We start from the raw sequence: 57,671 nt of genomic DNA, 5'->3' as shown, positions 1-57,671 counted from the left end.
TGTCAGCAAGCTCGTTTAAAAGAGTCCTGTCATCGGGTTTTACTTTTGATAGTTTTTCAGGTTCAAGATTCTCATATACTATATCGGCTTTGGCACTGTAATATCTGAAGGCCTCACTTATCTGTTCATCAATTTTTTTTGCGCCTTCCCTTGAAACGCCCTCCAGACCGCCAAAGTCATCATCTACAGTAAAATCTATGCCGCGCCTTGCCCCCGCCTGGGTTCTTGTGGCAGATAAAAGATTGCCCAGAGTCATATCTCTTCCGGTCCTTAGAACCGAACCTATGGCCTGATAATCGCCTGCCTTAAGGGTGGCAAAAAGTCTGTAGATTCCGATAAAAGAGGTTTTCTCCTCCCGAGTTATATTCTTTTGCTTCTCAAGCTTGTAGATAAATCTTGAGTATTTCTCGTCCTTACCTGAGTTATCTCTTCCATTCTCATCACCTGCAAGGTTCTGATCAAGGGCCTGTCCAAGCTCTTCCAAAGTCATGGACAGCGGATTCTTGCCGTCTCTTATAAGGTCAAGGACTGCTCCGGGTTTGAGTCTGTCCAGGGTTGCCTTGAGCGTCTGATCCCAGCTTCTTACCTTCTCTATATTTTCCTCTGTGATCTCCATTTGGTTGTATCCAAGGATTCTCACAGCCCGTCTGTTATCTTCGTTTAGCTCCTCTCCCTTTTCCTTTAGAAGCTCATCTATATTTCCAAAGGCCTTTTTGATGCTGTCGCCAAGGTCCGGTCTTACCTCTGTCTCCAGTACTTCATAGCTCTTTTGCGCCTTGCTGTAGGAAAGGGTGAGCTTGTGTGAAGTAGCACTTATCTCTGAAAGACTTGCGCTGCCAAACTCATCTGCCATGGCACCGACAACATCAACCGGACCGGACTTAATCACATTTACTCTTGTGATAGTCATGTTAAGGACGGTGCTCTGAGTCTTAGTATCTACGCCTGTTATCTCATCAAGCGCTATACCGGCGCTCTCATCTGCAGCGTTGCCAAGGATGCTTTTTAACTTATCGATGAGATCCTGCATTGGAGCTGTATCTATTGAGAACCCGCTGGAAAGAAGCTGGTGGTTGGCGTTGGCTGTCATCTTCATGCGGACTTCCTCAAGCTGGAGTCTTGCCTTGATAAAACGAGGATCCTGACCATCCACTGTGATATCGTTTGCCGCTCCGCTCGCCAAAGCCCTTGTCTCAGTATCAAGATTCTTGATGTTCAGTGTTTTTCCGTAAGCGATGACTCTCTTGATGCCATCGTCGCTAATATTCCTTGTTACTCTTTCAAGATTCTGAGCCCTGGAATAAAGGCTCTTACTGTTGTACAGGTTTGCATCAGTGACCTTTTTCATATCATAAAGAGCTGATGCTATGGCCTCTGCGGCTTTATCCTCAGTTATGGGGAATTCTATACTTTTAAGCTCAGTGGCTGCTGTAAGGTTCTCCGGTGTAAGGGGGATTCCCTGCTCAACTATCCACTTGGCTGTGTCTCTTACTTCCAAATTACCTGTATCAAGGTCTGCTTCTTCTATAATCTTATCTATCTGGGGCGCAAGCTGCTGCCAGTCGAAGTCCTCAGCCTTCTGTGCGTAGTAGCCGCCCATCTCCTGGGAGTAGAAACCTCTCTGCACTCTGTCCATACCATTGGTACTGTGGGATGCGAAATAGAGATTCTCAATGGTGGGCTGCATCTTGTTGAGCACCATGAATTTGACAGCACTGTCATCAAGAGCCGTCATGTTCTTTATCTCATCGTAGGCTACCTTGGCTGCCTTCACGTTCTCTCCGGTAAGAGGCACATCATTCTCATGAAAGCTCTTCTGAATAGCTGCGGCAAAGGACTCGCTTCCGGTGATGCGGGATAGCTTCTCAAGGCTAAGGTCATCATTATAACCTGTTATCTCCACACCGGATTCAAGGAGCACACTCTTTATTTTGTCGATAATTGTAACTGTTTCCGAAGGGTCCAGATTCCTAAGATCAAATCCATCCTCACAGGCCTTGGCATAGTCTTCTGCGGACATGGTATTTGAAAGGAGCGCCATATAGTTATGCTGCGTCAGAACATCCGTGTTCTGTGCCATCTGGCTCATATCGTCGAGGGATCTTGCTTTTCTTGAATAGGCTTCGTTTCCGAATAAGCTGGTATCAAGATCCACAGAAAAAGCGGTAAGGCCATCCATGGCATTGCTGCCGATCCTGGAATAAGTTGGTCTCCCCATATCCATCCCTGATGTATTCAAACTCTGGGAAACCTTCTGATCGGATACAGTATTAAAAGTAATGTTCATATTCGCCTCATAAATTACGTGCAAAACAATAGAAGGTGATGAACCTATCATTCATCACCTTCTATTTCGGCTAGTGCCGCAAAATTCTTAACCGTTTAAATTAAATAGCATTTATGCCTTTTTCTTGGCTGCAGTCTTTTTTGCAGGCTTCTTCTCCTTAGGCTCCGCTTCTTTCTTTACTTCTTTCTTTACTTCTTTTTTAGCTTCCTTCTTCTCTTCCTTGGCAGGCTCCTTAGCGTCTGCGTTCTGGAAAACAAATACCTCAGCTCCGTAAGGAGGAAGATCAAAGGTAATGCTGTAATCCTTGTAGTCGCAAAGTCCGGGAACAGCCTTGATCTTGGCAGGTATACCGCTGCCCATGCCGCCGAAGCGCTCCTCTGCGCTGTCCAGGAGGTGTGTGTAGGTTCCGGCAAATGGAACACCTACCATGAAGCCCTTGCGCTCTACAGGTGTCATATTGATAACAAAGAGTATATTGTCCTTGCCGTTAATTGCTCTTCTGTAGAAGCTGTAGGTGCTGCGCTCCTTGTCATCAGCGTTGATCCATTCAAATCCGCCCCAGTCGTTGTCGACTTCGTACATGGCGGGATATTTTCTGTAAATCTTAAGGAGTTCGGATACATAATCCTTCATTCCTCTGTTGAGGGGGTTGGCAAGAAGGAACCAGTCAAGTTCTCTCTTCTCACTCCACTCACGCTCCTGGCCGAAGTCCTGGCCCATGAAGAGGAGTTTTTTGCCGGAGTGTCCGAACATGTAGGTATAGCCGGCGCGAAGGTTGGCGTATTTATCAACCTTGTATCCGGGCATCTTCTCAAGCATTGAGCACTTGAGGTGTACAACCTCATCATGGGAAAGAGGCAGGATATAGTTCTCCGCGTCATTGTAGCTCATTGCGAAGGTCATCATGTAATGTGCGCCCTGTCTGAAATAAGGGTCAAGCTTCATGTATTCACAGAAGTCATGCATCCATCCCATATTCCACTTGAAGGCAAAGCCAAGGCCGCCATCTTCGGGCCTTGCGGTAACCTTGGGCCATGCTGTTGATTCCTCGGCAATGGTGAGAACTTCGGGATAGGTGCCCCTTACAACACTGTTGAAGTGCTTGAAGAACTCAATTGCCTCAAGGTTCTTGTTGTCGCCGTATTTATTGGGTACCCACTGTCCGTCCTTCTTGCCGTAGTCCAGATACAACATGGAAGCCACTGCGTCTACACGAAGTCCGTCAATGTGGAATTTTCTGATCCAGTAGAGTGCATTGGCGATGAGGAAGTTCCTTACCTCATTCTTCTCAAGATTGAATATCTTGGTGCCCCAGTCGGGATGTTCGCCCTTTCTTGGGTCGGGATGTTCGTAGATGCAGGAGCCGTCAAAGCAGGCAAGTCCAAACTCATCAGGGCAGAAGTGTGCGGGAACCCAGTCAAGGATGACGCCGATGCCTGCCTTATGAAGCTTGTTCACAAGGTACATGAAGTCTGTAGGCTCACCGTATCTGGATGTTGGCGCATAGTAGCCTGTTACCTGATATCCCCAGGAGCCGTCAAAAGGGTGCTCCGCAATACCGATAAGCTCGATGTGGGTGTACTGCATCTCCTTGAGATACTCAACAATCCTGTCTGCGAACTGCCTGTAAGTATAGAAACCATCCTCGGTTCCGTCTGGATGTTTCATCCAGGAGCCGATGTGGCACTCGTAGATTGCAATGGGAAGACGGTTAACGTCCTTGCCCTTGATGCTGTCATACCATTTGTCATCAGACCACTTGAATCCTGACAGATCCGTTGTTCTTGATGCATTCCCGGGACGCAGCTCTGCGTAGTTGGCATAAGGATCTGCCTTGTAGAGCTTCCTGCCGTCCTGTGTAGTGATCATGAATTTGTAGAGCGTTCCTATTCCTACTCCGGGAATAAAGAGCGTCCAAATGTTGCCGGTCTTGGAACGCTGCATCTGATGTGCGTTCTCATCCCAGTTGTTGAAATCTCCTACCACATGAACATCTGCCGCATTTGGTGCCCATACTGCAAAAAAGAATCCTTTTTTGCCGCCTTCTTCTGAAGGATGAGCTCCTAGCTTCTCATAGATCTCATAATGAGTTCCCTGTCCAAAAAGATATTCATCAGCCTCAGATATAAAAACTTTCTGACTCATATTTTTTCCCCCTCGGTCAAAAGTAATTATAGTAATTAATGCATAAAGTCTTTTTCTCTTAAAATAACCATATCGTTCTCGTCATAACGCTTGTTAACGATGATGTCCATGAAATGACCCACGGACTTCTTCTCTGCGTAGTAAATGGCGTCGTCCACGATATCCTTGACCTCTGCCACAGTTACCTCGTGGTCAAGGGTCTGTCTCTCGGAGATTCTGGTGTGAAGAGCCAGAATTCCCAGATTGTCGATGGCATACTCTTTTTCAAGGGCATACTGTCTTGCGTAGGCAACCAGCGAATCGTCGTCAAGGGCCTCTATATCAACCCTGGCGTTGAAACTCTGCTGAAGGGAAGGATTCTTGTCAAGGAATCTGTCCATGTCTTCCTTGGTGTCTTCCATAACTATTACAAGGCCCTTGTTCTCCTCCTGAAGAACCTTCAGAAGCTCGCTGACTGTCTCCGGAAGAAGGTCTGCTGCCCTCTGTATGATGAGAGCGCCGTTGGCCAGCTTGTCAAAAATGGCTCCAACGCTCTTCTTGTTAAGTGTATTGGCTGTGATCTTGGCAACCTTGCCGCTGAAGTTGGAATCGGAGGCCTGCATTGCCTTGATAAGTCCCTTGGCAAGATTGACGGTGCCGGCTCCCTCTTCTCCGGTTACGATGGCATTGCCGGAAAAAGCGTCCATGCTGAGATTATCAATCGCGTTGATTATCTGCCTCCTGGACTTCTTGTGGTGGATGTAGGGGCCAAAAAGCTCCTTCTCCTCGGGAGTCATGGTCCTTACGCGCTCCTCCATCTCACGGTTACCGATGTGGTGCTTCTTGGGACCCGGTTCGGACTTGACATCCTTTTTATCTGATGAGGTATCTTTGCCTGATTCTGGCTGCTTATTATCTTCAGAAGAGTCCTCATCGTCATCTTCGTCGTCAGAGTCATCCTCTGAACTATCTGCGGAAGTATCTGCAGGTTCGTTATCGGAAGCGTTCTCTGCCTCTTTGGCACTGCCTGCTTCTTCAACTGATTCTTCAGACTTAGCCTCCTTTGCAGGTGTTTCGCTACTCTCAGCTGAAGTTTCATCGGTATTCTCTGCAGGAGTCTCATTATCGTTCTCTGCAGGGGGTTCGCTGTCAGCGTCTTCCGGCTCAGCTGATTCTTCTGCAGTTTCGGAAGGTGTTACAGCCTCCTCAGGCTGCTCTGCAGCGCTGTCCTCTGTCTCCGTAATATTCTCATCTGTGAGGACATCATCAGCGTCCTCGTCCTCATATGAATAGTTGCCGTTATCGGCATCTTCCATATTCTCGCTGTCCATTACCTCGGCAACCGCTTCATTTATTACATCCTCGCTGCCGCGGCTCCAGTCGCCTCTTCCGGAAGCCTTGTCGTGGCGCTCCTTCTTGATGGCATCTGAAATAGCCTTCTCAATCTTCTCCTGAAGGCCTGCCTTGGTTTTCTCATCAAAGTCAGCAAACATGTCGCCGGTCTCATCGGCAACTCTCTTCTTGACTCTCTCAAGCTGCTTCTGCTGCTGGCTCTTCTTGAACTGCTCCCAGTTCTCCATGTACTCGGCAATGCTGATCTGGCCTGTGATCTGTTTCTCAACCATAGGCTCGGGCTCAACAGCCATACTTATCTGACCGTCTGACTCCTGTGACAGGATCCTCTCGAAATGAGAAGGCATCTGGTAGCTGGCGTTAGGGTGGATAACGGCTCCGGGTACCTCATCCTCAAGGGGTTTCTCCTCATAGGTCGCAGGACCAAATGTTGTTGGAATCGGCGGTATTTCTTTTGTATTGCGCTCTACAAATTCCTTGAATTTGACTGAATCATCTGAACGAAGCTCGGCAAAATCCGGCTGCGAAACGCCCCCTTCAAAGTCCTCGGGATTCTGGTAACCCTCGTTTTTGGCTTCTCCGAGAATAGGGCCGTTTCCGCCGTATTTGATATCTATTCCAAGCTCAGGAGCTGTGGGAATGTCCTGGGTCTGTGTGTCGAAAAAGACCTCCTGCATGGTTCCGGTGGCTGACTGCGACACAGCAGCAAAGGCAGGTGAAAAGCTCCTGGTCTCATCACCCGGAACCTGTTCCTGCGGGGTCTCCTGTTCATCATATATCTCTGCCGTATCAGGTTTTAGCTGTTCCTGTACAGGCTCATAGATTCTGGTCTCGTCAGTGAGCTTACCTTCGGCAAAGGCCTCTTTTAACCCCTGCGCCAGCGTCTCCTGAAGGTTCATGGTGTTATAGTCGCTGATGTCTACAGATGGTTCCTTGATCTCACTGATGTGAGGGTATCTGATCTGGTAAGGATCGTACTCAGGCTCTGCGGCGGGCTCCTGTGAAGGTTCCTGTTCCTGCTTAAGCGCTTCTTCCGCTCTCACCTGGGCCTCAGTGATAACCTCACTTACAGATTCAAATTCAGCAGTATCGGGCTCCGGCATGATCTCCTGTGAAGAATCGCCGGCAAGCTGCTTGTACTGGCCTGCATTATATATCTTGATGTCCTCGTCGGTTACGGGAGGCATCTCCTTGGTGGGCTGCTTGATCTCGATGGTTCCGGTCTCATCCTTGCCCACTTCATCCTTCTCGCTTACGATGGCTGTATCTACCTGTCCGCCGTGAGCTGCCTTGAGTCTTGCATATCTGTCCTGCTGCTCAGGTGAAAGGGGCTCGTGTAAAGCCTTGAGTTCCAAGGCCTTCATAACATATCTGCCCTCTCCGAACCACAGGAACATCTCGTCGCATTCCTCGATACACTCGGTGGTAAGGCCCACACGGTGATAGAGATACGCAAGTTCATATGCCCATCTTTCACGGTAATCATGCTTCTTATATTCTTCGAGTACGGCAATTCTCTCCTCAAGACTTACGTCCTGGGCCTCGTAGAGCTTGTACTGAAGTATGTATCTTCCGGTGTCTCGCGGTGCTATCCTTACAAATTCCTTGTAATACTCAACCGCCTGAACGAACTCGCCCATTTTGATGGCCAGCTCGCAAAGAGAATAAACGATGGCTCTCCCCGTAGGGTGCCTGTCATAAGCCATAAGGAGTATATCCCTGCTCTCCTCATAGCGTCTGTTGATCTTATATAAGTCGCTGATGGTGCACAACATGGTGACGCTCTTGACGCGCTTCCAGTCAATAGTGTCAGCGATCTTTACTGCATCGGCATACTTGCCTTCCCCAATCAAAGCCTTAATTTCATCGGCTCGAATTTTGTATTCGACTTTATCCAAAATATCCACCCTTTTTTAGTAAAAAAAATTATGATACGAATTGCTCCGTTGAAAAGAACTCTCGCAATTCTAAAAACATTCGGAATCCGCAAAAATGCTACTTCCTCATGTTTTGAGGGTCCCAAATTCATAATGAGGATCATGCAAGCATGACCACATTATGACCTTTGTCCCCTATCATAATACTATATATAGTGTTAGTTTAACATAGCGCACTACCTTTGTAAAATATCTGAGAGCTGTGCAAACTGCTCTAATGTCAGCACTTCTCCTCTTGCCCTTTCGTCAATCCCCATTTCTGCAAGGGCATCGGTAACCTGCTGCCTGGAAACACCAAGCTGTGGGCTACTAGACAGAGAGTTGGAAAGTGTTTTCCTTCTCTGGTTAAAAGCGGTTCTGATCATGTCAAAAAGGAATTTCTCATCCTTAACTGTTACCTTGGGCTGCTCATAGCGCTCAAGATGCACTACGGCAGAGCCAACTCCGGGCTGTGGGATAAAAGAGCTGGGAGGAACCTCCATAACTTCTGTTGCCCTGGCATAAAATCCCACTGCCAGTGAAAGTGATCCGTAGTCCTTACTTCCGGGTCCCATACTCATGCGGTCCGCAACTTCCTTCTGAACCATAACCGTCACACTCTCTATAGGAGCGCCGCTCTCAAAGAGCTTCATGATTATGGGAGTTGTTATGTAGTAAGGAAGATTGGCTACGACCTTGATGGGTCTTCCCTCATTATATTTATTAACGATCTCCTCTATATCAACCTTGAGGACATCCTCATTGATAACTGTTATGTTGTCGTATTCAGACAGGGTATCCGCAAGAACGGGGATGAGAGTCTTGTCGATCTCCACTGCCACAACCTTTTTGGCGCTGTCCCCAAGATACTGGGTCAGGGTTCCGATGCCGGGGCCGATCTCAAGAACGCAGTCCTTGTCTGTGACACCTGCTGCCTCTACAATTCCCTCAAGAACACCGTTATCTATAAGAAAGTTCTGACCGAACTTCTTTTTGGCGCTCATATTGAATTTGGCCAGAACCTCTTTTGTCCTGGCTGGATTACCTAAATATGCCATAGTATTCCTCTTTTATGTGTTAAATCCCATACATGTTCTTGGCGTTCTCAAGGGTGATGCGTTCCACCTCTTCCTTGGAAATGCCCTTGATCCGGGCAATCTCTTCCACCACGTATGGAATATAGGTGGAATTGTTGCGCTTGCCGCGATAAGGCTCAGGAGCAAGATACGGACAATCGGTCTCAAGAAGGATCCTGTCCATGGGAGTGACCTCAACCACTTCCCGCATCTTACGGCCGTTCTTAAATGTAACAACGCCGCCGATGCCTATATAGAAGCCCATATTAAGGCAGATCTTCGCAATCTCCGCAGAATAGGAAAAACAGTGTACCACACCTCCAATTTCCTCGGCATGAGCTTCCTTCATGATATTGATCGTATCCTCTGCTGCTTCCCTTGAATGAATGATAACGGGAAGTCTCTGCTCTCTGGCAAGATCAAGCTGTCTTCTGAACCATTTCTTCTGTATATCCCTTGAGGGCTCGGGCCAGTGATAATCAAGTCCGATCTCACCGATGGCAACGCATCTGCCATCCTCACTCCACTCCCGAAGGAGCTCTATATTATCTTCGTTAAGCTCAGCGCTGTCACTGGGATGTACACCAACAGCTGCATAAACAAAATCATATCTATGTGCCAGATCAAGGGAGTTCCTTGTAGTCTCAAGGTTAGCCCCAACGTTGACTATACAACCTATTCCGGCATCCTTCATAGACGCAAGAAGCGCCTCTCTGTCTTCATCAAAAGCCTCATCATCATAATGGGCATGTGTATCAAAAATCATATTATCCTCCAAATTACCATATATAAAATACCACAAAATCCGCACAAATCACAGTATTTATGTGGGATGAATTCGCCCTTTGGAAGATTAAAAATGACTATTACAGATATTCTCAGTCCAAAAATATGGAAACTCCCAAAAAATTTTTCGCCTCCAAAGCCTTGTAATTACTGGATTTTCTAAAAAACTAATAAAAAAATTAAAATTTTTTCAAAAAAGTGCTTGCAATTACCTTCTGAGCGTAGTATAGTATCACTTGTCGTTAAGACATGGCACCGCCACTAAATAATAAAAATGCGCTGCTAGCTCAGTTGGTAGAGCACCTGACTCTTAATCAGGTTGTCCAGGGTTCGAGACCCTGGCAGCGCACGCCGAGTACTGTTTTCGTAGGTATATCCTATGGGGATGGTACTTTCTTTTTGCGCGTAAATAGAGCCATGCAAAAAGAGATACATGCATTCGCCGTGGGAGCTTGCTCACTAAGGTGAATGTATGTATCTCTTTTTATACGGCGAAGCCGCGACAACGAGGAAGTCTGCTTTTTAGACTTCCGAGTCTGTCGGCATGGCGGAATAGTGGGTATCACCCCCACTCAATTCGCCCTAATATCAATCCCCCAGCAAAACGGCGCAATTCCATCCCCCCACGTATACACCAGATAGTACTTTCCATCCGACACATCCGCATCTATCGTGTCATCAAATCCAAAGTTTCTCTCAATTTCCTCCAGATTCTGGCTCTCCTGCTTCTGTACCAGAAGATCATACTTCCCTTTTCTATACGCACTGTAATGCTCTTCTATATCTTCAATCGACAGATCAGAATGAAGCAAAGCCGCACCGTAATACTGCATTTTATTGCCATTTCCGTTCAGATTTCCCGCCAGATAAAACGTCTCAGAGATTTCCGTCTGCTCCGGAAGCGGTAAATTTTTAATTCTGTTCATATCTTGCTTTGCAGCAAAATCGTTCATTAATGGCGGGAAAAAGATATTAACTACAAATAACGCAATTAAGCCTATACATATTACTATAAATACTACGATGCTCCTGCTTTTTTTCATTATCCATTTGCCTCTTCAAAATGTTTACGGGGATTCATCACCCATAAAAATTCTTAATCTCATCCGGATGCGCCGAAAGGAACTCTATTACATTCTCCGCAGTAACATCACTGACATTCTCACCAATCCAATCAGTAATAGTTTCCATGCCATAGTCTCCGTAGCTGAAATTACCCCATCCATCAACATAGCCACCAAGAAGTACAGCAACCGCATCGCCGCCTCGTGACATGATAACGATCATATCCTCTGCTCCGTCTTTGTCCACATCGCAGAATGCAATATCATCCACACTGTCAAACTCAGCAGAATCCCCAACATTTCTTCTGGGGTATACTGTCTGAACAACTGCATTATCTTTGATAATCTCAATATTGGGTCCAAGACCTGTATATTTTACTCCGCAGAAGGTGGTCTCTCCGCTATCAGTCACAGGAGCCGCAATGATCTTATCTGCTCCTTTTTCCCACAGTTCGCGGTTTGCGGCAAACAGATACTGATCAGGTGAATCCGCTCTTTGGATCATCGTTAAGCATCTTTCATTGTCATGCATACCATCATTTACTACAACCTGCACCGTATCGCCATTTTTAACGCCTTCTGTACAAGTTACCTGGCTATAATTTGTATCACTTACCTGATGAAAAAGAATGTCAGAATCTTCTACATATGTATATCTCACCAAAGATACATCAAAATTCTTAATCCCCGTCTTGGCTTCCACAAAGTCTCTGACATCCTGTCCTGAAAGGGCTACGAGATCATATTCAACAGAGTCAAAAAACTCATCTGCCTCAAGATAAGCATCCAGATCTTCCTGTGAATACTCGCAGTTCTCAATACCGGCTCCGTTATAAAGCACAGATGCCCAGTTTATCTTGTCCGGCGATTCATATGGCACAGTGGCAAAACCATTATTATCCCGCTGGTTTAAATATGACTGGAAAAAACTGAGCTCATCTTCCGTAAGCTTTTCTCCATCCATAAGCTTAAAGCCTTCATGCTCAGGTTCTGCTTCCGATGCGTCTGCTATAACCGTTTCCTGCTCCTGAAGCGGCTCGGAACTGCCTTCTTCAGAATTATCCATTGTCACATCAATAAGGTCTGTAATGACATTTCCGGTATCACCATTATCTGCATTATCCTGCGCTCTATCTGCAGTATTTATGCCGTTACATCCTGTCATGATCATAGACATTGCCATCACTCCGGCAACGGCCGTTACAAATCTCTTTTTCATAATATCTCCTCTGTTACTCTTTATCTATCACCATTAGTTCCGGTTCCTTGTACCGGAGATGCCTCCAGGTTGTTGGAATATGAGGTCTTGCCCTCTCGATCCATCTCAATAACTCCGCTGACTTCCTTCCTGAACTCATCCATAGAATTGAAGGTGCGGCTCTTAACCTGCTGTCCCCTATTTCCCTCAATGGTCTTAATGGTTACCGATCCATCCGGATTCTGCACTACACTGCTGATAAATCCCACATGTCCTGATTTATCATTTGGATTGTTCGGATAGTTTCGTTTATAAAAAATATCACCCGGTTTAGGAACATAATTGGCGGTTTCAGCTTTGCTGAAATCCCTATAAAGGCCCTTCTCATCTGCATCTATCATCATGTCATAAGTTACTGCTGTGGGCTTAAGCGTTGTATCTCCTGACATGAACAGACACCAGGAAACAAAGGATGCACACCAGGGCTGGTTATCAGAACCCGTATATAATCCAAAGGGAGTCTTATTTCCCCATTGGCCTTGATCATTCTTGCCCTCAGTAAATCCATTCTGAGCAATAGCCCACTCCAGCCAGTCATCTTTATGTACAACTCGCTTTGAACCATCAAGATCCAGCGGATCCTCATTACCATATTGGCCGCTTAATTTTTCATATACTTTTTTCTGCTCATCGGTAAGCTCGGTCGGCTCAGGTGTTGTATTTCCTCCGTTTTGAGGATCGTTGTTATTCCCGCCAGTGCCACCGGGAGCTGTACCACCACCGCCATCATTGATTACAACCGTAAATGGGCGGCTAATTGATGCCGCTATATTACTCTCTGCGTCTTTATACGCAGCAACGATCCTCTTCTGTCCATCACTCAGCTTCTCCAATTTGACGCTGTGTGATCTGATATTCTGAGATACCATCTCCAGAGAGGGCTTTATATCCCAAAGGCTTGAATCCAGTTCAGAAATAATTGTGTCTACTTCCTTGGCCAATCCATCCAAATGCACGGATGCCTGACTCATCTGATCTGCTGCCTGTAAAACAGAATCCGGCTTAATACTGAACTTTGTTCCCATACATATTTCCTCCATTTAATACGATCATGTTGCCTAAACTATAACAGATATGGCAGGAAAATGTTGTTTTTCTGACAAATGGTATCTGAAATCGGACGAATTGCATTATTTGGTTTTAATAAACATTCCGATTCCGCCGGCGATCGCTCCGCCCACAACCATGGCAAAAGCCTCTATCGCAGCCTTACCCTGCTGCTCATCCGTCGGATTCACCTCCAGAGATCCTGTATAAAGGTACATTACTCCGGTCAATATCAGTATCACTGCCGTAATCAGCAATCCAAACTTCACTATCTTCAGAACAGTATTCATCTTTGCCTCCATTATCCACAAAATTGTTCTAGCACTTACATAATATCATGGACACCGGTGGCAGACATTACTTCGCTTATTAATCCCACCAGAAATACCATATCTTAGATACTTCAAGGCTTGCTGCCACTTCACTTATAGTACCGGTTCTCGTTCCCTGATCTACTCTGTCGGGGCAAAATGCATAATGCTCTTTAGCAAGTTCCAATGCATCACCGGCGCTTACGCACTCAGGTACTGACATTTCCATGATTTCGTGGGTAATAGTAACAGGAACCGCACCATACTTTTCAAACCAGTATTTGCAAACGGATACCATCTTATCCGGGTTAGGGCACTCATTCCATCCGCCAAAAGGAAGGTAGGCAACAACCTCCCAGGGATTGGTTGTGGGCACTTCAAAAATTATTGTCTCTAACGTGTCAGGTGCTCCGAATTCCATAAATGCGGTCACATGATTTATTGCATCCGGCTCATCATCAAATTCGCCGGCGTACTCTTCTTCTGACATCGAGGTGTCATCCAGCATTTCCTCATAGCACTCATGAAGAAATTTCTTGCCTTCTTCAGAAGAGGCTCCGCGAATCGTATCCTCCAAAGAGTATTCCTCGTCCTCAAAAATTTCCCAGTACTCTTCCAGCGTTTCGTCAACAGGAACAATAACCGGAGTGAATCCTTTCTCTTTTCCCTCGCGAAGCTTCTCTTCGTACCTCTTCATTATGTCTGAGTGGTTGCTTCCTTCAGGAAATACCTCATAGGGAAATTTACACTTTTCCACCATCTCACGAGCTGTATCGCTCATAGCCTGAGGCTGATCTCCATTATTTGAGCCGCGCTTAAAAAAATCGATTATCATCTGTCATCCTCCTTGCAATACCTTTTTCCGTAATTGTGTTTCCTCACACAGTTTGCCTAAATTATATAGTTGGACTGCGCAGCGCTCAATAATTCATAGGATGAATTAAAGGCCTGTATTTTCCGTTCTTTTCAAAAAAAGTTACCACCTACCTTAAGTAAGTGGTAACTTATATCAATTCTCATATCAGATAGAAGCCGCAATCATCGGTTGTATAGGACTTAACTTTATTTCCAAAAAGATCAGCAATCTCATAGGATACCTCTCCAGCCCGTACCTTCTGCCAGGAAGCCTTGACCCTTGAGGCGTAATCACCCGGAAGTACGCACTCATCATGGGATGCGTAGATGGTGTCATATTCGTCCCCCAAAGCGATGAGCTTATCGAGAGATGCTTCATATATATCAGGCTCTCTTTTGTCCCCAAACATGTAGATATGGCCCTTCTGCACAGAATCTCCGGCGATGAGGACGCGATTATTCACATCTAGAATTGCAACGCTACCTGCAGTGTGCCCCGGAATATGTATTATCCTAAGAGGTCTTCCGCCAAGGTCTATCACGTCACCATCTGCAATTGCATGCAGTTTGGTTCCCGGATATCTGTTACACACATCGCATTTGACATAGTCATCGGGGTGTAAATAGATCTCGGAAAAAGCGCTTGTTCCTGAGGTATGATCCCCATCTCCGTGAGTGTTAAGAAGCATCAAAGGTTTGTCCGTAAGAGTAGCTGCCTGCTCCGCAGCATCCGGGCAATTCATTCCGCTGTCGATAAGAACTGCTTTTTCCTCACCGACCAGAAGAAAGAATCTTACAAAGCCGTCCTCAAAACTCCAGGTATTCTCATTAAGCTGTATAACGTCTGCCATAAATTTTGCCCCCAATTCTTTTTTCTATATGTTGATTTCATTGTTTCATCATTTTTGCATCAGCTCAGAACCGTGGTCCTTAAGCCATTTGCGCTTTTCCTTATAATCAGGAAGAACGCTCTCCACTAAAGCCCAGAACCTGTCTGAATGGTTCATTTCCTTTCGATGGCAAAGCTCATGAACTATCACGTAATCAACCACATCATCCGGCGCACGCATAAGCAAACAGTTAAAATTAAGATTTCCCTGCCCTGAGCAACTTCCCCAGCGGCTCTTTTGCATCCTTATGGTAATGCGGTTGTAGTCAACGCCAAGGACCTTGGCGTATCTATCTACCTTTGGAGGAATAACTCTTTTTGCCCTGGTTGTAAGGAGCTTGATATCCTGTGGTGTCAACAACCGGCCCTGTGGCTGGTTCTCCTGCCTCTCCTGCATCTTCCGAAAGCTCTTATCGATCCAGTCCGCCTTCTCCCCTATAAACCTGTTTATCTCCTTCTCAGGCATTTTCACAGGAGCTCTTACGATAACCCGCAGATCCCTCGTCACCTCTATAGCTAATGATTTTCTATTACTTCTTATTAACTCTATTTTGTCCATACCTGAATTATATCAAACTGCAAGAATAAAGTTGCAACCTTATTATATAGATAGTTCGCATTAAGTTTCTTTTATAATTCCATCTCATACTAAGCCAATGATTTACCAAAAACACCAGCTTCGTTCATACGCATGTTGTTGCCCGCGCTCGCACCAATAATTTCTTAGGAATCAGTGTGATCAGACAAATATGACCACAAAGTGATTATCTAGAATAATAAGAAACAAAGAGAATATACTCCTATTCCACTTATAAATCAAGGCTATTGTCCCTTTAAGGCATCAAAAAAACAGTGTATCGGATCCTTTCCGATACACTGCCTATTCATCGCAACCTTTATTTCAACATATAACGCTGTTGCCCAAATCTCATCCCTGCGCCTTCTCAGGATTCTCAAGCATCTCCTGCATTGTGTGCCATCCAAGCACCGCACACTTAACTCTGGCGGGCATGTGGGCCACATCCTGAAGGGCTGCTGCCTCATCAAGTTCCTCAAGGCTAGCTTCGTCTGTAACTTCGCCCTTGATCATGCCCATAAAGGTGCCGGCAAGCTTGATCGCATCTTCCTTGGTTCTACCGATGACCTGATCAGCCATCATATCAACAGATGCCTGGGAAATAGCACAACCGCTGCCTTCATACATGGCATCTGCTATCTTGCCGTCAACAATCTTGAGTGAAAGGGTAATATCATCGCCGCAGCTGGGATTGACGCCCCTAAGCACCAGGTCTGGTGCCTCCATCTTGCCCTTGTGAACAGGGTGAAGATTGTGCTCATTAACTATTTCTCTGTATAACTGCTTAAGCTCCATATCCCATGACCTCTCTTACTCCGGAAAGCTTTTCCAGGAATCTCTCCACTTCTTCCTCAGTATTGTAGAAATACAAGCTGGCTCTTGCTGTGGAGCCTGCTCCGATAAACTGCATAAGAGGCTGTGCACAGTGATGTCCTGCTCTTACACATACATGGTCATCGTTAAGCACTGAAGAGATATCGTGAGGATGAACGCCGTCCATGGTAAAAGTCACGATTCCGCAATGCTTGGTGTAATCCTTTGATCCATATATTTTAATATAAGGCATCTTTGCCATGCCGTCCATAAGGAGCTTTGTCAGTTTGCGCTCTTTTTCTTCGATATAATCAAATCCAACTTCTCTGATATAGTCGATTGCCGCTGCAAGTCCCACTGCATCTCCTGCGTTAACGGTTCCTGCCTCAAACTTGTGAGGAAGCTCTGCGTAGGTAGCGTCGGTTCTTGTTACGTACTCAATCATCTCTCCGCCGGTCAAAAAAGGATTCATCTTCTCGAGAAGTGCTTTTTTGCCGTAAAGAGCTCCGATTCCCATGGGAGCCATCATCTTGTGTCCGGAGAAAGCGAAGAAATCTACGCCCAGCTCCTTGACATTAACTGCCATGTGAGGTGTTGACTGTGCTCCGTCGCAAAGGACTACTGCGCCCTTGCTGTGGGCATACTCTGCGATCTCGGCAACGGGGTTGGTGATTCCCATTACGTTGGAAACATGGCCTATAGCCACGATTTTGGTCTTGTCTGTGATCTTGGAGGTGTACTCCTCCTCCGAAATAACGCCCTCCTCGTCAGGCTCAAGGAAAACCAGGGTAGCACCCTTCTTCTTTGCAACCATCTGCCAGGGAAGGAGGTTGCTGTGATGCTCCATTACTGTGACGACGATCTCATCACCCTCATTTACGTTGTCCATTCCGTAGGAATAGGCCACAAGGTTAATGGATTCTGTTGTATTTCTGGTGAAAATGATCTCTTCCGACTTAACTCCGCCAAGGAAATCAGCCACTTTGCTTCTGGCGCTCTCGTAGGCGTCTGTTGCAGCTACGCTCCAGTCATACAGGCCTCTTAAGGGGTTGGCGTTGGCTGTTTTGTAAAAATCTGAAACCGCCTCCAAAACCTGTCTGGGACGCTGTGATGTGGCAGCGTTGTCGAAATATATATAATCACCTGAATTAAGGATGTCAAAATCCTGCCTGAAATCTCGCATGGTGCTTCACCTTTTCTTTTTATATTAATGAAATGTAACTATGATATACGAATTGCTCCATGACTATCGTCATTCTCGCAATTCTACAAATATTCGGAAACCGCTAATTTACTACGTAAATTGCTAATTCCTCATATTTGTTTGGGCCATAAAGTCAAAATGCTTAACATGCCAGCATGTACGCATTTATGACTTTTGGCACCTATATCATAGTATATTTTGAATGTAATACTGAACTCTCTGCATAAGAGCGGGATCGGGAATGGTCCTTGCAACACTCTCAAGTCTTGCTCTGATCATGATTCTCTTGGCCTCTTCCTCATCAATGCCTCTTGACTGCATGTAGAAAAGAAGATCCTCACCCAGCTGTCCGATTGTGGCGCCGTGGCGTCCGTCTACGTCCTCTTCCTGACAGAGGATAACGGGCATTGAGCGGTTCACAACGTCGGGAGAAAGAAGGAGTGCATCCTCCTGCTCATCACCGGCTGAACCTGAGCTGCCGTTCTTGAAATCAATGGTTCCTCTGAAGGTCTTCTTGGCCTCATCGAGAAGAACGCCCTTGAACTGCATGGAAGCATTGGTCTTCTTGCCTCTGTGGTCGGAGACATAGTTGATATCGAGCTTCTCATCTCCGCGGCAAAGGTATCCCATATTTGAGAATAGCTCTGCCTCTTTTTCCGCAAGGTTGATATAACTTCCTGTCCAAACCTTGCTAGCTCCAAGCTCGAGAGTTGTTATGTTGATGGCGCCCTGTGTAAAGCAGGCTCCGCCGATATCATCAAAATGAGTAAAGTTTCTGCCAAGGAGCTGTGCCTTAACCAGGTTGATCTTGGCTCCGTCCTCTGCAAGAAGTCTTGTGCTGACTCCAAGGAAGCCCTCAGCGTCTGCTTCTGAGTTGTAATCCATGATTACGGTAATCTCGGAATCTCTCTTGGCGTGGATGACCTGGCCTGTGAGAACGCCCTGTCCCTTATCCATGTTAAAGTTAAGGATCACGGGTTCATTTGCCTTGACGCCCTCTTCTACTGTATAGACGTCAACCATGGCTCCTACGGACTCCATGAGATCATCCACATCTGCACCCATTCCGGTTCTTACAGCCTGGGAGGCATCTCTTGCGGAGGTGTCGCCGTTGGGAACTCCGGGAACGCCTGTGGATACCAGGATTCTCTCACTGTTTTGTCTAAAGAGCTCGCCTGCCTCGGTAAAGGATACCCTTTTTACGCTGATACCCTGTGGAATGGATGCTGCCTCGGGGCTGACAAGCTTATCAATATTTATATCGGATCCGGTGATGGCACTGTCGTTTACGTGTAAAAAATTGTAGGTAAGAACCGGCAGTACATTAACCTTCATATTCAAGTCTTTTTTCATATCAGTACCTTACATGTTTCCGCTCATCTCTAATTTGATGAGGTTATTCATCTCAACCGCATACTCAAGAGGAAGCTCCTTGGATACAGGGTTGGCAAAGCCGCTAACGATCATGGCCTTGGCGTCCTCTTCGCTGATGCCGCGGCTCATGAGATAGAAAATAGCTTCGTCGCTGATCCTTCCGATCTTAGCTTCGTGTCCTACGTCAGCATCGTCTGTGCGAATATCCATTCCGGGGATCGTGTCCGCTCTGGAAATGGAATCAAGCATAAGGGAATCACAGGATACGGATGCCTTAGCTTTTTTGGCCGTGCTGTTAATAACTACACTGCTGCGGTAGGTTCCGATTCCGCCGTCCTTGGAGATGGACTTGGTGGAAATAAAGGATGAGGTGCGCTGTCCCTGGTGAACTACCTTGGCTCCGGTATCAAGGTTCTGACCCTTGCCGGCAAAGGTGATTCCGGTAAATTCCATCTGGGACTCGTCGCCCTTAAGTATTGTCATAGGATACAGGTAAGAAGTGTGGGAACCAAAGGATCCAGAAACCCACTCCATTCTTCCGCCTTCCTCTACGATGGCTCTCTTGGTGTTGAGGTTGTACATATTCTTGGACCAGTTCTCAATGGTTGAGTAACGAAGTCTCGCATTCTTGCCTACATAGAGCTCAACACAGCCTGCATGAAGGTTGGCAACGTTGTACTTGGGAGCAGAACAGCCTTCGATGAAGTGAAGATCTGCACCTTCGTCTACTATAATAAGTGTGTGCTCGAACTGACCGGCTCCGGCCGCATTAAGTCTGAAATAGGACTGCAGCGGAATGTCCACCTTAACTCCCTTGGGAACATATACGAAGGATCCGCCTGACCATACTGCGCCGTGAAGCGCTGCAAATTTATGGTCTGTGGGAGGCACCAGCTTCATGAAGTGGGACTTTATCATATCTGCATAAGGTCCTCTCATGGCGCTCTCAAGGTCTGTGTAGATGACGCCCTGGGCTGCCACTTCATCTTTTACATTGTGGTACACGAGCTCGGAATCGTACTGAGCACCTACGCCTGCAAGAGACTCACGCTCTGCCTGGGGAATACCCAGCTTCTCGAAGGTGTTCTTGATGTCCTCGGGAACTTCTTCCCAGCTGCCCTTCATGTCGGACTTGTGTCTAACATAAGAAGAGATCTTGTCCATATCAAGGCCGTCGATATCGGGGCCCCAATCAGGAATCTTAAGGTCGTTGTAGATACCAAGGCACTTAAGTCTAAAGTCCCTCATCCACTCTGGGTCATTCTTCTCCTCTGAAACCTTGAGAACGGTCTCCTCTGTGAGACCTTCCTTCATGCGGTAGAAGTCCTGCTCGTTCTCTATATCTTTAAAATCGTATAAGCTGTGGTCGATATCGGCCACTATCTGCTTGTTATCGCTCATATCAATCCTCGTCTGTTAAAAATCTCTCGAATCCGTTAGCATTGATCTCGTCCACAAGAGTTCCGTCGCCGGTGTGCACGATCTTACCCTTGACCAAAACGTGTGTGTAATCAACGTGAAGGGATTCAAGGATCTTGGTGCTGTGAGTGATGATAAGAAGGGCCCCGTCCTTCTTTTTCTGATATTCCTCGATGCCCTTGGATACGGTTCTAACTGCGTCTACGTCAAGACCTGAGTCTGTCTCGTCGAGAATTGCGAACTTGGGATTCAGCATAAGAAGCTGAAGGATCTCCGCCTTTTTCTTCTCACCGCCTGAGAAACCTACGTTAAGGTCTCTGTCTGCATAGGACTCGTCCATGGAAAGAAGCTCCATAGCAGCCTTCAGTGACTTCTGGAAAGCCATGAGCTTGACGGGAGCGCCTGTCTGGGCATGATATGAATTTCTTATGAAGCTGGAAAGTGAGATTCCGGGAACCTCATAAGGATTCTGGAAGGAAAGGAACATTCCGGCCTTGGCTCTCTTATCGGCAGCGCTGGCTGTGATGTCCTCACCATCAAAAATGATATTACCTCCGGTCACGTTGTAATGGGGGTTGCCCATAAGTGTGAAGCCAAGAGTGGACTTGCCGGCACCGTTGGGTCCCATAAGTACGTGGGTCTCGCCGGGCTTGATGTCCAGATTGATGTTATGAAGTATAGGAAGTTCGTTGTCGATTGAAACCGATAAATCCTTTACCTGCAAAAGAGACTGTTCTGACATGATCTGTTTCCTTTCCGAAAAATACATAATATATATTGAAGTGTAGTTGATGTCTAAATTTTTCACATATCCTACTACATTGGTAGGAATTATCTTAACACCCACAAAGACTGTTGTCAAATGCAGAAAAATAAAAGTTTGCAACAGCAATCCCTAGTTTAACATAAAAGTGCTTGACATACCACTTAAAGTTAAGTAATATATATTCTTGTCAGCACCGTGCGGGTGTAGTTCAATGGTAGAACACTAGCCTTCCAAGCTAGATACGTGGGTTCGATTCCCATCACCCGCTTTACAACAAGGATAGTCATGAGCTATCCTGTTTTTTTGCAAAAATTCTAAATGCAAATGGTTTGCATTTGCATTTATGCCAGGGTCAGAAAGTCTTGCGCGGAGCAATCCGTGGCATAACTATACCTACACCAAGGAGATAATTATGGAATTACTTATCGACATTGTAAAAGACGGCGTCATCGACTCCGTTAAGATACTACCCTTCCTTTTTATTACATATCTAATTATGGAATATCTGGAGCACAAAACTCAGGATTTCACCCAGGACATTGTCCAGAAGACTGAGCATTTCGGTCCTCTCTGGGGCGGTCTTATCGGAATCTTCCCTCAGTGCGGCTTCTCTGCAGCAGCTTCCAATCTCTATGCAGGAAGAGTCATAACTCTGGGAACACTGATCGCCATATATCTGTCAACTTCAGATGAGATGATCCCGCTTTTCATATCAGAGCAGTTTCCTGTGGGAACCATGATCAAGATTCTGGCTGTGAAGGCTGTGATCGGTATTATCGCAGGCTTTGTTATCGATGCAGTGGTTCACTACTACCACAAGATCAAGGGCAGATCCCTTAACGATCCCGTCAACATTGAAGCTCTCTGTGAAAAAGAGCACTGCCACTGCGAGGAAGAGGACCACGAGGGACCTCTTGGAATCGTTAAGTCTGCATTTGTTCATACGATGCACATTTTCCTGTTCGTGCTTGTACTTTCATTAATACTTAATGCTGCTATCGAGCTGATCGGCTCAGAGAACCTTTCAGCAATGCTCAAGACAAGCCCTGTGATCAGCCATATCCTGGCTGGAATCATCGGACTTATTCCTAACTGCGCAGCTTCAGTTATCATCTCTACTCTGTATCTTGATCAGATGATCACCTTCGGAACTATGATGAGCGGACTGCTGGTGGGAGCCGGAATCGGACTGCTGGTGCTGTTCAGAGTAAATGACGACAAGAAACAGAATATCAACATTACTATATTGTTATTTGTTGTTGGTACTGTAGTTGGACTTTTGCTGGACTTGATAGGAATTAAATTATAAGGATACATCAAAGGGACGGTTGTGAGTCAAAGGGGACGGTTCTTGCTGACTCACGAAGCGAGTCAGCAAGAACCGTCCCCTTTGACTCACAACCGCCCAAAAATCGGAGGAAATATGAACTGCAAGATACATCACGAGCACTATGATGAGATAATAGATAAGTTCTGGCCTGAGGGCTTCAAGAAGACCAAGCAGAGAATCGACATCTTCAAGATCCTTCACGCCTCTGAGACACCGCTTTCAGCGGCTGAGATCTACAATCAGCTTCTTGCTGACACGTCAAAGGAGCAATATGCTTTTTCAACCATTTACAGAACGCTCCTGGCCTTCGAAAAAGCAGGAATCGTAACCAAAAGTGTCCTCTCCACTGAGGACAATGCAATCTACGAACTTTCCCTTGGCACCCACAAGCACTATGCAATATGCCTGTCCTGCCATAAAAAGTTCCCTATACAGGCCTGCCCTATGCATATAATATCGGAGGAGGTTAACCAGACCCTCCCTGATTTTCGCATCACAGGCCACCAGTTGGAAGTCTACGGCTATTGCAGAGACTGCCAGTAATTATTATAGGGGCCAGGTCAAGATGTTTTCACTTATACCCATCTGTATACCGTATCTATGGTCTTTTCATCCTTCATCTTAAGGATAAAGTTGCCACGGAGCAGCTTATCTTCGCCGTTTTCACGGAATCTAACAAAGAAATGTGATGTCAGGTATCCATCATAAAATCTGGCATCTGCGATGTTTACACTGACAAGCTCTAAGGGCCCGGTAGCTACCACGTCATTGTCTGCAACAGCCTTTTCAATGATAGTCCTGGTCTCAGTAAAATAGGAATCTACAGCCTCTGTAATCCTTTGTACATCCTCTTCGCCGCCCATATCCACTGATGTTACAGGCTTCAAAGCTTCAAGGATATGCCTTATTACAGGCTGATCCTTAGCTCCGTAGCGTAAATCCCCCGCCTGGATCATGGCATTTATCATAAGTGCCCCGGTATAATATCCGCATATTCTTATAGGGAAGTAATACTCCGGCTTCACCATTTTTTCCCTCATATAATCCGTAAGGACCTTGGCTTCCTTGCCATCAAGCTGCTCAAGCACCTGCCATTCAACGTAGTTCGCAGAGCCCTCGATAGCTTCTATAGAGCACTCATAGCCAAACTCATAAGGAAACTTTTCACTACGATATTTCCTGCAGGCAAGAAGCTTCTCATACTTTTCTCTGTCAAAATGGTCTAATAACCCCAGCAGGAGCCTGCTCTCACGAAGCTTCAAGCTCAGGTTTTCCGCGCTGTATTTGTACTTAAACGGAGCCTCTCTCTCATCTGCCCAGCAGTCCCAGCCCTCTTTTTCCTGAAAGGCATGGAACATCTCGTGTATGATAAACGATGCAAAAACGGATGGCGGCAATTCCTCTTGCACATTCCAAATCGCGATATTCTCGCCCTGATATTCAATAGCAGTATTGGCACAAAACTCTATGGTCTTCTCAACATACCTTCCATCAAAAAAACATTTCTCATCGTCATAAATAGCAAACTTGAGAGGAATAAAACCTTCCCAAAGCTTAGAAAAATCCACCTTTGCAATCTCTTGCGCCACGCTATAATACAGCTTCTCTAAATCTATCTTCCCCATATCAGCAGTCCTCTCCCATTTTTCTGCCAAGCAGCCAAAAGTGGTTTTGCCCATCCTCAGAAAAATCCATGGCACACCTGATCTGACGGCTCTTTCCCTCATTTTGGGCCATTAGCATGCTAAGAATGATGTTGGCAAAGGCTGTGTGATTGGATTTTTTAGAGGAAAGCTTGAATAAAAGGGCATATGCCCTTCCATTCTCCAGTTCAGCGAACTCCTCATAGAAATCTCTGACATTGCTCCAACCATGCTTTTCATACACAACTTCAAATCCCGGATAATCCTGAACCGCTGACGGAGCCTTGCTTTCCTCATCCATCCAGTCCAGATGTTCATCTTTAGCGGCTCGTTCAATCATGTAATCAAAGAAAGAATCAACACTATCAACCGTCTTTTGATAGTCCTCTTTTGACAATCCAAACTCGTCCCTTGGATCATATTCCTCCATGCGGCTTTTGATCTCCGCGCGTAATTCTTCTATTCGTTCTTTCATCTGAGTCATTTCATGCTGATATGACCTGCGAATTTCTTTTATCTTCTGCAGCTTATCCTCAAGCTCCTGTATCTTGGTGCCAAAAGCCTCTGCGATAGTCTCATCGTCTGCATCAAGATACTCTCTGATTTCTTCAATGGTGAAGCCTGCAGTCTGCAAGTTCTTGATCTTTACAAAATCAAGAGCCTGTTTTTCCTCATAATAACGATACCCTGTCCACTCATCTACCTTAACCGGTTTCAGCAGATCCATACGGTCATAATATCGCAGCGTCTGAGGGTTACAGCCACACAGACAGGCAAATTCCTTAATTGTCATACCGCATTTCTCCTTTCTGAATCCGTTATATCATTGCAGTTAAGTGTAAGGTCAATCATGAAAAATCTTTTTCATAAAAAATTCTTATACGCTGCGGCCTCTATATCCCACACCATTGAAGCCCTAGAAAAATGGCCCTTCACTTACTATAACATCTTGAATTGCTATCTGGTACTACATTCTGTTAAGATTATCCTCGTACGAAAAAAATATATGGAGGCACATATACAATGCTAGAATTAGTTACACCGACACTGAAAGATATGTGGTTCAGAGAAAGCCTTATGGCTGATGAAGAGACCATGTCATACAATCACGCCTGGGGCGGGACTATCCCTTTTCCCAAGGAAAGATGGGCCGGATGGTATGACTGCTGGATCGTTAATCACGAAAACAAAAGATTCTATAGATATCTGAAAGATGAAAACGGATTCGTTGGCGAAATTGCCTATCACTACGATTCCGAGTATGATGGCTACGTTGCGGACGTAATAATCTTCTCAAAATACAGAGGAAAAGGCTATGGCACACAGGGCCTGGAACTCCTTTGCTCCGCAGCAAAAGAAAACGGAATTACCGTGCTGTACGACGACATCGCCATCGACAACACCGCCATCAGCCTCTTCCTAAAACACGGCTTCTATGAAGACTATAGAACCGAAGAAAAGATAGTATTGAAAAAAGAATTGGGGATATAAAAATCCCCAATTCTAAAAATCCCCAATTCTTTATTGGGATATTTCTTCAAAGTCCCTGAGAACATTTGAGGTATATACCTTAGCTGTATCATTGTATTTGGCTACCATTGCAGCACTATCACCTGCAGGTGATTTCTTAAGAGTTTCTATGAAAACTGCATTATAATTCCTGCAGCATTCCAGCACCTGATAGTTATCTTCGCTGTCCAGAACGTTCTTCTCACCTCTGTCCACATTAAGGATCACATACGGATAGTTAAAGGATACCGCTTCATTAATAAGCTCACCGGCACAGGTTACATCAAATTCAACATAATCGATCTTCGCATCATCTTTTTTGTCCGCCCCATTGCACGCCACCAAAAGCATGCAGGCTACCGCAGCAACCACTGCGCATCTCCTAAAACTCATATATTTTAGAAACCTCCTCCATTTTTTCCGCCATTATATCACAAGGAATTTTAAAAAGATGATTTTCTGACGAATGACACCTGAAATTGAATGAATGACATATTTTACCCTGTCAAATCATTTTGGAAGGGAATCTTTTGACTATTACGATGCACAGGGAGCAAATTTAATGAATCGAAGATTTTTATTCCTATGATGCACAGGGAGCAATTTCCCGGCGGGTTTCTTCCTTGGTGAAAGTGCTGGAAAAATGCGCAGTTCTTGTACGACGACATGATTTTCAAGACGAGAGGGCGAAGGAATGACGACTGTCCACGAATAGGCATGAGTACGAGTCATTCCTTTGTCAGCAAGTCTATGAAAATCAGGAGGCGCACGAAAACAAGCTTTTTTACAGTGCTTTTGCCAAGGAAGAAACCTGCCGGGAAGTTGCTCCCGTCCTCACAGCCAAAAACTCCGCCAGGAAATTGCTCCCGGCATTGAAAGCATCAAAAAACCCCCGCCACGTATGTGACAGGGGTCGTAAATATGTACTGACTAAAGCAATTGATTTTCACTGGTTAGTAGTTACCTGATGTTAGAATCTAATTGAATTAGTTGTTTGCTGACTCTGATGTAGCCTCAGATGCTGCCTCAACAGCCTCCTCAGTTGTAGCTTCCTCAGCAGAAGCGTCCTCAGTAGCTTCCTCTACAGAAGCGTCCTCAGCAGAAGCATCCTCAGTTGCCTCCTCAACAGTAGCCTCAGATGCTGCCTCAACAGCCTCCTCAACAACTGCCTCTACAGTAGCAGCCTCAACTGCCTCTTCTACAGTAGCCTCAACAGCTGTCTCCTCAACAGTTGTCTCCTCTACAGCTGCCTCTCCGCAACCAGCAAGAACTGCTGCAGAAAGTGTAAGAACTGAAAGTAATGTTACGATATTCTTTTTCATAATATATAATCTCCTCTTTGTATACTGCTACCTCAGATCAGAATACTGTGCCACCCGGTGACACACAGTCTGAAGTAGTCAATTGCTTCAGTACAAAATTAGATTATATACTTATGATTTTGAATTGTCATGAATCAACTTGTGCAATTTAGATTAACCAATCAGCAATTTGTTGTGCATATTGCACAATTAAAATTCATCAAGAATCAGCCGGAAACGCCACTGGATGCTGAATCTGCGGCATCTTCAGAGGCTGAACTTCCCTCTGCTCCTTCATCCGTATTTTTCGTTTCCTCTTCCTTTACATAAGAGCCAAGCTGCGCCTCTGCCTCTCCTGTTTCAGTGTTCATCTTGAGAGTTAAGGAGGTTCCGTCGGCGCCTATGCCGGCAAGGCCTTCAAGAGGCATAGCATACTCTTTGCCATTCTCATCGGAAGCTACCAGCTCCCAGGCACTTGAATCTGCGTGAACCTGCAGCATGACTCCCATAAGAGTATATCCATCAGTCAGAACAACGCCGTCTCCAAGAAGGTTATCTGACAATGTATCTGTGGTAACATCATGGAGCTTAAGACTTGTGATATTAACTCCCATCTTATTAAGAACATAGCACTCAACCTCAAGATGCTTGGCGGCCTCTGTCCTCTCTGCCTCCTCGCTGTCGTAGGTCTTGTCCATAACTCCGACAATTGCCTCATATTCGGTAATAAGAGTCCTTATAGTCGGAAGATATTCATCGATCTTCTTGTCGCTCATCTTGGTAAAGTCAACGGTCAGCGTCTCTTCAACCTGAGCTGAGAGCTCATCGAGCTTACCTCTGTTGGACTCCTCGGTGAGATCCAGGTACTTCTGCTCAGCGCGGCCTCTGTATTCAACCAGTGTATTTCTGGCGTTATTGGCTTCGGCCAGCTTCTCGTCGGAGGGCTTGCAGGCAACCAGCATAAGGCCTGTGAGGATCATGACTAAAAGGGTTCTGATTTTTTTCTTATTCATTATATTTATCCTATCTCTGTAAGTATTGATGCGTCACTGCACATTATAACACTTAAGAGAGAAAATCACATCTATAGGCTCGCAGGCCCCTCAGACACAGCACTTACAAATTTCCGTCCGGGCCGTAATAATAATAGTCCATGATAAGTCCAACGACCTGAGTGTAGTTGACCTTGCCCTCCAGCACGCCGTTGACCTTGAGGTTGGTGTCGATAAAAACGTCTGCTGCCTTCTTGACGGTCTCGGTCTTGATCACCGCTTTTTTCTCAACTTCCTTCCACTCCTCCTCGGTGACGAACTGGTTGTCATACTTAACCCTGTCGGAGATCTTCACGTGGGAATTGTACACGCTTTTGTCCACAGCACGGTAAAAATCGTTGTTGATATAATTAAGAACTCCCAGATATCCACTGTACTGGAACACGATGTCATCGGATCTGATGCAGGCAAGGAATCCAAAGAAGTTGGCCTCGTCCTCGTAGATATATCCTTGGGTGTGAGCCAGCTCATGGCACATGGTAAAGGGCTTGTTCATGATCGACATCTTGGAATTGATATTGGCTTCCATGGAAAAAGGGAAGTAGTAGCCCTGCATGTACTGCTGACACATGAACTCGCTGAAGTACAGCTCCTTGGGAGTTCCAAAGTACCCGTCAAATCTCTTGTAATCCTTGGAAAGGTTTCTCATGGCCGCTCTGGCAGTCTCTGTCATATCCCCTTCGTAGACCACATTTCCCTTCTCGTCACGGGGCATCTGCTTACTTAGTTCATTGCACTTTTTTACCATATAGTCCCTAAGATCTGCCAGCTGCTGAAGATCGTACTCCTCAGAAGGTGCATAGGTTGGAACCTTGGTGCAGTGATAGAGGACAAAGCAGTTAAGGCTCATGACTACGCAGGTGATGGCAAGAAGGATTGGCGTAACATGGTAAAAAAAGTCCGACATGCGATCCAGTACCTTTTTAACCTTGGTCAGCTTGGACTCTTCATTGTCTTTTTTATCTGAAATAAGCCTGAATACTATAAGGAAAATTGTGTGAAGCAGAATAAAGACCACTGTAACCACAACGTAGATTACCACTGCAACAAGAAGCCACTCACCAAAAGAAAATGGTAACAAGCTCGTAAGTCTGCTGTATACAGATGTGATCTTCGGGAAAATGTTGTCGGTGTAGAAGTCAGAAAAAGTCGCACTCTTCCATGCGACCAGATTGAATATTACAGAAAAAATAAGTGCTATAACAACAGGAAATGAAAATGCCTTCTTCGTTTTCATGTCCGTAACCCCCAGTGCCCCAGATATGAATATATTTTACCTCGAAATTATGTCCTCAAAATGTCCAAAACGAAGCAAATTGTTCATATTTTATACATATATTAGAACCATTTTAGGTTAGCTTAAGGTTAACCATGTTAGAATTATAATAGAAACCGCTTATCTTTTATGAATATGAAGGAATACATACATGAAATTACTACTTGCAGATGACGAAAAAGAATTATCAAACGCACTGGTTGCGATACTTAAACACAGCAATTACACCGTGGATGCGGTATACAACGGAACCGACGCATTGGACTACGCACTTACCGGCGACTACGACGGCATCATTCTGGACATCATGATGCCCGGTATGGATGGAATGGAAGTCCTTAAGAACCTGAGATCCAAAGGTATCTCCACGCCGGTCCTCTTCCTCACAGCCAAGACAGAAGTGGACGACAGGATAAAAGGGCTGGATCTTGGAGCCGACGACTATCTGCCCAAGCCCTTTGACATGGGAGAACTCCTTGCAAGGGTCCGTGCCATGTTGAGAAGGAAAGAAGAATACGCTCCCTCCAATCTGACCTGCGGAAACCTCTCACTGGACAGAGTATCCTTCGAGCTGACAACCCCTGGCCATGACCCGATTCGACTTTCCAACAGGGAATTCCAGATGATGGAAATGCTGATGACAGGCCCCGGAAGAATAATCTCCGTGGATTCCTTCATGGACCGTATCTGGTCAGATGGCGAAGCCGACGTAAATGTGGTATGGGTATACATCTCCAACCTCAGGAAAAAACTGGCTTCTCTGGAAGCCACCTGTGAGCTCAAAGCCTCAAGAGGCCTTGGCTATTCAATAAACGAGGTTAAATAATGGAAGCTGAAAAGAGTATGATAAAAAAGCTGCGGAGAAAATTCGTCAAGACCGCAATGCTATCACTCCTTGTGATCATCATTATCATGATCGCATTTATCAATCTGGTGAATGTACACAGGCTTGTTTCTGATGCGGACAATCTCCTGGTCATGCTGACAGACAATGACGGAGAATTTCCGGACATGCGCATCATAATTGAAGGTCAGGGGCAGTCGGGGGGATTTCCCGGTGACCCGGAAGAAGACAGGAAGAATCCCGGTGGAATTGGAAAGGGCCCCAAAAATCCGAGCTCTAATGATCCAAACGCCTTATTTACCCTTGAAAAGCTTAACGACAACAGATCCCGTGAAATGCCCTACCGGACCAGATATTTCTATGTGAAGTTCGATGAGTCAGGTGAGATTACAACCACCAACACTCAGCATATCGCGGTGATAGATGAAGAGACTGCACAGAGCTATGCACAGGCTGTTTACGAGAACAAGGACAACAAGGGATTCTATCACACCTACAGATATCAGCAGCTGATAGCCCCGGACGGCAAGAGCATCATCGTTTTTACCGACCTTAGTACCGCTCTGGTGGATGCTTATACGTTGCTGTTCCAGTCGCTCCTTATAGGACTTTTTGCCCTGATTGCCATGTTTATCCTGGTATATCTCTTCTCGGGAAAAGCGGTGGCTCCTGTGGTTGAGTCCCTCGAGAAGCAGAAGCGCTTTATCACCGATGCAGGTCATGAACTGAAGACACCGCTGGCTGTTATCTCAGCAAATGTGGATGTTCTGGAGCTTGAAGCGGGAAAGAGCGAATGGACCGGAAGTATCCGCAATCAGATAAAGAGAATGAATTCACTGGTCAAAAATATGCTGACACTCTCAAGGATGGACGAAGATGTGATGCATGTAGTCTACTCCGATTTTGACATGAGCAGTGCCGTAAAAGAGACCGCCGAGAGCTTTGCTCCCATAGCAGAAGCCGGCGAGAAAAATTTCAGGATGGATATAGAGGAAGAGATTCATATTACCGGAGACAAAAATGCAATCAACCAGCTGACTTCTCTCCTTCTTGATAACGCCATGAAATACTCCTCCGAAAAGGGCAGCGTTCATATCCTTCTGTCCAGAGCTAAAAATATCGTGCTGGAGGTTTCCAACACCTGCGACAGTATTCCTTCGGGAAATCTTGATAAGCTTTTTGACAGATTCTACAGAGCAGATTCCTCAAGAAGCAGAGAAAGCGGAGGCTTCGGAATAGGCCTGTCTGTAGCCAGAGCCATAGCTATCTCCCACGGTGGTACCATCGAAGCCTTGAAGGACGGCGACAGGATCATAAGGTTCGTGGTAACCCTGCCGAAGCAGCTTCCCAAGAATCTGCTGGCAAGAAATGCTAAGTGATTATCTGTAAATTAAATTAATCATTAAAAAAGTATAAACTCTCGCACAAGTTTATACTTTTTTTAGATATAAATTTCGTAAAATTGTCCGAAAATACGCATTATTACTGAACTTCTATGATATAATTAATAAATCACAATTTAACTTAATTATATTACTGACTGGAGGGATGCGTATGTACAAAAGCGGGGACAAAGTTATTATTCTTGATTACAACCAGAAACCTCTCGTTCCACAAGTAGTTGCAGAGATTGAGGATGTGATCGCAGAAGACCGAGTAAGACTCAAACTTCCTGACAACGCTTGTTGTCTTGAGTTTGTTGATCGTTTTGAAAAGATTGATGAAGAAACCTATGAAAAGTATCTCCACGCTGTGCATGAGCGCGAAAAGGAGCTTCCTGTAGACCTTCAGCTGGACATCAGGAAATTCGCTTCCAAGCATCCGCGCCGCAGAAAAGACGAGATCATTAAGATGTTCGATCAGGACAAGCGCTATGTTTCAGTGCTTAACGCTTACACAGGCCGTGTTAATATGTACGGCGAAGAGAACATCAACGACCGCTTCCTTTTTGAGTACAAGGAAGCGCTGTACGGAATTGTTGAAACAAGAACCTTCTTCCATGAGCTTGATGAATCCATCAAGGTTCCGGATTTAGTATAACTAATACAAGTGCCTGTCCCCATCAGCAACAGGGAACAGGCACCTTTTTATTATCTTCTACTATCTGCAATTATCTTAATCCCGATTCCTATACATACGAAAAGATACGGTGTTGAAGTTGTCTGAGAGAATGACACAAGGCTGTTGAGGAAATAGGCTGCAATGGGAAGTGCAAAGACTATAGCGGAGCCTTCGATGCCATTGGCATTATCAGAATCACTCTTATGACCTTCGGCTACCCACATAAGTCCGAGCACACTGCTGACTATAAGCCCCAGATAGGCTGCTGCTCCAACAAATCCCGTTTGAATAAGTACTGTAAGAAGTTCGCAGTGGGCATTGGTAAGTCTTGATCCGTCAAAAGCTTCGTAAACCGCATGGCTTAAATCTTTGTCTGATCTGATGAAAGTAAAATAGCAGTCCTGGCCCACACCGATAAGTTTCTGTAAAAAGGACTCCTTGGAAAAAGCCTCTGTGGAAAGTCTCCAGATAATTCCTCTTCCGTTTCCGAAATCATCGCTCAGGTTATTGGCAAGAAACAGAAGTGCCACTACGCCTGTAGCAACCACAAGTCCCCAGAGAATCATACGATAAGCATTCTTATAAAAGGGTACTTTGATCTCATCAAACAGACAGCCGAGCCTGTATATACAGACCGCTGCAGCTACAAGAATCAATCCCACATGCTTTGCGCAGGAGATGATGAGAAGGCTCGCTTCATAGGTGTAGCTGTTCTGAAAAGCCAGGAACAATAGGCCTGCTATCTCCATACCTATTCCCAGGATTGCAATTTGCAGAAGAAATTTTTTGCAATTCTCTCTGTCTCTGAAGCCGTTAAATGCAAGGAGAGCCATAACCGCTGCCACGATCAAAAGCGCGCTCTCGCTTCCCTGGAGGAAAATTGTGGCAAATCCAACAATCTCATATACTGCGCAGGCAAAGAAGCCCTTGGAAAATCTTTTTTCCCTGTAACAGAGTCCTGCCCCTATTGGCACAAATATGGATAAATAGCCGGTGTACCAGTTGATGTTTCCGAGAGTTGCGAGGAAGGAATTGTTCCTGCCGTTAACAGCAAGGGGATAGATTCCGAATCTGTTGATGATTCCAAGAAGGAACATAAGAAACGGGACAATGAGGCATAGAGCTGCGATGTAGCCTTCTATTTTTTTCTTTGGGATAAAGCCGTATTTCGAGATAAAAAGAGCAATTATCGCGGCAAATCCCCAGGTCATAAAGCCGGTTCGCCAGCCGTCGAGGCCGAAGAAGGCGATTTTTTTGTCCATGGAAAAGGCAAGGGATAGGAGGGAGGTCAGGATGAAAGCAAGGAGGAAAGCTCGTGGTTTGAGAAAAGAAAGTGTTTCCGCTTTGCTCAAGTGAACCGGAGCATTGCCATTTGGCTTTTTTAGTTTGCTTGCCACTGACATGGTAAGTAATGCCATTATATTTACGATAAGGAAGCTACTTGCAATCCAAAGAAAGGCGATGCCCTTGGCTTCGCCCAGCTTGTAATAGCCGTCTCGCATGTATAGTGGCAAAATTACGCACAATATTATTATGTATACTGCCTGTATAAAGTTCATTTATTTTCCCGCTAGTATCCCACACCCTTATATCAATTACAACTTTAGTATTCCGCGTATCTGCAGATTATCGGGTTTAATTTCGAAGGTTGTCCGCTTGCCTGTCTTTGGGTGGTCACAGACAAACTTATGACAGACAAGGCAAACGTCCTTCACATTCTGCTCTTTTGAAAATGCGATAGATTCATCACTTCCGTATTTCTGATCTCCGAGGAGCGGATAGCCCAGGTAGGAGAGCTGCGCTCTGATCTGGTGATAGCGGCCGGTGAGGAGCTTAACTTCAAGTAAAGTAACCGGTTTCTCACCAATAAATGATCTGGCGATAACCTTGTAATCAAGCTCGGCGTTCTTGATACCAAGAGCCATAATAGTTATTTTCTCTCCGGACTTAAGCGTCACTGAATAGTCCTCCAGAGATGCTGCTTCTTTATCGGAGAGAACAACTGCTCTAAGATTATGGTCATCCCGGGCCATGTTGTTTTGAAGATGCCCTTCATCTCCCGGAATGTCGCCGTAGCAAAGGGCATAGTAATACTTATCAGTGGTCTTGTCCTTAATCTGCCCGGAAAGGCTGGTAGCTGCTGCCTTGGTCTTAGCCAGCACAAGAACACCTTCTACAGGCTGATCAAGGCGGTTGACGGTGGCTACATAGGGCAAGCCCCGGTCTTTGCCTCCGGCTTCCCTATGTTTCCTGGCCAGATAGTTTCTGACATTACTTACCACATCCATGGTGCCGACTCTTGCCCCTTCTGTGGCAACGCCGGCAGGCTTGTGGCAGGCTATTATGTGATGATCTTCATAAATATACTTAATTTCTCTCATAAGAATATTTTACCATTTGTATATCACTTTACAGGCTGAAATTTCGCTTTCACATGAATTTTCCCTTTGCTGCCTTTAACGATAGTCGTTGTGGTTCCCTTAACAGTAACTGTGACAGTTGAAGGAGCGGTTACTTCCCAGCCTGTGAACTTATAACCCTTTTTCTTGGGTGCAGGAAGCTTGACAGCCTTGTCAGAATTATAGGAATTTACAGGGCCGGCAAGGGTTCCGCCGCTTAAGTCATAGGTTATTCTGTAAGTTGAAGTTTAGTAATTGAGTTCCTATAGGCGTCCCAGGGTGCGCCATGAATGCTGTAGTCAGGCATGGATCCGCTACCCTTAATGGTAAGAGTTCCGCCGTTATAATCCCAGCTCATGTTGGGAGTAACGTCTCCGCCAAGAAGCTGCGCTTCGCCGTCTAATGTGTCATCACCGATTTCTTCAGCAATGGATGTGCTTGTTTCTTCGGTGTAAGTTTCTACGTCATTGGCGCTTACATCATAAGAGGCTACTTCTGATGCCTCATCCGACACATCATCTGACGTATCTTCCGATTCCTCTATGGCGATGATTTCCTCATCTTCGAACACTGTTACATTTTCATCCTCGGAATCTGTTATGGTCTCGTCTTCTGAAACCGTCACATTTTCCTCTTCAAGGGTTGAGATTTCGGAGCTTGAATTATCTGCCGCCATGCTGACAAAACCGCTCTGCGCTACCAGATTCACTGCCAGCACAAGACCGAGGCTCCTGTAGAACATACTTTTTTTCATACTGCCTTAATCCTCCGCGTTTATTTCTCTCTCCCAAAGAAAAATTCTAAAGCCCGCAGAGCATTATTTCAACTGCAAAATAAAAGTGCCTGTCACCGAAAACGATGACAGACACTGAAGCTGCGATATTCCATTATACTTTGAAGCGATATCCAACGCCCCAGATTGTCTCAATATACTGAGGATTGGAGGTATCATACTCAATCTTCTCACGGATCTTCTTGATATGAACCGTTACGGTTGCGATATCACCGATGGAATCCATGTTCCAGATCTTACGGAACAGCTCCTCCTTGGTAAATACGTGATTGGGATTCTCTGCAAGGAAAGTAAGAAGATCGAACTCCTTGGTTGTGAAGCTCTTCTCCTGATCATCCACGTATACTCTTCTTGCGGTCTTGTCGATCTTGAGGCCTCTGATCTCTACAAAATCATTGGACTCATGACCTGAACCAACAAGTCTTGAGTATCTTGCCATGTGAGCCTTAACTCTGGCCACAAGTTCTGAAGGGCTGAAGGGCTTGGTGATATAATCATCGGCGCCAAGGCCCAATCCTCTTATTTTGTCGATGTCGTCCTTCTTGGCTGAAACCATGAGGATCGGTACATCCTTCTTTTCTCTGATGTGCTTACATACTTCAAAGCCATCCATTCCCGGAAGCATAAGGTCAAGAATTACAAGATCAAAGTCCTCTGCAAGAGCGGTTTCAAGACCTGCGTCTCCGGTGTTCTCGATTTTTACCTCAAAGTCACTAAGCTCAAGGTAATCCTTCTCAAGGTCAGCAATCGCCTCTTCGTCCTCAACAATAAGAATTTTGCTCATACACTAATCTTTACCTTTCTGTAGTTTTTTATGTATCCTGGTCTACTGTTACGGCCTCTGTTTCAGCCTCTGAACTGTCCGCATACTCAACGAACTTACGAAGTACGAAGTGCATGCAGGTTCCTTCTCCTTCATGGCTTGTAGCCCATATGTAGCCGCCATGATCTTCAATGATCTTTTTAACTATTGATAGTCCTATACCGCTGCCACCCTGCTTGGAATTTCTGGAAGCATCCGTTCTGTAGAATCGGTCGAAAATATTGGGAATATCTTTCTGGGCGATTCCCTTTCCGTTGTCCTCCAGCTCCACTCTGATGGAATCCAGCTCATCAAGGATCCTGATGTCGATCTGACCGCTGCCGTCATCTCGATTGAGGTACTTGACGCTGTTGCTGACGATATTGTTGACTACCCTCTTTATCTGCTCGGGATCCGCAACGATCTGTGTATCCGGAGTAGTAAGGTTCGAATAATTCAGCTCAATCTGTTTGCTCTCAAGATCTGCACCGATCTCTTCGATACAGTCTCCAAAGTAGTCAGCCACGTTGAGCTTGACGAAATTGTAAGGGATACGGTTGTTATCAATGCTGGAATACAGTGTAAGCTCATTAATAAGGTTGTTCATGTCGTTGGCCTTGCTATTAATGATCTTAATGTATTTCATCTGCTTCTCGGGGTTGTCGGCAACGCCCTCGATAAGTCCCTGGGAATATCCCTTGATTGCAGTGATAGGAGTCTTCAGATCATGGGAAATATTACTGATAAGCTCCTTGTTCTGCTTCTCTCTTTCTATTTTTTCCTCCGCGGATTCCTTAAGGCGAAGTCTCATGTCCTCATAGTTGCGATACATGGCTCCAATCTCGCCTTTTTCCTTGACGTCCGTCGGAAGCATATAGTCGAAATTGCCGTCCTTGATGTGCTGCATGGCCACGTTGAGCTCGTCAATTGGTTTGAAAAAGCTCCTTCCAATCCACATGGTCAGCAAAATGCTGGTAAGCAGCAGGATCAGAATGATGGCTATACTCATATATATTATTACCTGGGTGGTAAGCGCCGTGCGCAGCCCGGAAACAATATACAGAGAGCCTTCCTCTCCCGTGGTAAAGTGGAAATCGATCTGTCTTACAAGCCGTCTTGAGGATGTGTAGTAGATCCCGTTAACATTGGTGCCGTATCCGGGCAATTCCTTAAGTACGTCTCTGGCCCGCTCGTAGTTATCTACGTAGTAGACTGCATCCCCTTTTTTAACAATTATAAAAGCATATCTTTTTTCAACTCTGCTGTTTATCTCGCTAAGATAAGTGGTATTCTCAAGTACATAAGGATCAACCAAAAGTGCCAGCGCAATTTCTTTGGTGACCTCCTCCGTCATTTCGGAAAAGGCTCCTCCCGGATCAGAGAGCATTCCGTAGTCCAGGTTGGTGGGATAACCTACTGTCTGCTGCTTCCCTACCAAATAACTTCCCAATACAAGGTACGTTCCAACTGCCAGTATAATCGGTATTATTACAACCGCGATTGATGTGATCAAGAGTTTAGTACGAAAACGCATAGTGCCCCCTACATCTAATCTAAGTATAACATAAAAAAAGTACGGTTGTTAATTTTGAGTTTATAATTATCAAAATTTTGAATAAAAATTATTAACATAGTTGAATTATCGATAACTTTTCTTAAGTAATATTTAATGTCTAAGCGCTTGATATGTGATTTATAGTTTGATAAACTTTTATCGAATGTGGAATCAGTCAGTTCACAGCCAAATAGGAGGATTCATAAAATGATCAATTGGAACAATTTTGATACTCTTGGTTCTGTAAATGAACTTAAGAGCGCAAAGAAGGTCAACCTTCAGGAAGTGATGGAAGGAGCCGGCGGCGCAGAGCGTGTTAAGAAGTACTCTGTACCCATGGCTGCAGGTCTTAATTACAACTATGCAGCAAAAGAGGTTGATGATGCGGTTTTGGGTTCACTTGTAAAACTCGCAGAGGAAGCTCAGCTTGCAGAGAAGTTTGAGGCTCTCTACAACGGCGAAGTTATAAATACCGGCGAGAAGCGCCTTGTTCTTCACCAGCTCACAAGAGGACAGCTCGGAAATGATGTTGTTGCAGACGGTATTAACAAGCGCGAGTTTTATGTTAAGGAACAGCAGAGAATTGCTGATTTTGCAAAAAAGGTTCATAACGGTGAGATCACAAACGCTAAGGGTGAGAAGTTCACAACCGTTGTACAGATCGGTATCGGCGGATCAGACCTTGGTCCCAGAGCTATGTATCTTGCTCTTGAAAACTGGGCTAAGAGAACCGGCAACTTCAAGATGGAAGCCAAGTTCATCAGCAACGTAGATCCCGACGATGCTTCCGCAGTACTTGCCAGCGTTGACGTTGCTCATTCAATCTTCATCCTGGTTTCCAAATCAGGAACAACTCTTGAGACTCTTACAAATGAGTCCTTCGTAACAGATGCTCTTAAGAAGGCAGGCCTTGAGCAGAACAAGCACATGATTGCCGTAACTTCTGAGACATCACCTCTTGCTAAGAGTGATAACTACCTTGAAGCTTTCTTCATGGATGACTATATCGGAGGAAGATATTCTTCCACATCAGGCGTTGGCGGAGCAGTTCTGTCACTGGCCTTTGGTCCCGAAGTATTCGCTAAGTTCCTTGATGGCGCAGCAGCACAGGACAAGCTTGCAGCAGAAAAAGATGTTCTCAAGAACCCTGCAATGCTGGATGCACTTATCGGTGTATATGAGAGAAACATTCTTGGCTACGGCAGCACAGCAGTGCTTCCTTACTCACAGGCTCTTTCACGTTTCCCTGCTCACCTTCAGCAGCTTGACATGGAGTCCAACGGTAAGAGCGTTAACAGATTCGGAGAGCCCGTTAATTACGTTACAGGTCCCATCATCTTCGGTGAGCCCGGAACCAACGGACAGCACTCCTTCTATCAGCTCCTTCACCAGGGAACAGATATTATTCCTCTTCAGTTCATTGGCTTTAAGAACAGTCAGTGCCAGAACGATGTAACAATTCAGGACAGCACCAGCCAGCAGAAGCTCTGCGCTAACGTAGCTGCTCAGATCGTTGCTTTCGCATGTGGCAAAAAAGACGATAACAAGAATAAGAATTTCGAAGGCGGAAGACCTTCAAGCATCATCATCGGTGATGAGCTTACACCTGAGGCTCTTGGTGCTCTTCTGTCACACTTCGAGAACAAGGTTATGTTCCAGGGCTTTGTATGGAACATCAACAGCTTCGATCAGGAAGGTGTTCAGCTTGGTAAGGTTCTTGCCAAGAAGGTTCTCGCCCACGAGACAGACGGTGCTCTTGCTGAGTACAGTAAGCTCCTTAATATCTGATATGTGATTTATTGAATCCGGAATAGCAAACAGCCGGTGGCAAATAACTTGCCACCGGCTATTTTAATACAATATTAATTTAGTCTATCAGGGACTTAAGAAGTTCAAGCGTAGCTGCGGCGCAGTCCCTTGCTGCCTTAGCCTCGAATTCCGGATAATCCTTGATCTCGCTTCCATCTGCCTTGTCTGAGATGGCGCGGATAATAAGAAATGGAATGTTGTTCAAAAAGCATGCCTGAGCAATGCCGGTTCCTTCCATCTCGCAGCACATTCCGTCAAAATCAGCTATGATAGCGTCCTTAACTGCCTTGTCACAGATGAACTGATCACCGCTGCAGACTCTTCCTTCGAAGACCTGCTGATCCGTAACTACTGTCTCAATAGCCTTTTTTGCAGCAGCTCTGAGTGTCTTATCTGCCTCAAAGGTCTGTACTCCCAGCTGAGGGATCTCACCCTTCTTGTATCCAAAAACAGTTGCATCAACGTCGTGATATACAGCATCTGTAGAGAGTACGATGTCTCCGATGTTGATCTTAGCATCAAGAGAGCCTGCTGCCCCGGTGTTGATAACGTGGGTAACGCCGAAGGTATCCACAAGGATCTGAACGCAGATTCCGGCATTAACCTTACAGATTCCGCTTCTTACAACAACTGCCTCGGTGCCTCCGATCGTTCCTTCGAAGAACTCCATAGAGGCCTTCTTAACGATATTTTTGATCTCCATGTTCTTCTTGAGGGTCTCAACCTCAACTTCCATAGCTCCGATTATTCCTATTTTCATTGGCATTCTCCTATATGATGATGTAGGTGTCAAAATTATCCTGTTAATTATAATCCATTTTGATACGGTTATTCTACCTAAAAGGATTAAAGAATCTGTTTCCGTCCGCAAAAGTGATGATCATTGTCGCAATACAGAACAATGTGATAAAAGATATCACATACAGATCGATACTAGTCAACGGCCGTTTGCTGTACCAGGTCCTCTTAGGCTTTTTCCCAAAGCCCCTAAGTTCCATGGCGTTACTTACAACTTCAATTTTCTCCATGCTGGAGAAGATCAGAGGAAAAATTATCAGCGAAGTGTTTTTGATTCTTTTAAGAAGACTCCCCTTGGCGCTCATTTCAATTCCTCTGGCCTGCTGGGCATTTTTAATCCTGGTGTACTCGTCCTGAACATCGGGAATGTAGCGCAGGGCTATCTCGACGGAATAAGCTATGGAATAGGGAACTCCCACGCCGTTAAGGGATGAGGCAAGTTCACTGGGATCGGTGGTTGTAAGGAATACGAATACCGAGGGAATTACAGTGAAATACTTGATACATACGTTGAATTCGTAAAAAAGCTGCTCTTTGGTCAGATAGTAATTGCCGAAGAGATGACAGATTGCAGTTCTGCTGTCATAGATCTCACACCCCTGGTAAGGCGCAAAAAAGAAGATTGCCACAAGGTTCAGAGTCATGAAGATCATAATGGCAATAAATACGCTGCTCACCTGTTTCCATTTTATGTCAGCGACATAATATACACCTGCGCCTATAAGCAGCATCACCACAAGTATCCAGGTCTCAAAAGTCATGGCGCCGGCAAAGCACCACAGGATAAGGAAAAGAAGCTTGGTGAAGCCGCTTAATCTGTGTACGAAGGTATTCTTTTTTTCATAGGATAGGATCCTTGCCATGTATTATTTTACCTCTATAGCTCCTCTTTCTCGTTTCTCATGTTCTATGAAGGTGGCTGCAAAATCCCCGGGGTCGTCAATGCCGCATTTGACCGCAAGGTCATAGAGCGAAGTCCTCTTAAGATAAGCCCTGTCACAGACTTCGTCATTAGTTAGAACGTCCCAGGGTCTTCCGTCCATAAGGAGCTCACCGTCTGCCAGAACCAGCGTCCTGTCTGTATATTCCAGCATCAGGTGCATGTCATGGGTGATCATCAATATGGTGACTCCAAGCTGATCCCTTAAGTCCTTCAGGAACTCCATGATCTCCGTGTAGTGGGCATAATCCTGACCGGCGGTTGGCTCATCAAGGATTATGAGATCAGGGTCCATAACAAGGATTGAAGCGATGGAGACTCTCTTTTTCTGGCCGAAGGATAATGCGGAGACAGGCCAGTTCCTATATGGGTAGAGGCCGCAGATCCTAAGGACTTCGTAGACCCTCTCCTTAATCTCATTCTCGGGAACGCCTCTCACCGTGAGGCCCAGTGCAACTTCCTCATAGATCATCGGTCGGCTTATCATCTGATTGGGGCTCTGCATGCAGTAGCCGATTATCTCGCCCCTCTCTTTTATTGACAGATCAGACAAATCCCGGCCTTTCCAGGAAATAACTCCCTCATCAGGTCTTAAGAAGCCGCATATAAGTGATGCAATGGTGGATTTGCCGGCACCGTTTTTACCCACAAGAGCTACCATCTCACCGGAATGAATGTCAAAGCTTACGTCCTTAATTATCTGTCTGGTGTCGTTATAGCTGAATTGTAGATGGGACAGGGATAAAAGAGTATCGCCTTTTTCCTGTTCCTTATTCTTATCCGCTTGGTGATACCATTCCTTTACCTTGTCCTTGTGAGCGGAAAGGTCCATGGTATCAATACTCGAGGGGCCGTCCTCAGGTGATATCTGCGCCCCTGCTGCCTTGAGAGCTGCTATGTAGAGCGGCTCCCTGATCCCGTGACTTTTAAGGATGTCGCTGCTAAGGAGTTTATCCGGTGTCTTGTCGGCGATGATCATGCCATTGTCCATAAGGACTATTCTGTCAACTTTCCTGTACAGAACATCCTCCAGGCGGTGCTCAATTATTATTACGGTCAGGTCCTCTTTTTGCATCAGCTCGTCTATTAGAGCAATGGTGCGCTTGCCTGTGGCCGGATCCAGATTGGCCAGGGGCTCATCAAAAAGAAGGATCTTCACGTCACAGGTCATGACTCCGCCAAGGGATACGCGCTGTTTCTGGCCACCTGAGAGGGCTCCCGGCGCACTTCCAAGGAACTCTGTCAGCTCAAGCTTTCCTGCTACCTCGCTGACTTTTTGAACCATCTCTTCCTTTGGTGTGCACTCGTTCTCAAGGGCGAAAGCCAGGTCCTCTCCCACAGTAAGGGCAATAAACTGTCCGTCTGTATCCTGCAGAACGGTCCCCACTCTTTTGGACATGCCAAAAACTCCGAGCTGACGGGGCTCTCCCCCACAAACCCGGAGTACGCCGCTCATGTCCCCCGCATAGGAGCAGGGAATCAGAGCGTTAAGGCAGTGTGCCAATGTTGATTTCCCGGAGCCTGACTGTCCTGCGATGAGGACCTTCTCTCCGGGAAATATTTTCAGGTTGATGTTCTTTAGCGTCGGTTGCTGCTGAGACTTGTATTTAAAAGTCACATCAGCAAACTCGATGATTGGCTCATGTTTACCCAATCCGTCAATCCTCCGCCTTAAGGCCCGACTGTCTTCCTGCGATCTTGGAGTAAGCCACAAGAAGCACTGTTCCAAGGAATCCGATGACAACTATATTAAGGACAAAAGCAACTGTGCCCTGAGCAAATACCTTGTTGGCAGGTTCAGAATAAACAAGGATGTCAAGGAGTGGTGCCATAACGCACCAAGCAATCGCGTTACCGATTATCTGAATCACATTGAACAAAATGACATTACGTGTTACCGCAAATCCGCCTTCTCTTACTTCGAACTGTTTGGCAAAAAGTCCCAGGCAAAGGCCCACAACAGCTTCAGGAAATACCCAGCTCCACCATACGGAGGAATAATAGATGGCATCTCCCAGTGCATGGCCGAGGATTCCGATCACAGCCCCGACAATAGGGCCAAAGGCCGCTGAGAAGAACGCCAGCACAGCCATTCTGGGCTGAAGGAAGGTGTTCGGAATTAAAAACACCGGAATCTGCACAGTCGTAAGTACTACAAAAAGTGCGGTTCCGATACCCATGGCAACAATTTCTCTGATCCCTAACTTGAATTTCATACACTTATCTCCTTTATGATAGATTGGTGCGGTATTTACCTGCTGCACAGATTAATTATAATGCATATAAACGTAACAAAAAAGAGAAGTTACCCATATTTAGAGCAACTTCTCTGAATTTTCGTTATATTTTCCTGTGGATCATTCCGGATAATTAAGGTGCTTGTCATCGATGTTATAAAGGGTATTGTCGAGATACCTTTTTGCCAGGAAATTGGCCATACCAAGATTCATATCAAGGTAGTTGCCGCAGTCTCTGGGACTTGCTCCGGGAACCTCTCCCTTAAAATCTCTGATAAACTCGTACATCCTTGTGATAAGAGGTACGATGTCCTTGGAATCAAGGTCTCCTGCAAGAACTACATAAAAACCGGTTCTGCAGCCCATAGGTCCGAAATAGATGGTTCTGTCCTTGTACTCATCATCGTTTCGAAGGAAGGTGGCACCAAGGTGCTCCATTGTATGCACCTCTGCGGTGTTCATGACCGGCTCCTTGTTAGGTGCAGTCATTCTAATATCGAAGGTTGTGATGGTCTCTGCTCCAACCTTATCTTTTCTTGAAACGTAGATGCCCGGTTCGAGGTCTAAGTGATTCACTGTAAAGCTGGCTATTTTTTCCATTATGTTCTCTTCCTTTAATCTTTATTGGACTCATGGAAAACTTCATATGAATCACGAAGATACCCTTTGATATTGTCGTAATCCCTGTTGGCGATGGCTGTATAAAGCGTATCCACAAGGAAAAGCTGGGCAAATCTGGAGCTGGTGATTCCGCTCTTTTTATCGATCTCGGGAGATGTGGCAAAAAGAACGTGATCGCAGCCGGTGGTAAGTGCGTTGTTTCCAAGCTTGGTAACAGCGATGGTTGCTGCATTTCTCTCTTTTGCAATCTTGAAAAGAGACATTATCTCGGCATTCTTGGCATTGTCACTAAAGAAAATGGCCACATCGTCGCTGCAGATCTGGGAAACAGTCATGAGATTCATATGCTGGTCCTGGTTAAATACAACATTATAATGGATTCTCAGCAATTTGCAATAGAGGTCATAGGCTGCCACGCCGGCTGTACCTACGCCAAAGACCTGAATCTGCTTGGCTGCAACGATCTTGGTAACCGCATCGGAAAAGGTTCCTGCATCAAACAATCTGTAGGTGGTCTGCACTGCCTGAACGCTGGTAGCACAGATATTGTCAGCAATTGACTGAAGGGAGGTGTATTCGTTTACATCCTTGAAGGCGATCTTGGGACCCTTGTCAGCCTGTGCAAGGGAGGTGTTTGCCTCTGCATAATAGGCATTCTTAAGGTCCTTCAGGCCGCTGTAGCCAATGGCCTGAGCAAATCTCGTCCAGGCAGCCTGAGTGGTGCCGGAGAGTCTCGCCAGTTCTTTTATCGGATATTGGAAAAGATCGTCTTTCCTCTCCAAAACATAATCCGCAACCAGTCTTTCGGAACTTGGGAGCGTATTGTAACAGCTTTTGATCTTTTCACTAACTATATTCATAGTACTTAGCCTCCACCTCATAAATATTAAGGTTATACTTTACTATTTTTAGTATATATCAAAATTTCATTCAAAAACGAAATAAAATTGCAAACTTTTTATAAGGAAATATTAAACTTTTATAAACACGTGACATAGATGAATATTTATGCTATATTTGATTTTAGGAATGATTACTGATTTTGTGTATGAGATGATTTTTTCAAATTACCAGGAGGTGATACATGGCGCTGAAATACAGTAAGCAGAGAGCTATGATCAAAGATTTCCTGCAGGATCGAAAGGACCATCCCACAGCTGAAGTAGTCTATAACAGTATCCGCGAGATTTATCCCAAGATAAGCCTTGGAACGGTCTACCGCAATCTTGTGCTCCTATCCGATATAGGAGAGATTGCAAGATTCAGAGTGGGCGATGGCTATGAGCATTTTGACTGGGATGTAAGGAATCACAATCACTTTATCTGTAACTGTTGCAAGCAGATAACGGACATTGAAATGGATGACATCAGCGAGAGGATCGATGAGGTGGCAGGCAAGACTTTTCCGGGAAAGATCGAAGGGCATAAGATCTATTTCTACGGTATTTGCGAAAAATGTCTTGAGCAAAACAGGTAATATTTATACGAAACAGGTGTGCAGCAAATGCACTTTTTGCGCAGAGCGCAAGAAAGGAGACACAATATGAAATGGGTATGTCAGGTATGTGGTTATGTTCATGAGGGAGATCAGCCCCCGGAGGCTTGTCCTGTATGTAAGGCTCCTGCAGAGAAGTTTACTAAGCAGGAAGGCGATAAGGTATGGGCTTGCGAACATGTTGTTGGTGTAGCTTCTACTGCTCCCGAGGAAATAAAGAATGGCCTCAGAGAAATGTTTAACGGTGAGTGTACCGAAGTTGGTATGTACCTTGCAATGTCAAGAGTAGCTATCCGCGAAGGATATCCCGAAATTGGTGCATTCTTTGAGAAGGCTGCATGGGAAGAGGCTGAACATGCTGCTCATTTTGCAGAGCTTTTAGGTGAAGTTATCACAGATTCCACCAAGAAGAATCTGGAGCTTCGTGCAGATGCAGAGTATGGCGCTACTCAGGGCCGTGCTGATCTTGCCAAGAAGGCAAAAGCACTGGATCTCGATGCTATTCATGACGCTGTTCATGAAATCGGACGCGATGAGGCTCGCCACGGCAAAGCCTTCGCAGGACTTCTCGCCCGTTACTTCAAGTGATTGTATGGCTACCAGGTAGTTGGTGGTGATTATTAGGACGCCCATCTCGGCGGTTCTGTGGCGATATTTGGAAAACTTATCTCACGGTGCTAAACGCTTCTGTGAGACCTAAACATGAATCAGTCGTGCATAAGGCACTCGTGATTCATAGGTCTCCCATTCGCAGCCCCGAAATCGATAAATTTTCCAAATATCACCGCAGATCCGCCGAGATGGGCTGTTTTATTGCTACCACTACCTATGGGGGATTCATAGTGGCAATCACTTTCAGTTGTCGAATCCGTCTTCAATCTGGGGGTGGGAATGAATCATAGTTCCAGACAATTTAAGTTATAAGATATAGTGATGATTTGGTGAGAAAGCGGATAAAAAAACAGCCCCGACTCGAATCAGGGCTGCGGAAAGTTTAGATTATTCTGTTACTGTGTTTTCTGTAACAATAACTTTCTTATGAGGTGTCTCAAGGGAGCCGTCCTTGGTTACGGCGTAGATCTCTGTCTCACCGGGGGCTACACCGAGGATTACGCAGTATACACTGTTGGCGCGTGTTATACGGTCAAAGGTTACTTCTGCAACATCAGGGTTGGTGCTTACGAATACAACGTCTTCCTCTGTAAGAGTTGCACCTTCGCTGAGCTCAACCTTTGCGAAGATTCCTGTGTCCTGCTTTCTCATGCCGATCTCAAGATCGTCAAGGTTTGAAAGAACCAGTGACTTGATGGCTGCCTCTTCTGAGCTAGCCTCTGCTGCTACAGCAACTTCCTCTTCATTATTCTCTGAATTCTGTGTCTTACCGGAAACTGTATAAACAAGCACACATACAAGTACAAGTGCTACAGCGCCGAGAATCCACTTAATAGCATTTTTCATTTTCATCTCATTTTCTCCTGATATAAAGATATAATCTCGCTTTAACTTTTTTTCAAAGTGCAACTTAGCTATTTTATCATATTTATAGCTACTGTCAATTAGCAAAAATTCATCGTAACTTCCGCAATAACAGACAAGCGCCGGCCCCGATATAATGCAATACTTATTCTATGGTAATTCTATGGAGGTATGAAAATTATGGAATACGTATTTGAGATGCCTGCCAAAATGCTGGCAGAAACAGACAAAAAGGGGACTGTGGAGAGATTCGAATACGACAGCCGCACCTATGATGAGAAGGATGAACCTATTCACAAAGGGGCCTTCGTATATCTTCCCGCAGGTTATGACAAGACTAAAAAATACAACGTTCTCTATCTTCTTCACGGAGGCGGATTTGGCGAAGAGTGGTGGCTTAAGATGTTCCCGGATACAGTTACCATCCTGGACAACATGATAGCTGAGGGGCTGTGCGAGCCCTGCATCGTGGTAACTCCTACTTTCTATCCTTCGGAAGAGATAATGCACGATGAGGGGAGACCCAACGAGGATGTATGCGAGAATTTCAAGACCGAGCTCAGAAAAGACCTGATCCCTTCCTTTGAAAAACAGTATGCAACCTACGCAGAAGGCGACGTTTCCGAGACAAACCTCGTAAACACCAGAACCCACAGAGCTTTTGCCGGACTTTCATTGGGTTCAATGACAACCTATCGCGCTGCTTTTTACAACAACTTCGATCTGTTCTCCTGGTATGGACCATTTTCCGGATGCTGCGGCCCCTTCGGAGATCACGACAAGGAGGTTAGCCGTATCTGCGAAACCCTCAAGGATGGTTATGCAAAAGGACTTACCCTGGACTACATGTTCTGCTGCAACGGAGATCAGGACATGGCCTTTGCAGAACACAAGGAGATCATGGACAGAGCTGAAAAAGAGAGCGAGTTCCTTGAAAAGGGCAAGAACTACGACTTCTTCATTATCCCCGGTGGAGTTCACGACATGAAAGCATGGCAACTCCACTTATATCACGCATTACAGGTATTTTTTAAATAATTATTAAATAGAAGGCTGCAAGCTTTTGCAGTCTTTTATTTTTGCTATAATATTGGCATGTAACATATCCATGTGCGTTATTTCGGAGATATGAAATGCTTGAAGCCCAGGTAAAACCGCTGATCACCCTGATAATTGCCATTTATCTGATCACGCTGTGCATTATCTATTCCAGGACCAATGAAAATATCACCGACCAGAGAGAGTCATTTGCATTTAAAGGTATGCTTTTTTCCTTTATGCTATATGGCCTTGTTGATCTGCGCTTTACCAATGATAATTTTTACGCCGACTTCCCCCATTGGTTTACAATGCTGGTGACGGAGCTTGGCTTTGCCACCATGAGTTTATCCTGCTATTTCTGGTTCATCTACGTATCCTCCGATACTAAACCAAGAAGGAAATTTGCGCAGCTGTGGTATATCGCTACTTTTCTTCCTCTTCTTGTAAGTTTTGCATTCATATTCACTCCGCTTAACAAAAATCTCTTTGTTATAACCGATACCCTGGAGCTAAGACCTCTACTCTTTTTCCTCACCTGGATGGACTACATCTATCTCATTCTGGCAACTATCATTTCCCTGATCAAAAGGCACAGAGCCAAGACCAGGATTGAGAAAAGAAGGTACGGAAGCCAGATCCTGTTTATTCTCTTCTTTACAGTAAGCGGCTTCATGGTGGGATTTCTTATGAATCTTCCCTCTATCGAACTGTGCATTATTCCAATTGTACTTAAGATTTTTGTGGAAATTCAGGATTCCAAGATCTATACCGACGCACTGACAAGGCTTAATAACAGAAGAAGGATCAGCGACTATATCAACGAAGAGCTTCCAAGCTGCAGCCTAGAGAAGCCTCTGTGCATAATCATGATAGACATCGACTTTTTCAAGAGTATCAACGATATACTTGGCCACGAAGAGGGCGACAGAGCCCTGATCGCCTTCTCCAATGCTCTTACCAAAGTAACCCAGTCCAAGGACGCCATGGCATCAAGGTGGGGCGGCGATGAGTTCGTTATCGCCGGCAAGGATATGAGTATTGCCGAAAATCTGAGAGAGAAGATATCCAAGGAACTGGAAAAAAATTCGAATCTGTCCTTTACACCGTCTTTCAGCATCGGTATCTACAAATGTACTACACCTTCCGTCAGAATCGATGATGCACTTGTGGCGGCGGATGCGGAGCTGTATAAGGATAAGGAGATACAGCATCAGAAGACGGAAGAATTCCATAGACAACTAAATAAAGCAAAGTAAAGACGTGAGATGACAAGGGGACGGTTCTTTGTGACTCGCTACGTGAGTCACAAAGAACCGTCCCCATTGACTCACAACCGTTCTTTTACTTCGCTTCTTCGTTAATAATCTGCACAATCGTATTCGTCGCACTATGCAGATTACTCTTACTCATATTCTCAATATATTTCTCACGGTTCTCGAACAGATCCTGAATCGTCTCAACCAAGATATCCTCATCAAGATCATCATTGTCTATAACCAGTGAAAAGCCCTGCTGCTCGAAGCTTCGTGCGTTCAGCATCTGGTCTCCGCGGCTTGCCTTGGTGGACAGCGGGATCAGGATGTTGGGCTTTTTGAGAGCCAGCAGCTCGCAGATAGAATTGGCTCCGGCTCTTGATACTACGATATCAGCCATTGCAAATATATCCTTGAGTTCGTTCTTAACATACTCAAACTGCTTGTAGCCGGGAACCGAGAGCTTCAAGTTATCCATCTTCTCTTTTCCGCAGATGTGTACCACATTGAACTGTGGAAGGAGTCTGGGAAGCGCATATCTTACGGTCTCATTCACTGACTGTGCTCCGAGGCTACCGCCGATTACCATAAGTACAGGCTTGTCATCGGTGAATCCGCAGAACTTCTTGCCTTCTTCCTTGGAGCCCATACCCAGCTCTTCTCTTATGGGCGTTCCGGTAAGAACCGCCTTGTCTGCAGGAAGAACCCTCATGGTCTCAGGGAAGTTACAGCAGATCTTCTTAGCTCCGGTCATGCTGAGCTTGTTGGCAAGTCCCGGTGTCATATCTGATTCATGGACGATATAAGGAATCTTCAGAAATCCTGCAGCCCTAACAACAGGCACACTTACAAATCCGCCCTTGGAAAAGACCACATCGGGCTGAATCTTCCTAAGGAGCTTGACCGCCTCCGTAAATCCCTTGAGTACTCTGAAGGGATCCGAAAAATTCTTTGGATCAAAATATCTTCTGAGCTTGCCGGTGGCAATTCCGAAATAAGGAATGTTGTAATCCTCGATAAGCTTCTTCTCAATACCGTTATAGGAGCCTATGTAAAAAATCTCGTAGCCTGCTTTTTTAAGGGCAGGAATCAGTGCGATATTGGGAGTTACATGTCCCGCACTTCCGCCGCCTGTCAGTACTATAGTCTTTTTATTCTCACTCACGATTGTTTTCCTTCTTTTTCTTCGGCCTTAAGCCTGTTTCATAGCCTCTTCGATGGCATAGGAGAGCTGATCGGGACATGAAGTATCCTTGAATCCGCACTTGATTCCGCGAAGCTTTGCAATAGCATCCTCGCCCTTCATTCCTTCAACCAGCTTGGAAACGCCCTTAAGATTGCCGTTGCAGCCGCCGGTAAAGCTGACGCTCTTTATGATTCCACCTTCAACATCAATGTCGATCTGTGTTGAACAGGTTCCTTTTGTCTTGTAAACCATTGTAAATATCTCCTTAGAACTTATAAAACTTCATAATTCAATTCATGATACCACTTTTTTCTGAAAGGGGACAGTCCCCTAGCTGACTCAATTATGAAGAAGTCCCTGCTCTTCGTAAGGGATGATCAACTCATTAACCACATCTTCGGAAAATTGCGCTACGCCGTCAAGAATCTCTTCATAATTCTCAAGTGTCATCTCATCCTCGCCGGCGATCATTTTATCCAGCATCCGCCTGTTGATCTTTGGAGAAAAATGAATGGTATCCATGTAATTATCAAGGTTGGTAGCCACTTCTCTGTCATTCTGGAAGCAGAAGATACGCACATTGTCATAGGCTAAAAGAGCTTTCGTCATCTCTTTTTCATTGTAAATGTATGCATCTCTCTCGCCGCTTCTGACAATTCCGTCCCACCACAGCATCGAATAGGTTGGATAAAAGAATACAAACTGCGTCTCCGGATGGGCCTTGACTTGACTTGTCAGAAGCTCGATGTTGGCATCAAGCTCCGCCCGGTACACATCTTTTTCCATCATAGGTGCTGTTTCCTCCAGCCTGTTGTATAGGCCAAGGGCCAGCTCCGGGCCAAAGCTCTTCCACTTAGCCCAGTTGTAAGATAGATTCTCGTTGTAATCCCCTATAAAGGAATTGGCCAGCTGATAGGGAATCTTCTCAAGAAGAACGTCCTTGTTAAAAAGGTACTTCACATCATTGAAGGGATTCTTATCATACAGGTACATGGGGCAGCCTGTGGATTCATAGGTTGGCTCTGCAGACGCCGAAAGTGATGAAGGATCTATGTTGTAAAAAACATATTTGATATCATGACTCTCATAGGCAGCATCCAGAAGATAGCACAGATCTGCTGTTGCTCCGTAGGATCTGATGGCCTTGATTGATCTTACATTGTAGGCCTCATCGTACCAGGAATTGTCATTGTTTTCCATAACTGATGAGCCCACCAGGAGAGCATTATAGTCAAAATTCCTCAGCGTCCCGATGCACTGGTATTCCTTGTCGTTAAGAACTGCCTTAAGACCAAACCAGGGCTTGTGGTAATGATAGAAAGGGTCAAAAACGTAGACCGTGCCTCCTATCAGAACCGCCACCGCAAGAATGGTTATCAGCAGCCTTTTTATAAATGAAGTTGATGTATGTTTATTAGCCTTATTCATAGGTTTACTCATTCCCCATCAGAACTGGAAATAGATGAAGGTGCTTACGTTTGAGAGAGAAACGAAGGACCAGATAAAAATCAGTGTAAGGAAGGCAATTGTCTTGCCGTCACGCCTTAATGTCTCCACCATTTCCTGCGTATTCTTCCTGGTCATGACGATAGCGCTGATCAGAAGAATAATCACAAAAGTAGTAACATAAATAGTGTTCATGACTCCGTCGCTCATATGGAGCTGGGTTGCAAGCTGTCTTGGAAGATAGTTCTCAGCAAGCTTCAGATTCTCTGAGGTCTTATACAAAAATCCCGGATAGGTGAAGAAAAAGAATTGCTTGAACATCTGGATCGCATAGGTCATGTTCTGTGATCCGAAGAACACCAGTGATACAACGAACATTATAAAAGTAAAGGCATTGCCAAGACTGTGGGGAATCCAGAGAAGAGGTTCTTTTCTGAATAGGAACTTGCCGCTCTTGTTGCCATCTTTATCCTTGACTCCCACAATTCCCAGGTTGTCCCAAACCACAAGAAGTCCCTGCATAAGGCCCCAGCAGATATAGGTCCAACCTGCGCCGTGCCATAATCCGGACAGAACAAATACTATAAGGACATTGATCATAGTCCTGATCTTGCCCTTCCTGCTACCCCCAAGAGGAATATACACATACCTTATGAAAAATCTGGAGAGCGTCATATGCCAGCGCTGCCACAGTTCCTTGGGTGTTGCAGCCTTGTAGGGCGAATTGAAGTTCACGGGAAGCTTGTAGTTAAGCATAAGGCTGACGCCGCTTGCCATATCGCAGTAACCTGAGAAGTCAAGATAGATCTGGAAGGTATAGGCCAGCATCACCAGCGTTACGGTTATGGTGTCAAGATAATAGGTGTAGTGGAAACCATAGACAACCACTTTGGACAGAGTGTCCGCCAGAATCGCCTTTTTGCCCAGACCAATGATAAAGGACATTAGACCCTTGGCAAAATTGTCTGCATCAAAGCGCCTAAGGCTCTTATCCTCGAACTGGCTGATCATCTCCTCATGGAAGGCGATGGGACCCTGAATGAGCTTGGGAAAATAAACAGTGTACATAACATATTTAAGAACAGGATAGTGAGGCGCCTTGCCATTTGCCCTGTCAACGATAAAAGAGATCTGTCCAAAGGTAAAAAAGCTGATACCAATAGGCATAAGGATCTGTCTCGCAGTAAGAGTCCCTCCTGTCAGGGCATTAACGTTATCCACAAAAAATCCCAGGTATTTGAAATAAAAAAGAAGTGCAAGATTAAATAAAACTCCTACTGTCTTCAGCACTCTTTTGCCGGAAATCCTGTCCATAAGAAAGCTAAGCAGATAGTTACCTGCCATGCTCACAAGAAGTATCACAAGAAAGGATGCTCCAAAGGAATAATAGAAATACAGTGACATAAGACATAAAAATACATCCGCCACTGCAAACTTCTCAAATCTATTGAATATGTACCATCCTGCCAGAAGCGCCGGCAGAAACAGTAATATAAACTGAAAGGAATTAAAACCCATTTATACTCTCCATCTGATATTATCCGAAAAGAGTATAACATATTTGCTGCTATCCTTAAACGAAAAACGAGGCTTCGCACTGCTGCGAAGCCCCGCTGAAAATCTTATTATGAATTACTTTCTGGGATCCTTGTCATACACAGCTATTAAAATACCTGTGCCGTCGAACTGATACCACTTCTTGCCAATCTTAAGAACGTCATTCTTGAAGATAACACCCTTCTTGTAAGCGTAGTACTTGTTTCCGCCATCTTCAACCCAACCTGATGCTCTGAGACCGGTCTTTCTGTCAAAGAAGTATGTGTTGCCCTTATAATCAAAGAAGCCCTTCTTCAATTCACCGGTGTCAAGATCACAGTAATAGTAGCGAGTTTTCCATTTCAAAAGCTCACCATACCACATCTTACCGTCTTTGCCAAAGTAATAAGTCTTTTCACCTATATTGACAAAATCCTGGAATACCATGATACCCTTCTTATCGAAGTAGTACTTGTCACCCTTAATCTCAACGATCTTATCCTTCTGAATTACGCCTTCAGCATCAGCATAATAGGTGCTGCCCCATTTCTTAAAGAAGCCGATTACAATATAACCTTCGTTGTTAGCGTAGTACTCATTGTTGCCTTCTTTTATGAAAGATGACTTTACAAGATGTCCCTTCTTGTTGAAGTAACGCTTACCATGTTTGGTCTTAAGGAATCCTGTATGATTTACTCCGTTACTATGCTTGTAGTATGTGCATCCCCACTTGGTGTAGTACTCACCGGCCTTGGCGGTCTCGTCTGAAAGAACGATTGTACCTAATACAGAAGGTGATGACCATCCGTTACCTGTGCTGTCTGCCCAGTTGATAGTTCCTGTTCTCTTGCCGCTATTGTCAGCATCATTAACCTGAACATCGAAACCAACCTTATTACCTGCTACAGGTGTGATGTCTGTCCACTTGAAGGCTGCTACTACTCTGTAGCCGTCCTCCGTTACGTACACGTCAGATGTAACAAACTCAGGTTTGCACTTAGTGCCGTTGAAACTCTGTGTATTCTCGAAGTTGATTCTGTACTGCTTGTCATCATCTTCGTAAGCAGAAGTCTTACCATTGTTCTCGTCGATGAATACTTCTAATGAATCCTGCTGATATTCATCAGAGGAATCCTTGTTAAGGATGCTGTCCTTAACTTCTGCAAGAACATAGAGGTTCTCTTCATCCCAAACAACCTTGGCTGTAGCTGTTGCCTCTGCGCCGCCGTTGATTGCAAGAGCAAAGGAATTAACATCTTCCCAAACTTCGTCAAGATCCTTAGCGTTAACTTCTACTGTGCCATTCTTAACTGTGATAAGAGGCTTAAGAATTGTCTCTGCGTAGTAATCTGATCTCTCGCTCTGCTTAAGTTGTGTATCACCAAATGCGAAATCCTTCTCGCCGTCTGTTACTACAACGTCAAGCTTAACTGCGTTAAGTGAAAGCTTGTCAGCATCAACTGCGAGTTTAAGAACTGCTTCATAACCATTTTCTGTAGCTGTAGCCTCTGATCTTGCTACTACAGCCTTCCTGATGGAACCGTCTGTAGCATAGAGAACGATCTTATCTGTCTCATCTGCTGTAGAATCCTGAACGGATACCTTAACTGCGATGCCGCCTTCTTCCCACAAAGGAGCGAAGGAAACCTTGCCTGCATCTGTCTTGAACTCATATGTCTCGCCTGCTGAGTAATCCTCATTTACAAGCTGACAAAGTGTTACTGTTCTAACCTCAGGCATAAGCTCGCCGCCATCTACAAGTGCCCAGAATGCATTCTTAGCCTTATAGTGATCGTTGAACAGAAGAGGATACTGTCTAACTTTTCCTGAAGCTGCGCCGCCAACTGAGTTGGAGTTCTGAAGCCATGAGTGCTTATCTACTACACCCCAGATTGTCATGCCTGTGATGTTAACGCCTTCATTTCTAAGTCTTCTGATTGTGTCATAGAGATCTTTATATCTCTTGGCAAGTCTCTCATCTGTTGAGTTCTTGCTGCCCTTGAAGTCAAGCTCTGTTACCTGAACCTGATCAACAATCTTGGAATATCTTGTAGCTGCTGTTCTGAAAGCCTCCATTGAAGGATCGTTGTTTGCGATCTGATAGTGGCCCTGCATTCCGAATCCGTCGATTCTTGCTCCGGGTGTAGCCTTTACAGTCTCAAGGAGCTTGCAGATTCCGTTAACCTTATTTGTGCTTGTGTCGTTGTAATCGTTATAGAAAAGAGCAATGTTTGAAGGATAGTACTTGTTAGCATATACGAATGCATTCTGGATGAACTCAGGGCTCTGATACAATCCCCACCAGGATGATGAAGGCTGATCTGCCATTGTCCTGTAGGAACCTGTTCCGTCGCTGATAGCTTCGTTAACAACGTCCCATCCATAGAAGAGATCCTTGTACTTGCTGTCTTCTGATACATAGTGCCTTGCAACTTCTCTGATGTAAACCTCAAGACGCTTGTTCATAACATCAGTTGTTACATAGGGCTTGCTGGTATCGAAATCCTCATGGAAGATGATCTCGGGAGTCTGAGCATGCCATAAAAGAACGTGTCCTCTGATCTTGATGAACTTCTCAGGGTTCTTCTCGTTCCAATCCATGAAGAAATCAAGATATCTGTCAGGTGTTGAGAAGTTAAGTACAGGGAACTGTACCTCTTCACCATTAAGTTCATAAGTTGTAATCTCCGTCTTGCTGATCATGGAGTCGGGCTTAAGCTCGTTTCCAAGTGTGCAGCCGTTGAAGTGCTTGGTAACAAGAGCCATTTCCTTCTCATCAGCAAACTCCATGTAGCTGATAGCTGTACCGATGATGAAGTCGTCGCCCATAACCTCGCCTACTGCGTCGCGGAGGTTAACGATGTCATACTCAACTTCATTGTCTGAAGGCTCTTCTTCCTCATCTTTTGAAGTATCCTCTACAAATACAACGCTCTCAACAGTAACTGACACAGGATATTCCTTGTTGTTCTGATCTGCCATAAAAGCGAAATCTGTAACTGTTCCTGATTGTGTAGGAATTACTGTATATTCATTGGCGCCGCTCTTTCCATAGAAAGGCTCAATCTCGTTTCCATCAGCATCATAGATCTTGAAAGCAAGAGAAGCTGTCTGATCCTTGGTCTTAACTGTGATGGACTTGATCTTCTCAGCATTGAACTCTCTGTTTAAGTGGAACCAATACTCATTCCAATCCTGTGAGAAAGTAAGTGTATTGCCTTCAACAACCTCTTCTTCTACCCATCTGTTCTTAAACTTCATGCTCTCAGGACCGTATGTGATTACCTGCTCATTCTCGCTTCCTGAAGCATTAACTGTTGCCTTGATATCTTTGATTGTGATGCTGTAAGGATAATCTGCCTCATTCCCCGGCATTGACATAATGCCAATTGCAGTTACTTCGCCATCAAAATTAGGTGTGATTGAATACTCATCACTTCCAACAAAAGTATAACCGGCAACATGCTCGGCCATAGAATCATCGTAGATCTTCAGCGCAATATTATTTTCCTGATCTGCAACTGTTATCACAATTTCCTCGCAGTCAGCTGCTGCGAAGCTCTTAGGAAATGTATATAAATATTCCTGATACTGTGACTGGAATGTGATCTTATTCCCGCACTTGTCTGATGAAACCCATCTGTTTACGAATTCAAGAGTATCCTTAACTTCCTCGTTTTCCCCTCCGGGCTGCTCGTCCCTCGCTGTTCCGGATCCGTCATCCTCTCCGGACTCATCAGCTGTTTCATCAAGTAAAACCGCTTCGTCGGAATCGTCCGCATTAGCTGCTTCTGACGCAGCATCCTCGGCTTCTTCCAGAAGAATTACTTCTTCTTCGTCCGCTGCCATTACTGTAGATGCTGGTGCAAAAGAGCTTGCTGCAAGCATTCCGGCCATAGCAAGGGACATAATCCCCGTAAACTTTTTGTACATAGTTCTCCTTTCCCTCCTGTAAAATTATGTTTTATTGTGCACATATCCCCAACGCACAATGCGGTAATCTTATTATTTAGCATTATCGCACATATATCTTCTCAAAACATGCTATAATATCGTCAATTTTTGCCATCATTTCTGCAAATTGTATATTTCACGCTCTTACAAAATCCGGATAATGCCACAATTTCCATTAAGAAAATCTAAATAATG

52 protein-coding genes and 2 tRNA genes (1 of these 54 running past the window's edge) are annotated in these 57,671 nt (G+C 45.2%); 13 read left to right on the top strand and 41 right to left on the bottom strand.

The annotated features are described in order from the left end of the window. From NXH67_RS01395 to NXH67_RS01375, 5 genes are all read right to left on the bottom strand, one after another. Positions 1-2,287: the 5' portion of a DUF6240 domain-containing protein gene (locus NXH67_RS01395; RefSeq protein WP_272796105.1), read on the bottom strand. 851 nt of this gene lie to the left of the window's left edge; only the first 2,287 of its 3,138 coding nucleotides appear in the window; it begins with the start codon at positions 2,285-2,287; the stop codon falls past the left edge of the window. A 111-nt stretch (positions 2,288-2,398) separates the two neighbouring features. After that, on the bottom strand, positions 2,399-4,432 hold the full coding sequence (gene glgB / locus NXH67_RS01390) for a 1,4-alpha-glucan branching protein GlgB (protein ID WP_272796104.1): 2,034 nt from the start codon (positions 4,430-4,432) through the stop codon (positions 2,399-2,401). A gap of 35 nt (positions 4,433-4,467) precedes the next feature. Further along, positions 4,468-7,662 (bottom strand): hypothetical protein, encoded by a 3,195-nt coding sequence (locus tag NXH67_RS01385; protein WP_272796103.1) that lies wholly within the window; start codon positions 7,660-7,662, stop codon positions 4,468-4,470. A gap of 215 nt (positions 7,663-7,877) precedes the next feature. Continuing rightward, positions 7,878-8,738 carry a 16S rRNA (adenine(1518)-N(6)/adenine(1519)-N(6))-dimethyltransferase RsmA gene (gene rsmA, locus NXH67_RS01380; RefSeq protein ID WP_022777325.1) on the bottom strand — a complete coding sequence of 287 codons (861 nt, stop codon included), beginning with the start codon at positions 8,736-8,738 and terminating at the stop codon, positions 7,878-7,880. Between the two features lie 19 nt (positions 8,739-8,757). Next, complete coding sequence (locus NXH67_RS01375; RefSeq protein WP_022777326.1) at positions 8,758-9,522, bottom strand: TatD family hydrolase; 765 nt, start codon at positions 9,520-9,522, stop codon at positions 8,758-8,760. A gap of 296 nt (positions 9,523-9,818) precedes the next feature. Here NXH67_RS01375 and NXH67_RS01370 point away from each other — a divergent pair. Then, a tRNA-Lys gene (locus NXH67_RS01370) sits at positions 9,819-9,891 on the top strand. Between the two features lie 223 nt (positions 9,892-10,114). Here the strand turns inward: NXH67_RS01370 and NXH67_RS01365 are convergent. From NXH67_RS01365 to sufC, 12 genes are all read right to left on the bottom strand, one after another. Next, a complete protein-coding gene (locus NXH67_RS01365) occupies positions 10,115-10,468 on the bottom strand; it encodes a hypothetical protein (protein ID WP_272796101.1) in 354 nt (117 codons plus the stop codon). 154 nt (positions 10,469-10,622) lie between these two features. Beyond that, a complete protein-coding gene (locus NXH67_RS01360) occupies positions 10,623-11,825 on the bottom strand; it encodes a hypothetical protein (protein ID WP_272796100.1) in 1,203 nt (400 codons plus the stop codon). A 20-nt stretch (positions 11,826-11,845) separates the two neighbouring features. Beyond that, a complete protein-coding gene (locus NXH67_RS01355) occupies positions 11,846-12,889 on the bottom strand; it encodes a CHAP domain-containing protein (RefSeq protein ID WP_272796098.1) in 1,044 nt (347 codons plus the stop codon). Positions 12,890-12,994: 105 nt separating this feature from the next. Continuing rightward, positions 12,995-13,201 (bottom strand): hypothetical protein, encoded by a 207-nt coding sequence (locus tag NXH67_RS01350; protein WP_022777330.1) that lies wholly within the window; start codon positions 13,199-13,201, stop codon positions 12,995-12,997. 79 nt (positions 13,202-13,280) lie between these two features. After that, positions 13,281-14,057 (bottom strand): DUF4253 domain-containing protein, encoded by a 777-nt coding sequence (locus tag NXH67_RS01345; RefSeq protein ID WP_272796097.1) that lies wholly within the window; start codon positions 14,055-14,057, stop codon positions 13,281-13,283. Between the two features lie 181 nt (positions 14,058-14,238). Further along, the gene (locus NXH67_RS01340) at positions 14,239-14,928 is read right to left on the bottom strand and encodes an MBL fold metallo-hydrolase (protein ID WP_272796096.1); all 690 of its coding nucleotides are present in this window, start codon (positions 14,926-14,928) and stop codon (positions 14,239-14,241) included. A gap of 48 nt (positions 14,929-14,976) precedes the next feature. Beyond that, positions 14,977-15,525, bottom strand: a complete 549-nt coding sequence (locus NXH67_RS01335; protein ID WP_272796095.1) for a M48 family metallopeptidase — start codon at positions 15,523-15,525, stop codon at positions 14,977-14,979. Positions 15,526-15,894: 369 nt separating this feature from the next. After that, entirely contained in the window at positions 15,895-16,338 is a 444-nt protein-coding gene (gene sufU / locus NXH67_RS01330; RefSeq protein ID WP_022777334.1) for a Fe-S cluster assembly sulfur transfer protein SufU, read from the bottom strand. Beyond that, positions 16,328-17,539, bottom strand: coding sequence for an aminotransferase class V-fold PLP-dependent enzyme (locus tag NXH67_RS01325; protein WP_022777335.1), 1,212 nt, complete (start codon positions 17,537-17,539; stop codon positions 16,328-16,330). The genes sufU and NXH67_RS01325 overlap by 11 nt, the downstream gene beginning before the upstream one ends. Positions 17,540-17,746: 207 nt before the next feature. Next, complete coding sequence (locus NXH67_RS01320) at positions 17,747-18,913, bottom strand: SufB/SufD family protein (RefSeq protein WP_272796094.1); 1,167 nt, start codon at positions 18,911-18,913, stop codon at positions 17,747-17,749. A 9-nt stretch (positions 18,914-18,922) separates the two neighbouring features. Further along, the gene (sufB, locus tag NXH67_RS01315; protein ID WP_272796093.1) at positions 18,923-20,335 is read right to left on the bottom strand and encodes a Fe-S cluster assembly protein SufB; all 1,413 of its coding nucleotides are present in this window, start codon (positions 20,333-20,335) and stop codon (positions 18,923-18,925) included. A 1-nt stretch (position 20,336) separates the two neighbouring features. Next, positions 20,337-21,095 carry a Fe-S cluster assembly ATPase SufC gene (gene sufC, locus NXH67_RS01310; RefSeq protein WP_022777338.1) on the bottom strand — a complete coding sequence of 253 codons (759 nt, stop codon included), beginning with the start codon at positions 21,093-21,095 and terminating at the stop codon, positions 20,337-20,339. Between the two features lie 221 nt (positions 21,096-21,316). On the opposite strand from sufC, the gene NXH67_RS01305 reads away from it, so the two are divergent. From NXH67_RS01305 to NXH67_RS01295, 3 genes are all read left to right on the top strand, one after another. Next, positions 21,317-21,387, top strand: a tRNA-Gly gene (locus NXH67_RS01305). 144 nt (positions 21,388-21,531) lie between these two features. After that, entirely contained in the window at positions 21,532-22,428 is an 897-nt protein-coding gene (locus NXH67_RS01300; protein ID WP_272796091.1) for a putative manganese transporter, read from the top strand. A gap of 114 nt (positions 22,429-22,542) precedes the next feature. Then, on the top strand, positions 22,543-22,992 hold the full coding sequence (locus NXH67_RS01295; RefSeq protein WP_022777340.1) for a Fur family transcriptional regulator: 450 nt from the start codon (positions 22,543-22,545) through the stop codon (positions 22,990-22,992). A 32-nt stretch (positions 22,993-23,024) separates the two neighbouring features. Here the strand turns inward: NXH67_RS01295 and NXH67_RS01290 are convergent, their stop codons facing one another. Together NXH67_RS01290 and NXH67_RS01285 are read right to left on the bottom strand one after the other, a co-directional pair. Continuing rightward, positions 23,025-24,074, bottom strand: a complete 1,050-nt coding sequence (locus tag NXH67_RS01290) for a hypothetical protein (protein WP_272796089.1) — start codon at positions 24,072-24,074, stop codon at positions 23,025-23,027. Position 24,075: 1 nt separating this feature from the next. Next, positions 24,076-24,885 (bottom strand): MerR family transcriptional regulator, encoded by an 810-nt coding sequence (locus tag NXH67_RS01285; protein ID WP_272796088.1) that lies wholly within the window; start codon positions 24,883-24,885, stop codon positions 24,076-24,078. Positions 24,886-25,115: 230 nt separating this feature from the next. On the opposite strand from NXH67_RS01285, the gene NXH67_RS01280 reads away from it, so the two are divergent. Then, positions 25,116-25,583, top strand: coding sequence for a GNAT family N-acetyltransferase (locus NXH67_RS01280; RefSeq protein WP_022777343.1), 468 nt, complete (start codon positions 25,116-25,118; stop codon positions 25,581-25,583). Between the two features lie 30 nt (positions 25,584-25,613). Here the strand turns inward: NXH67_RS01280 and NXH67_RS01275 are convergent, their stop codons facing one another. From NXH67_RS01275 to NXH67_RS01260, 4 genes are all read right to left on the bottom strand, one after another. Then, complete coding sequence (locus NXH67_RS01275) at positions 25,614-25,994, bottom strand: hypothetical protein (RefSeq protein WP_155830731.1); 381 nt, start codon at positions 25,992-25,994, stop codon at positions 25,614-25,616. A 593-nt stretch (positions 25,995-26,587) separates the two neighbouring features. Next, entirely contained in the window at positions 26,588-26,923 is a 336-nt protein-coding gene (locus tag NXH67_RS01270; RefSeq protein ID WP_022777345.1) for a hypothetical protein, read from the bottom strand. Between the two features lie 206 nt (positions 26,924-27,129). Next, the gene (locus NXH67_RS01265) at positions 27,130-27,915 is read right to left on the bottom strand and encodes a hypothetical protein (protein ID WP_272796087.1); all 786 of its coding nucleotides are present in this window, start codon (positions 27,913-27,915) and stop codon (positions 27,130-27,132) included. 103 nt (positions 27,916-28,018) lie between these two features. Next, positions 28,019-29,191, bottom strand: a complete 1,173-nt coding sequence (locus NXH67_RS01260) for a DUF3810 domain-containing protein (protein WP_272796086.1) — start codon at positions 29,189-29,191, stop codon at positions 28,019-28,021. 190 nt (positions 29,192-29,381) lie between these two features. Here NXH67_RS01260 and NXH67_RS01255 point away from each other — a divergent pair, with 190 nt between their 5' ends. From NXH67_RS01255 to NXH67_RS01245, 3 genes are all read left to right on the top strand, one after another. After that, complete coding sequence (locus NXH67_RS01255) at positions 29,382-30,056, top strand: response regulator transcription factor (protein WP_022777348.1); 675 nt, start codon at positions 29,382-29,384, stop codon at positions 30,054-30,056. Next, positions 30,056-31,453 (top strand): sensor histidine kinase, encoded by a 1,398-nt coding sequence (locus tag NXH67_RS01250; protein WP_272796085.1) that lies wholly within the window; start codon positions 30,056-30,058, stop codon positions 31,451-31,453. Before NXH67_RS01255 ends, NXH67_RS01250 begins: the two co-directional genes overlap by 1 nt. 175 nt (positions 31,454-31,628) lie before the next feature. After that, entirely contained in the window at positions 31,629-32,114 is a 486-nt protein-coding gene (locus tag NXH67_RS01245; RefSeq protein WP_022777350.1) for a hypothetical protein, read from the top strand. A gap of 50 nt (positions 32,115-32,164) precedes the next feature. Here the strand turns inward: NXH67_RS01245 and NXH67_RS01240 are convergent, their stop codons facing one another. The 6 genes from NXH67_RS01240 to NXH67_RS01220 form a co-directional block, all read right to left on the bottom strand. Continuing rightward, positions 32,165-33,649: an O-antigen ligase family protein gene (locus NXH67_RS01240; RefSeq protein WP_272796084.1), complete on the bottom strand. Its 1,485-nt coding sequence runs from the start codon at positions 33,647-33,649 to the stop codon at positions 32,165-32,167. Between the two features lie 81 nt (positions 33,650-33,730). After that, positions 33,731-34,516, bottom strand: coding sequence for an RluA family pseudouridine synthase (locus NXH67_RS01235; protein ID WP_272796083.1), 786 nt, complete (start codon positions 34,514-34,516; stop codon positions 33,731-33,733). A gap of 23 nt (positions 34,517-34,539) precedes the next feature. Beyond that, entirely contained in the window at positions 34,540-34,767 is a 228-nt protein-coding gene (locus NXH67_RS18415; protein WP_442870175.1) for an InlB B-repeat-containing protein, read from the bottom strand. Continuing rightward, positions 34,764-35,288 carry a hypothetical protein gene (locus tag NXH67_RS01230; protein ID WP_272796082.1) on the bottom strand — a complete coding sequence of 175 codons (525 nt, stop codon included), beginning with the start codon at positions 35,286-35,288 and terminating at the stop codon, positions 34,764-34,766. The genes NXH67_RS18415 and NXH67_RS01230 overlap by 4 nt, the downstream gene beginning before the upstream one ends. Positions 35,289-35,421: 133 nt before the next feature. Beyond that, positions 35,422-36,111: a response regulator transcription factor gene (locus tag NXH67_RS01225; RefSeq protein ID WP_022777354.1), complete on the bottom strand. Its 690-nt coding sequence runs from the start codon at positions 36,109-36,111 to the stop codon at positions 35,422-35,424. Between the two features lie 28 nt (positions 36,112-36,139). Further along, complete coding sequence (locus NXH67_RS01220; protein WP_022777355.1) at positions 36,140-37,663, bottom strand: sensor histidine kinase; 1,524 nt, start codon at positions 37,661-37,663, stop codon at positions 36,140-36,142. 228 nt (positions 37,664-37,891) lie between these two features. Between NXH67_RS01220 and NXH67_RS01215 the strand changes: the two genes are divergently transcribed. After that, positions 37,892-39,472, top strand: coding sequence for a glucose-6-phosphate isomerase (locus NXH67_RS01215; protein ID WP_022777356.1), 1,581 nt, complete (start codon positions 37,892-37,894; stop codon positions 39,470-39,472). A 79-nt stretch (positions 39,473-39,551) separates the two neighbouring features. Here the strand turns inward: NXH67_RS01215 and NXH67_RS01210 are convergent, their stop codons facing one another. The 6 genes from NXH67_RS01210 to NXH67_RS01185 all read right to left on the bottom strand — a co-directional run bounded on the left by NXH67_RS01210 (position 39,552) and on the right by NXH67_RS01185 (position 44,949). After that, the gene (locus NXH67_RS01210) at positions 39,552-40,253 is read right to left on the bottom strand and encodes a 5'-methylthioadenosine/adenosylhomocysteine nucleosidase (protein WP_022777357.1); all 702 of its coding nucleotides are present in this window, start codon (positions 40,251-40,253) and stop codon (positions 39,552-39,554) included. 73 nt (positions 40,254-40,326) lie between these two features. Beyond that, positions 40,327-41,154, bottom strand: a complete 828-nt coding sequence (locus NXH67_RS01205; RefSeq protein ID WP_272796080.1) for an energy-coupling factor transporter transmembrane component T family protein — start codon at positions 41,152-41,154, stop codon at positions 40,327-40,329. 3 nt (positions 41,155-41,157) lie between these two features. Next, entirely contained in the window at positions 41,158-42,885 is a 1,728-nt protein-coding gene (locus NXH67_RS01200) for an ABC transporter ATP-binding protein (RefSeq protein WP_272796079.1), read from the bottom strand. Positions 42,886-42,889: 4 nt separating this feature from the next. Next, positions 42,890-43,447 carry an ECF-type riboflavin transporter substrate-binding protein gene (locus tag NXH67_RS01195; protein WP_022777360.1) on the bottom strand — a complete coding sequence of 186 codons (558 nt, stop codon included), beginning with the start codon at positions 43,445-43,447 and terminating at the stop codon, positions 42,890-42,892. Positions 43,448-43,588: 141 nt separating this feature from the next. Next, on the bottom strand, positions 43,589-44,068 hold the full coding sequence (locus NXH67_RS01190; protein ID WP_272796078.1) for an S-ribosylhomocysteine lyase: 480 nt from the start codon (positions 44,066-44,068) through the stop codon (positions 43,589-43,591). A gap of 14 nt (positions 44,069-44,082) precedes the next feature. Further along, positions 44,083-44,949: a MurR/RpiR family transcriptional regulator gene (locus NXH67_RS01185; protein WP_022777362.1), complete on the bottom strand. Its 867-nt coding sequence runs from the start codon at positions 44,947-44,949 to the stop codon at positions 44,083-44,085. A gap of 224 nt (positions 44,950-45,173) precedes the next feature. On the opposite strand from NXH67_RS01185, the gene NXH67_RS01180 reads away from it, so the two are divergent. Continuing rightward, positions 45,174-45,566 (top strand): Fur family transcriptional regulator, encoded by a 393-nt coding sequence (locus NXH67_RS01180; protein ID WP_022777363.1) that lies wholly within the window; start codon positions 45,174-45,176, stop codon positions 45,564-45,566. Between the two features lie 66 nt (positions 45,567-45,632). Further along, the gene (locus tag NXH67_RS01175) at positions 45,633-46,172 is read left to right on the top strand and encodes an NADH peroxidase (RefSeq protein ID WP_022777364.1); all 540 of its coding nucleotides are present in this window, start codon (positions 45,633-45,635) and stop codon (positions 46,170-46,172) included. A gap of 411 nt (positions 46,173-46,583) precedes the next feature. Here the strand turns inward: NXH67_RS01175 and NXH67_RS01170 are convergent, their stop codons facing one another. After that, a complete protein-coding gene (locus tag NXH67_RS01170) occupies positions 46,584-47,048 on the bottom strand; it encodes a hypothetical protein (RefSeq protein ID WP_022777365.1) in 465 nt (154 codons plus the stop codon). A gap of 192 nt (positions 47,049-47,240) precedes the next feature. Here NXH67_RS01170 and NXH67_RS01165 point away from each other — a divergent pair, with 192 nt between their 5' ends. Continuing rightward, positions 47,241-48,098, top strand: a complete 858-nt coding sequence (locus tag NXH67_RS01165) for an alpha/beta hydrolase (protein WP_272796076.1) — start codon at positions 47,241-47,243, stop codon at positions 48,096-48,098. A gap of 95 nt (positions 48,099-48,193) precedes the next feature. Further along, the gene (locus NXH67_RS01160; RefSeq protein ID WP_272796075.1) at positions 48,194-49,357 is read left to right on the top strand and encodes a GGDEF domain-containing protein; all 1,164 of its coding nucleotides are present in this window, start codon (positions 48,194-48,196) and stop codon (positions 49,355-49,357) included. A gap of 85 nt (positions 49,358-49,442) precedes the next feature. On the opposite strand, the gene NXH67_RS01155 is transcribed toward NXH67_RS01160, so the two are convergent. The 5 genes from NXH67_RS01155 to NXH67_RS01135 form a co-directional block, all read right to left on the bottom strand. Next, entirely contained in the window at positions 49,443-50,519 is a 1,077-nt protein-coding gene (locus tag NXH67_RS01155; protein WP_272796074.1) for an undecaprenyldiphospho-muramoylpentapeptide beta-N-acetylglucosaminyltransferase, read from the bottom strand. A gap of 27 nt (positions 50,520-50,546) precedes the next feature. Beyond that, positions 50,547-50,792, bottom strand: a complete 246-nt coding sequence (locus NXH67_RS01150; protein ID WP_022777369.1) for a TIGR03905 family TSCPD domain-containing protein — start codon at positions 50,790-50,792, stop codon at positions 50,547-50,549. A gap of 87 nt (positions 50,793-50,879) precedes the next feature. Next, positions 50,880-51,968 (bottom strand): SGNH/GDSL hydrolase family protein, encoded by a 1,089-nt coding sequence (locus tag NXH67_RS01145; RefSeq protein WP_272796073.1) that lies wholly within the window; start codon positions 51,966-51,968, stop codon positions 50,880-50,882. A gap of 18 nt (positions 51,969-51,986) precedes the next feature. Then, a complete protein-coding gene (locus NXH67_RS01140; RefSeq protein ID WP_272796072.1) occupies positions 51,987-53,504 on the bottom strand; it encodes an MBOAT family O-acyltransferase in 1,518 nt (505 codons plus the stop codon). A 114-nt stretch (positions 53,505-53,618) separates the two neighbouring features. Continuing rightward, positions 53,619-57,455 (bottom strand): endo-1,4-beta-xylanase, encoded by a 3,837-nt coding sequence (locus tag NXH67_RS01135; RefSeq protein ID WP_272796071.1) that lies wholly within the window; start codon positions 57,453-57,455, stop codon positions 53,619-53,621. Positions 57,456-57,671: the final 216 nt, after the last annotated feature.

The organism is Butyrivibrio sp. DSM 10294, assembly GCF_028539135.1.
In the GTDB taxonomy this organism is placed as follows: domain Bacteria; phylum Bacillota; class Clostridia; order Lachnospirales; family Lachnospiraceae; genus Butyrivibrio.
This window is presented reverse-complemented; position numbering and strand designations above follow the sequence as displayed.

Coding starts and splice junctions, on each gene's coding strand:
- glgB (WP_272796104.1), bottom strand. CDS start 4,432: ATGAGTCAGAAAGTTTTTATATCTGAGGCTGATGAATATCTTTTTGGA.
- rsmA (WP_022777325.1), bottom strand. CDS start 8,738: ATGGCATATTTAGGTAATCCAGCCAGGACAAAAGAGGTTCTGGCCAAA.
- NXH67_RS01375 (WP_022777326.1), bottom strand. CDS start 9,522: ATGATTTTTGATACACATGCCCATTATGATGATGAGGCTTTTGATGAA.
- NXH67_RS01365 (WP_272796101.1), bottom strand. CDS start 10,468: ATGAACAGAATTAAAAATTTACCGCTTCCGGAGCAGACGGAAATCTCT.
- NXH67_RS01360 (WP_272796100.1), bottom strand. CDS start 11,825: ATGAAAAAGAGATTTGTAACGGCCGTTGCCGGAGTGATGGCAATGTCT.
- NXH67_RS01355 (WP_272796098.1), bottom strand. CDS start 12,889: ATGGGAACAAAGTTCAGTATTAAGCCGGATTCTGTTTTACAGGCAGCA.
- NXH67_RS01350 (WP_022777330.1), bottom strand. CDS start 13,201: ATGAATACTGTTCTGAAGATAGTGAAGTTTGGATTGCTGATTACGGCA.
- NXH67_RS01345 (WP_272796097.1), bottom strand. CDS start 14,057: ATGATAATCGATTTTTTTAAGCGCGGCTCAAATAATGGAGATCAGCCT.
- NXH67_RS01340 (WP_272796096.1), bottom strand. CDS start 14,928: ATGGCAGACGTTATACAGCTTAATGAGAATACCTGGAGTTTTGAGGAC.
- NXH67_RS01335 (WP_272796095.1), bottom strand. CDS start 15,525: ATGGACAAAATAGAGTTAATAAGAAGTAATAGAAAATCATTAGCTATA.
- sufU (WP_022777334.1), bottom strand. CDS start 16,338: ATGGAGCTTAAGCAGTTATACAGAGAAATAGTTAATGAGCACAATCTT.
- NXH67_RS01325 (WP_022777335.1), bottom strand. CDS start 17,539: ATGCGAGATTTCAGGCAGGATTTTGACATCCTTAATTCAGGTGATTAT.
- NXH67_RS01320 (WP_272796094.1), bottom strand. CDS start 18,913: ATGAAAAAAGACTTGAATATGAAGGTTAATGTACTGCCGGTTCTTACC.
- sufB (WP_272796093.1), bottom strand. CDS start 20,335: ATGAGCGATAACAAGCAGATAGTGGCCGATATCGACCACAGCTTATAC.
- sufC (WP_022777338.1), bottom strand. CDS start 21,095: ATGTCAGAACAGTCTCTTTTGCAGGTAAAGGATTTATCGGTTTCAATC.
- NXH67_RS01300 (WP_272796091.1), top strand. CDS start 21,532: ATGGAATTACTTATCGACATTGTAAAAGACGGCGTCATCGACTCCGTT.
- NXH67_RS01295 (WP_022777340.1), top strand. CDS start 22,543: ATGAACTGCAAGATACATCACGAGCACTATGATGAGATAATAGATAAG.
- NXH67_RS01290 (WP_272796089.1), bottom strand. CDS start 24,074: ATGGGGAAGATAGATTTAGAGAAGCTGTATTATAGCGTGGCGCAAGAG.
- NXH67_RS01285 (WP_272796088.1), bottom strand. CDS start 24,885: ATGACAATTAAGGAATTTGCCTGTCTGTGTGGCTGTAACCCTCAGACG.
- NXH67_RS01280 (WP_022777343.1), top strand. CDS start 25,116: ATGCTAGAATTAGTTACACCGACACTGAAAGATATGTGGTTCAGAGAA.
- NXH67_RS01275 (WP_155830731.1), bottom strand. CDS start 25,994: ATGAGTTTTAGGAGATGCGCAGTGGTTGCTGCGGTAGCCTGCATGCTT.
- NXH67_RS01270 (WP_022777345.1), bottom strand. CDS start 26,923: ATGAAAAAGAATATCGTAACATTACTTTCAGTTCTTACACTTTCTGCA.
- NXH67_RS01265 (WP_272796087.1), bottom strand. CDS start 27,915: ATGAATAAGAAAAAAATCAGAACCCTTTTAGTCATGATCCTCACAGGC.
- NXH67_RS01260 (WP_272796086.1), bottom strand. CDS start 29,191: ATGAAAACGAAGAAGGCATTTTCATTTCCTGTTGTTATAGCACTTATT.
- NXH67_RS01255 (WP_022777348.1), top strand. CDS start 29,382: ATGAAATTACTACTTGCAGATGACGAAAAAGAATTATCAAACGCACTG.
- NXH67_RS01250 (WP_272796085.1), top strand. CDS start 30,056: ATGGAAGCTGAAAAGAGTATGATAAAAAAGCTGCGGAGAAAATTCGTC.
- NXH67_RS01245 (WP_022777350.1), top strand. CDS start 31,629: ATGTACAAAAGCGGGGACAAAGTTATTATTCTTGATTACAACCAGAAA.
- NXH67_RS01235 (WP_272796083.1), bottom strand. CDS start 34,516: ATGAGAGAAATTAAGTATATTTATGAAGATCATCACATAATAGCCTGC.
- NXH67_RS01230 (WP_272796082.1), bottom strand. CDS start 35,288: ATGAAAAAAAGTATGTTCTACAGGAGCCTCGGTCTTGTGCTGGCAGTG.
- NXH67_RS01225 (WP_022777354.1), bottom strand. CDS start 36,111: ATGAGCAAAATTCTTATTGTTGAGGACGAAGAGGCGATTGCTGACCTT.
- NXH67_RS01220 (WP_022777355.1), bottom strand. CDS start 37,663: ATGCGTTTTCGTACTAAACTCTTGATCACATCAATCGCGGTTGTAATA.
- NXH67_RS01215 (WP_022777356.1), top strand. CDS start 37,892: ATGATCAATTGGAACAATTTTGATACTCTTGGTTCTGTAAATGAACTT.
- NXH67_RS01210 (WP_022777357.1), bottom strand. CDS start 40,253: ATGAAAATAGGAATAATCGGAGCTATGGAAGTTGAGGTTGAGACCCTC.
- NXH67_RS01205 (WP_272796080.1), bottom strand. CDS start 41,154: ATGGCAAGGATCCTATCCTATGAAAAAAAGAATACCTTCGTACACAGA.
- NXH67_RS01195 (WP_022777360.1), bottom strand. CDS start 43,447: ATGAAATTCAAGTTAGGGATCAGAGAAATTGTTGCCATGGGTATCGGA.
- NXH67_RS01190 (WP_272796078.1), bottom strand. CDS start 44,068: ATGGAAAAAATAGCCAGCTTTACAGTGAATCACTTAGACCTCGAACCG.
- NXH67_RS01185 (WP_022777362.1), bottom strand. CDS start 44,949: ATGAATATAGTTAGTGAAAAGATCAAAAGCTGTTACAATACGCTCCCA.
- NXH67_RS01180 (WP_022777363.1), top strand. CDS start 45,174: ATGGCGCTGAAATACAGTAAGCAGAGAGCTATGATCAAAGATTTCCTG.
- NXH67_RS01175 (WP_022777364.1), top strand. CDS start 45,633: ATGAAATGGGTATGTCAGGTATGTGGTTATGTTCATGAGGGAGATCAG.
- NXH67_RS01170 (WP_022777365.1), bottom strand. CDS start 47,048: ATGAAAATGAAAAATGCTATTAAGTGGATTCTCGGCGCTGTAGCACTT.
- NXH67_RS01165 (WP_272796076.1), top strand. CDS start 47,241: ATGGAATACGTATTTGAGATGCCTGCCAAAATGCTGGCAGAAACAGAC.
- NXH67_RS01160 (WP_272796075.1), top strand. CDS start 48,194: ATGCTTGAAGCCCAGGTAAAACCGCTGATCACCCTGATAATTGCCATT.
- NXH67_RS01150 (WP_022777369.1), bottom strand. CDS start 50,792: ATGGTTTACAAGACAAAAGGAACCTGTTCAACACAGATCGACATTGAT.
- NXH67_RS01145 (WP_272796073.1), bottom strand. CDS start 51,968: ATGAATAAGGCTAATAAACATACATCAACTTCATTTATAAAAAGGCTG.
- NXH67_RS01140 (WP_272796072.1), bottom strand. CDS start 53,504: ATGGGTTTTAATTCCTTTCAGTTTATATTACTGTTTCTGCCGGCGCTT.
- NXH67_RS01135 (WP_272796071.1), bottom strand. CDS start 57,455: ATGTACAAAAAGTTTACGGGGATTATGTCCCTTGCTATGGCCGGAATG.